44 protein-coding genes, 3 tRNA genes, 1 other RNA gene, 3 pseudogenes and 1 CRISPR repeat array (1 of these 52 running past the window's edge) are annotated in these 57,671 nt (G+C 48.3%); of the genes and pseudogenes, 30 read left to right on the plus strand and 21 right to left on the minus strand.

Annotation, left to right across the window (positions count from 1 at the left end; translation table 11 throughout):
* Window positions 1-13 precede the first annotated feature (13 nt).
* The 3 genes from ACM5Q9_RS05270 to phaP all read left to right on the plus strand — a co-directional run bounded on the left by ACM5Q9_RS05270 (window position 14) and on the right by phaP (window position 2,644).
* Window positions 14-814 (plus strand): competence/damage-inducible protein A, encoded by an 801-nt coding sequence (locus ACM5Q9_RS05270; RefSeq protein ID WP_418143697.1) that lies wholly within the window; start codon window positions 14-16, stop codon window positions 812-814.
* Window positions 815-937: 123 nt separating this feature from the next.
* Complete coding sequence (locus tag ACM5Q9_RS05275; RefSeq protein ID WP_418143698.1) at window positions 938-1,762, plus strand: IclR family transcriptional regulator; 825 nt, start codon at window positions 938-940, stop codon at window positions 1,760-1,762.
* Between the two features lie 273 nt (window positions 1,763-2,035).
* A complete protein-coding gene (gene phaP, locus ACM5Q9_RS05280) occupies window positions 2,036-2,644 on the plus strand; it encodes a TIGR01841 family phasin (protein WP_418143699.1) in 609 nt (202 codons plus the stop codon).
* A gap of 113 nt (window positions 2,645-2,757) precedes the next feature.
* Here the strand turns inward: phaP and ACM5Q9_RS05285 are convergent, their stop codons facing one another.
* From ACM5Q9_RS05285 to rssA, 7 genes are all read right to left on the minus strand, one after another.
* A complete protein-coding gene (locus tag ACM5Q9_RS05285; protein ID WP_418143700.1) occupies window positions 2,758-3,822 on the minus strand; it encodes a quinone-dependent dihydroorotate dehydrogenase in 1,065 nt (354 codons plus the stop codon).
* Window positions 3,823-3,875: 53 nt separating this feature from the next.
* Window positions 3,876-4,610, minus strand: coding sequence for an arginyltransferase (locus ACM5Q9_RS05290; protein WP_418143701.1), 735 nt, complete (start codon window positions 4,608-4,610; stop codon window positions 3,876-3,878).
* A gap of 32 nt (window positions 4,611-4,642) precedes the next feature.
* Window positions 4,643-5,377 (minus strand): leucyl/phenylalanyl-tRNA--protein transferase, encoded by a 735-nt coding sequence (aat, locus tag ACM5Q9_RS05295; RefSeq protein ID WP_418143702.1) that lies wholly within the window; start codon window positions 5,375-5,377, stop codon window positions 4,643-4,645.
* A 10-nt stretch (window positions 5,378-5,387) separates the two neighbouring features.
* Complete coding sequence (locus ACM5Q9_RS05300) at window positions 5,388-5,960, minus strand: NUDIX hydrolase (protein ID WP_418143703.1); 573 nt, start codon at window positions 5,958-5,960, stop codon at window positions 5,388-5,390.
* 73 nt (window positions 5,961-6,033) lie between these two features.
* Window positions 6,034-6,654 (minus strand): DUF2946 family protein, encoded by a 621-nt coding sequence (locus ACM5Q9_RS05305; protein ID WP_418143704.1) that lies wholly within the window; start codon window positions 6,652-6,654, stop codon window positions 6,034-6,036.
* Window positions 6,655-6,753: 99 nt separating this feature from the next.
* Window positions 6,754-6,882 carry an entericidin A/B family lipoprotein gene (locus tag ACM5Q9_RS05310; protein WP_418143705.1) on the minus strand — a complete coding sequence of 43 codons (129 nt, stop codon included), beginning with the start codon at window positions 6,880-6,882 and terminating at the stop codon, window positions 6,754-6,756.
* Window positions 6,883-7,059: 177 nt separating this feature from the next.
* Complete coding sequence (rssA, locus tag ACM5Q9_RS05315) at window positions 7,060-7,992, minus strand: patatin-like phospholipase RssA (RefSeq protein WP_418143706.1); 933 nt, start codon at window positions 7,990-7,992, stop codon at window positions 7,060-7,062.
* Between the two features lie 131 nt (window positions 7,993-8,123).
* Between rssA and ACM5Q9_RS05320 the strand changes: the two genes are divergently transcribed.
* Window positions 8,124-9,359, plus strand: a complete 1,236-nt coding sequence (locus tag ACM5Q9_RS05320; RefSeq protein ID WP_418143707.1) for an MFS transporter — start codon at window positions 8,124-8,126, stop codon at window positions 9,357-9,359.
* A 74-nt stretch (window positions 9,360-9,433) separates the two neighbouring features.
* Here the strand turns inward: ACM5Q9_RS05320 and cls are convergent, their stop codons facing one another.
* The 3 genes from cls to ACM5Q9_RS05335 form a co-directional block, all read right to left on the minus strand.
* Window positions 9,434-10,843 (minus strand): cardiolipin synthase, encoded by a 1,410-nt coding sequence (cls, locus tag ACM5Q9_RS05325; RefSeq protein ID WP_418143708.1) that lies wholly within the window; start codon window positions 10,841-10,843, stop codon window positions 9,434-9,436.
* Between the two features lie 115 nt (window positions 10,844-10,958).
* Window positions 10,959-11,034 (minus strand) — tRNA-Gly (locus ACM5Q9_RS05330).
* 18 nt (window positions 11,035-11,052) lie between these two features.
* Window positions 11,053-11,126 (minus strand) — tRNA-Cys (locus ACM5Q9_RS05335).
* 449 nt (window positions 11,127-11,575) lie between these two features.
* Here ACM5Q9_RS05335 and ACM5Q9_RS05340 point away from each other — a divergent pair.
* Window positions 11,576-12,046, plus strand: a complete 471-nt coding sequence (locus tag ACM5Q9_RS05340) for a hypothetical protein (RefSeq protein WP_418143709.1) — start codon at window positions 11,576-11,578, stop codon at window positions 12,044-12,046.
* A 99-nt stretch (window positions 12,047-12,145) separates the two neighbouring features.
* On the opposite strand, the gene ACM5Q9_RS05345 is transcribed toward ACM5Q9_RS05340, so the two are convergent.
* Window positions 12,146-12,221, minus strand: a tRNA-Gly gene (locus ACM5Q9_RS05345).
* Between the two features lie 188 nt (window positions 12,222-12,409).
* Here ACM5Q9_RS05345 and murB point away from each other — a divergent pair.
* Window positions 12,410-13,429 carry a UDP-N-acetylmuramate dehydrogenase gene (murB, locus tag ACM5Q9_RS05350; protein ID WP_418143710.1) on the plus strand — a complete coding sequence of 340 codons (1,020 nt, stop codon included), beginning with the start codon at window positions 12,410-12,412 and terminating at the stop codon, window positions 13,427-13,429.
* 43 nt (window positions 13,430-13,472) lie between these two features.
* On the opposite strand, the gene dapB is transcribed toward murB, so the two are convergent.
* Both dapB and ACM5Q9_RS05360 read right to left on the minus strand, forming a co-directional pair.
* Entirely contained in the window at window positions 13,473-14,264 is a 792-nt protein-coding gene (gene dapB, locus ACM5Q9_RS05355) for a 4-hydroxy-tetrahydrodipicolinate reductase (RefSeq protein ID WP_418143711.1), read from the minus strand.
* Between the two features lie 93 nt (window positions 14,265-14,357).
* A pseudogene (locus ACM5Q9_RS05360) lies at window positions 14,358-14,726 on the minus strand (outer membrane protein assembly factor BamE); the annotation flags it as partial.
* Between the two features lie 184 nt (window positions 14,727-14,910).
* Here ACM5Q9_RS05360 and fur point away from each other — a divergent pair.
* Complete coding sequence (gene fur, locus ACM5Q9_RS05365) at window positions 14,911-15,351, plus strand: ferric iron uptake transcriptional regulator (protein WP_418143916.1); 441 nt, start codon at window positions 14,911-14,913, stop codon at window positions 15,349-15,351.
* A gap of 30 nt (window positions 15,352-15,381) precedes the next feature.
* Here the strand turns inward: fur and recN are convergent, their stop codons facing one another.
* Both recN and ACM5Q9_RS05375 read right to left on the minus strand, forming a co-directional pair.
* Window positions 15,382-17,028 (minus strand): DNA repair protein RecN, encoded by a 1,647-nt coding sequence (gene recN, locus ACM5Q9_RS05370; RefSeq protein WP_418143712.1) that lies wholly within the window; start codon window positions 17,026-17,028, stop codon window positions 15,382-15,384.
* Between the two features lie 20 nt (window positions 17,029-17,048).
* Window positions 17,049-17,933: an NAD kinase gene (locus ACM5Q9_RS05375; RefSeq protein WP_418143713.1), complete on the minus strand. Its 885-nt coding sequence runs from the start codon at window positions 17,931-17,933 to the stop codon at window positions 17,049-17,051.
* Between the two features lie 139 nt (window positions 17,934-18,072).
* Between ACM5Q9_RS05375 and hrcA the strand changes: the two genes are divergently transcribed.
* The 5 genes from hrcA (at window position 18,073) to dnaJ (ending at window position 24,140) form a co-directional block, all read left to right on the plus strand.
* Window positions 18,073-19,086, plus strand: a complete 1,014-nt coding sequence (gene hrcA, locus ACM5Q9_RS05380; protein ID WP_418143714.1) for a heat-inducible transcriptional repressor HrcA — start codon at window positions 18,073-18,075, stop codon at window positions 19,084-19,086.
* 27 nt (window positions 19,087-19,113) lie between these two features.
* Entirely contained in the window at window positions 19,114-20,148 is a 1,035-nt protein-coding gene (gene hemH / locus ACM5Q9_RS05385; RefSeq protein ID WP_418143715.1) for a ferrochelatase, read from the plus strand.
* 105 nt (window positions 20,149-20,253) lie between these two features.
* Window positions 20,254-20,838 (plus strand): nucleotide exchange factor GrpE, encoded by a 585-nt coding sequence (grpE, locus tag ACM5Q9_RS05390; RefSeq protein WP_418143716.1) that lies wholly within the window; start codon window positions 20,254-20,256, stop codon window positions 20,836-20,838.
* 165 nt (window positions 20,839-21,003) lie between these two features.
* Window positions 21,004-22,917, plus strand: coding sequence for a molecular chaperone DnaK (gene dnaK, locus ACM5Q9_RS05395; RefSeq protein ID WP_418143717.1), 1,914 nt, complete (start codon window positions 21,004-21,006; stop codon window positions 22,915-22,917).
* Between the two features lie 110 nt (window positions 22,918-23,027).
* A complete protein-coding gene (gene dnaJ, locus ACM5Q9_RS05400) occupies window positions 23,028-24,140 on the plus strand; it encodes a molecular chaperone DnaJ (protein ID WP_418143718.1) in 1,113 nt (370 codons plus the stop codon).
* Between the two features lie 135 nt (window positions 24,141-24,275).
* Here dnaJ and ACM5Q9_RS05405 read toward each other — a convergent pair whose 3' ends face one another.
* From ACM5Q9_RS05405 to ACM5Q9_RS05415, 3 genes are all read right to left on the minus strand, one after another.
* On the minus strand, window positions 24,276-26,969 hold the full coding sequence (locus ACM5Q9_RS05405; protein ID WP_418143719.1) for a M16 family metallopeptidase: 2,694 nt from the start codon (window positions 26,967-26,969) through the stop codon (window positions 24,276-24,278).
* Window positions 26,970-27,077: 108 nt separating this feature from the next.
* Window positions 27,078-28,250 (minus strand): vWA domain-containing protein, encoded by a 1,173-nt coding sequence (locus ACM5Q9_RS05410; protein ID WP_418143720.1) that lies wholly within the window; start codon window positions 28,248-28,250, stop codon window positions 27,078-27,080.
* A 12-nt stretch (window positions 28,251-28,262) separates the two neighbouring features.
* On the minus strand, window positions 28,263-29,138 hold the full coding sequence (locus ACM5Q9_RS05415) for an AAA family ATPase (protein WP_418143721.1): 876 nt from the start codon (window positions 29,136-29,138) through the stop codon (window positions 28,263-28,265).
* Window positions 29,139-29,286: 148 nt separating this feature from the next.
* On the opposite strand from ACM5Q9_RS05415, the gene ACM5Q9_RS05420 reads away from it, so the two are divergent.
* Together ACM5Q9_RS05420 and ACM5Q9_RS05425 are read left to right on the plus strand one after the other, a co-directional pair.
* Complete coding sequence (locus tag ACM5Q9_RS05420; RefSeq protein WP_418143722.1) at window positions 29,287-29,637, plus strand: c-type cytochrome; 351 nt, start codon at window positions 29,287-29,289, stop codon at window positions 29,635-29,637.
* A gap of 14 nt (window positions 29,638-29,651) precedes the next feature.
* On the plus strand, window positions 29,652-30,014 hold the full coding sequence (locus ACM5Q9_RS05425) for a c-type cytochrome (RefSeq protein WP_418143723.1): 363 nt from the start codon (window positions 29,652-29,654) through the stop codon (window positions 30,012-30,014).
* A gap of 93 nt (window positions 30,015-30,107) precedes the next feature.
* Here the strand turns inward: ACM5Q9_RS05425 and ACM5Q9_RS05430 are convergent, their stop codons facing one another.
* Complete coding sequence (locus ACM5Q9_RS05430; protein WP_418143724.1) at window positions 30,108-30,536, minus strand: DUF1841 family protein; 429 nt, start codon at window positions 30,534-30,536, stop codon at window positions 30,108-30,110.
* Window positions 30,537-30,747: 211 nt separating this feature from the next.
* Between ACM5Q9_RS05430 and icd the strand changes: the two genes are divergently transcribed.
* The 6 genes from icd (at window position 30,748) to cas2 (ending at window position 37,462) form a co-directional block, all read left to right on the plus strand.
* Window positions 30,748-32,004, plus strand: coding sequence for an NADP-dependent isocitrate dehydrogenase (gene icd, locus ACM5Q9_RS05435; protein ID WP_418143725.1), 1,257 nt, complete (start codon window positions 30,748-30,750; stop codon window positions 32,002-32,004).
* A 111-nt stretch (window positions 32,005-32,115) separates the two neighbouring features.
* Window positions 32,116-32,577 carry a methyltransferase family protein gene (locus tag ACM5Q9_RS05440; RefSeq protein WP_418143726.1) on the plus strand — a complete coding sequence of 154 codons (462 nt, stop codon included), beginning with the start codon at window positions 32,116-32,118 and terminating at the stop codon, window positions 32,575-32,577.
* Window positions 32,578-32,675: 98 nt separating this feature from the next.
* A complete protein-coding gene (locus tag ACM5Q9_RS05445) occupies window positions 32,676-32,972 on the plus strand; it encodes a hypothetical protein (RefSeq protein WP_418143727.1) in 297 nt (98 codons plus the stop codon).
* 180 nt (window positions 32,973-33,152) lie between these two features.
* Window positions 33,153-36,206, plus strand: a complete 3,054-nt coding sequence (cas9, locus tag ACM5Q9_RS05450) for a type II CRISPR RNA-guided endonuclease Cas9 (RefSeq protein WP_418143728.1) — start codon at window positions 33,153-33,155, stop codon at window positions 36,204-36,206.
* 4 nt (window positions 36,207-36,210) lie between these two features.
* Complete coding sequence (gene cas1 / locus ACM5Q9_RS05455) at window positions 36,211-37,122, plus strand: type II CRISPR-associated endonuclease Cas1 (RefSeq protein ID WP_418143729.1); 912 nt, start codon at window positions 36,211-36,213, stop codon at window positions 37,120-37,122.
* Window positions 37,123-37,156: 34 nt separating this feature from the next.
* The gene (cas2, locus tag ACM5Q9_RS05460; protein WP_169295275.1) at window positions 37,157-37,462 is read left to right on the plus strand and encodes a CRISPR-associated endonuclease Cas2; all 306 of its coding nucleotides are present in this window, start codon (window positions 37,157-37,159) and stop codon (window positions 37,460-37,462) included.
* Window positions 37,463-37,530: 68 nt separating this feature from the next.
* Window positions 37,531-40,668: direct repeats of the CRISPR family, unit length 36 nt; unit sequence ATTTTAACTGATTGAGATATGTGCTGTGGCCGGAAC.
* Window positions 40,669-40,943: 275 nt separating this feature from the next.
* Here the strand turns inward: cas2 and ACM5Q9_RS05465 are convergent.
* A complete protein-coding gene (locus ACM5Q9_RS05465; RefSeq protein ID WP_418143730.1) occupies window positions 40,944-41,465 on the minus strand; it encodes a hypothetical protein in 522 nt (173 codons plus the stop codon).
* A 256-nt stretch (window positions 41,466-41,721) separates the two neighbouring features.
* On the opposite strand from ACM5Q9_RS05465, the gene ACM5Q9_RS05470 reads away from it, so the two are divergent.
* The 5 genes and pseudogenes from ACM5Q9_RS05470 (at window position 41,722) to ACM5Q9_RS05490 (ending at window position 46,058) form a co-directional block, all read left to right on the plus strand.
* Window positions 41,722-43,356 (plus strand): acyl-CoA synthetase, encoded by a 1,635-nt coding sequence (locus ACM5Q9_RS05470; protein WP_418143731.1) that lies wholly within the window; start codon window positions 41,722-41,724, stop codon window positions 43,354-43,356.
* 502 nt (window positions 43,357-43,858) lie between these two features.
* Window positions 43,859-44,251 (plus strand): annotated as a pseudogene (locus ACM5Q9_RS05475) (FAS1-like dehydratase domain-containing protein); the annotation flags it as partial.
* Between the two features lie 44 nt (window positions 44,252-44,295).
* Window positions 44,296-44,439, plus strand: a pseudogene (locus ACM5Q9_RS05480) (MaoC/PaaZ C-terminal domain-containing protein); the annotation flags it as partial.
* A 42-nt stretch (window positions 44,440-44,481) separates the two neighbouring features.
* Entirely contained in the window at window positions 44,482-44,646 is a 165-nt protein-coding gene (locus ACM5Q9_RS05485) for a hypothetical protein (RefSeq protein WP_418143732.1), read from the plus strand.
* Between the two features lie 164 nt (window positions 44,647-44,810).
* Window positions 44,811-46,058, plus strand: a complete 1,248-nt coding sequence (locus ACM5Q9_RS05490) for a cytochrome-c peroxidase (protein WP_418143733.1) — start codon at window positions 44,811-44,813, stop codon at window positions 46,056-46,058.
* A gap of 22 nt (window positions 46,059-46,080) precedes the next feature.
* On the opposite strand, the gene ACM5Q9_RS05495 is transcribed toward ACM5Q9_RS05490, so the two are convergent.
* Entirely contained in the window at window positions 46,081-48,657 is a 2,577-nt protein-coding gene (locus ACM5Q9_RS05495) for a TonB-dependent receptor plug domain-containing protein (protein WP_418143734.1), read from the minus strand.
* 190 nt (window positions 48,658-48,847) lie between these two features.
* Here ACM5Q9_RS05495 and ACM5Q9_RS05500 point away from each other — a divergent pair, with 190 nt between their 5' ends.
* The 5 genes from ACM5Q9_RS05500 to dnaX all read left to right on the plus strand — a co-directional run.
* Window positions 48,848-51,535, plus strand: a complete 2,688-nt coding sequence (locus ACM5Q9_RS05500; RefSeq protein ID WP_418143735.1) for a PD-(D/E)XK nuclease family protein — start codon at window positions 48,848-48,850, stop codon at window positions 51,533-51,535.
* Entirely contained in the window at window positions 51,528-55,055 is a 3,528-nt protein-coding gene (locus tag ACM5Q9_RS05505) for a UvrD-helicase domain-containing protein (RefSeq protein ID WP_418143736.1), read from the plus strand. The genes ACM5Q9_RS05500 and ACM5Q9_RS05505 overlap by 8 nt, the downstream gene beginning before the upstream one ends.
* 141 nt (window positions 55,056-55,196) lie before the next feature.
* Entirely contained in the window at window positions 55,197-55,829 is a 633-nt protein-coding gene (locus ACM5Q9_RS05510; protein ID WP_418143737.1) for a YadA-like family protein, read from the plus strand.
* Window positions 55,830-55,899: 70 nt separating this feature from the next.
* An RNA gene (gene ffs, locus ACM5Q9_RS05515) (signal recognition particle sRNA small type) lies at window positions 55,900-55,997 on the plus strand.
* Between the two features lie 74 nt (window positions 55,998-56,071).
* Window positions 56,072-57,671 carry the 5' portion of a DNA polymerase III subunit gamma/tau gene (gene dnaX / locus ACM5Q9_RS05520; RefSeq protein ID WP_418143738.1) on the plus strand. Its footprint extends 428 nt past the window's final position, so 1,600 of the gene's 2,028 nt are visible here — the first part of the coding sequence; it begins with the start codon at window positions 56,072-56,074; the stop codon falls past the right edge of the window.

Raw genomic sequence — 57,671 nt, forward strand, 5'->3', positions numbered from 1 at the left:
AAAGGTGAGAAAAATGAGTAATAGCTCGACAAGAAAAATTGGTCTGTTTATCGTTGGTGATGAAATCCTTTCAGGACGTCGCGAAGACAAGCATTTGTCAAAAGTCATTTCGATGCTCTCCAGCAGGGGAATACAATTGTCATGGGCCCGGTTTTTACCTGACGATCTTGATACGCTTGTGCAGGAATACAAACGCAGTTTTGCATCTGGCGATATTGTATTTTCTTGTGGTGGCATTGGTGCTACCCCCGATGATAAAACCCGCGATGCCGTTGCGCTCGCTTTGGGGGTTGAACTTGAATTGCACCCTATTGCAGCCAAGCTGATTACCGCACGTTTTCAGGAACTGGCCAAAGAAGGCCGTGGCAGCATAGACATGGGAACACCGGAAAACCAGCGTCGGCTGGCAATGGGTGTCTTTCCCAAAGGGGCTGAAATCGTTCCTAACCCTTATAATAAAATTCCGGGTTTTTTCATTCAGGATCATACATTTGTGCCTGGTTTTCCTGAAATGGCATGGCCCATGATTGAATGGACGCTTGACCAGCGGTATGCGCAATATCATAATCTTGAGCGAATCGAAGAGCATTCCATTCTGGCTTATTCATTGCCGGAATCCCGAATTACACCGGCACTGGAATTTATCGAGCTTAATTGGCCGGGTGTCAGGACATTCAGTTTGCCTACGGTGGCCAGGGATAATAATCCGCCCTTTGTCGATTTGGGTGTAAAAGGGCCGTCTCCTGCCGTACAAGAGGCATTTTCCTATCTCAAAGGAGAAATCCTCAGGGCCGGGGGGAGATTCACTTTTTAGTCCCTATGGCTTTGTAGCCGTTAGGCATTCAAGAAGCTATGCTTATTTGCATCAAGATAAGCATAGCTTCTTTTCACATCATGGGATAAAATATATTGCATTGCAACATCCAAAGTTATAGAAATGACTGCTAAGCGTCCAATCGTACCCCCGGTCAAAGCATCAAGTACTTCCGACATTACCATTCAGGTCCTCGAACGGGCCATGAAATTGCTTGATGTGCTGGCAGAGCAGGAAGAGCCTGTTTCCCTGAAAGAAATTGCCGCCTTGTCCAATTTGCATTCGTCAACGGCACACCGGATCCTGAATGATCTTGCCGCAGGTAGATATGTAGACAGGGTCAATAACGGCATGTATCAGCTTGGCATGCGCTTGCTTGAATTGGGTTCCCTGGTCAAGGATCGACTAAACGTCAGGGAAATTGCACATGAACATATGCAGGCATTACATCGCCTTACCGGGCAAACCATTAATTTGTCCATCCAGCAGGGTGACGACATTGTTTATATAGATCGTGCCTGGAGCGAGCGTTCAGGCATGCAGGTGGTTCGGGCGATTGGTGGCCGTGCGCCATTGCATCTTACTTCGGTTGGCAAGCTTTTCCTGGCTGCGGCCGAACCCAGAAGTGTGCGTGCCTATGCATTGCGTACCGGACTTGGCGGTACCACTGGCAATAGTCTTACAGACCTTGATCGTCTTGAAAAAGAATTGGCTTTTGTGCGTCGTCATGGCTATGCCCGGGACAACGAAGAGCTTGAGTTGGGTGTACGTTGTATTTCTGCCGGTATTTTTGACGATAGTGGCAAATTGGTGGCTGGCCTGTCCATTTCTTCCCCTTCAGAGCGGATGCGCGATGAATGGGTAGAGCTGCTGATAGACACCGCCGCCAAAATTTCGACAGACCTGGGCTATGAGTGTCATAAAGACAGCCACAAAATTAGCGGGTAAACATAACGTGATGTAAAAGTGGTCTGTCATCAAGACTTAATAAAAAGTAATTACATTTCAATTGGTTAGGTTTTTTTTGGGTTTTCTTGTAATTATTTGTGCGATGCACAAAAAAACACTTGACCGGCAACTGGAATAACGTATAATTTGAATTGTGCGGTGCAATATAAATAGGTTGGCAGTAATTTCCTGAAAATGATATTGCAACCGGCTGTTCAACTTATCGTGTAGCAGCTTTTTACTTCATAAACTTATTTATACCTAGGACATATCATGAGCGCAATTCCTCAACAAATCTTGGACCGTCAAAAAACAGCCATCAACACTTTTGTTGCCTTACAAGGTTCTATCTTTGGTGGCTTCGAGAAACTGGTTGACCTTAACATGAAAGTCATCAAGGCTTCTTTGGGTGAAGCTGCTGAGCAGACTCAACAGGCTTCAGAATTGAAAGATCCACAGGAAGCGGTTGCGTTCGTTTCTTCACTGGCACAGCCTAACGCCGAGAAAGCGGTTGCTTACACAAAAAATGTTTATGACATTATCTCAAGCGTTAGCAACGAACTGATCAAGTTGACAGAAACCCAAGTTGCCGAAGGCCAACAGCAAATTGCTGAAACCATCGATCAATTGGCTAAAAATGCGCCTACCGGTTCTGAAAGCGCCGTTGCCTTGCTGAAATCTTCTTTGGCAACTGCTAACACTGCTTATGATTCATTGAATAAAGCAGCGAAACAGGCTGTTGAAGTTGCCGAAGGCAACCTGACCGCCGCTGCTAATGCCACCATCAAGGCAACAGAATCAGCCACTGCCGCTACTACCGCTGCCGCCAATAATGTGGCCAATGCAGCAAAAACAGCAGCCCGTGCCGGTGGTCGTAACTAATCGGTTTTAAGCCTGCTAGTAAAAAGAGCCCTTTTAAAGGGCTCTTTTTTATGGATATTACAGGCATTTTTTTTATCAATGCCCGCTTTTAAAGCGGGCATTGATGCATGGTTTTATTTACGCATGAAAACATCGCATTTTCTAAGTTCATTAATGCAATCGGCAATCAGTTTGGGGCCTTGGTAAATAAGGCCGGTGTATAGCTGTACTGCATTGGCACCAGCATTGATTTTTTCAAGTGCCTGTTTGCCTGAGTTGATGCCGCCAACGCCAATGATTGTAAAATCCTGTCCCATTTCTTTCCTGAGGGACTCAATGACTTTAAGCGACAGCTCATGAACCGGCGGGCCTGACAGGCCACCGCTTTCTTCGCTGTGTTTAAGCCCCTGAACCGCATCGCGGGAAAGGGTTGTATTGGTCGCAATCACACCATCGATTTCAAAACGCGGCAAAATATGGGCAATAGCCTGGATTTGCTCTGCTTCCAGATCGGGGGCAATCTTGACGACTACCGGTACCCGGCGGCCATAACGGTCAGCCAGTTCCTTGCGTTTGTCGGCAATTTGCCGCAATAAATCACTTAATTCGTCGCCACCCTGCAGGGCACGCAGGTTTTTGGTATTGGGAGAAGAGATATTAATGGTGACATAATCGGCAAATGGATATACGCCTTCAAGCCCGATCAGGTAGTCACTGGCGGCATTTTCGATGGGGGTATCGGCATTTTTGCCTATGTTCAGGCCCAGGACGCCTCTTTTTGCCCGCCATTCACTATTCTGTACATTTTGCAGGAAAGTATCAAGCCCATGATTGTTGAAGCCCATACGGTTAATCAGGGACTCGGCCTGGGGCAGGCGAAACATGCGGGGCTTGGGGTTACCTGGCTGGGCGCGGGGGGTGACCGTGCCCACTTCAATAAAGCCAAAGCCAAGCTGGCCCAGTGCATCAATGCATTCCCCGTTTTTATCCAGTCCTGCAGCCAGCCCGACGGGGTTACGCAGGGGTAAGCCCATTAAGGTGGTGGGAAGCAGGGTGTGATTGCCTTTTAACAACTCACGGGTAACCTTGCAATGGTGGGCTTTTTGCAATGATTTCAATGTCATTTCATGCGCCGTCTCGGCATCCATTGAAAAGAGCAGTGGGCGAACAAAGGGATAAAGTTTAAATGTATTGAACATGGCTAAGAAAAATAATGTAATCCGTGCATTTTAATGCTTATTTTTACTTAAAACTATTCCTGTCCCAGAATGTAGTCAATCCATTGCTGGTTTATATATTGCTGAATGGGCCGGAACTGTGTTTTATAGGACATTTTTGGGCTTTCCCTGATCCAGTATCCCAGATACAGCCAGGGCAGGCCAAGCCGCCTGCATTGTTCTATTTGCCATAAAATGCAATAGGTACCCAGGCTGCCGGGGTAGTCAGGATCGTAAAAGGTATAGACGGAAGACAGGCCGTCATCACTGATATCAATAATGGACACGATACGCAAAACACCATCGGAGGAACGGAATTCAACCAGTTCGGTGTTGACATGGCTGGCCAGCAGGAATTGCTCGTATTGTTCTCTTCCCTGGTCGTCCATGCCACCATCAGGGTGACGTTGGTGCTGGTAACGACAGTACAGCAGAAAATGTTCACTGCTCCATTGCATCGGAACTTTGCGGGCGGACAGGTCACGGTGCCGTTTGAAAACGCGTTTTTGGGTTGAGCTTGGTTTAAAAACGGCCGTGTTGATGCGGACTGAAATGCAAGCCTGGCAATTATCGCACTGGGGTTTATACGTGAACAGGCCACTGCGACGAAAGCCGCTTCTTAACAAGGTCGCATACGCCTTGGCATTAACCAGATGGCCTGGGGCAACAACCCGCGAACGGGCAACCCTGCCTTCAAGATAACTGCAAGGGTAGGAAGCCGTTAAGTAGTAATGCAATATATGCAGGTTTGGGTCATGAATTTCACTCATGAGTTAAATATACTCAAATACCAGTGATGGATTCAATAGATATGGCCATCCGAAAATAAAATTCCCGCTTTCCAGGGAGGCGGGGTTTGGGGAATGGCGATTTTCAGGTGTTCCATGAACAGCTTGCGTGTAACCGGGCTTGCACCAAGGCTGCCAAGGTGCCGGGTTTCCTGCTGGCAGTCTATCCATTCCACGCCGTGGCTATCGAGGAAACGGACGGTATAGGCGAGTGCGATCTTGGAGCAATCGCTCATATTGGAAAACATGGATTCGCCATAAAACATTTTGCCCATTGAAACACCATAAAGGCCACCGACCAACTTGCCGTCAACCCAGGTTTCGATGCTATGGGCCAGTCCAAGCGTATGCAGGCTGGCATAGGCAGTAATAATGTCCTGGCTAATCCAAGTGCCGCCCTGGTTTTCCCTGGGGGCGGCACAGGACTGCATGACCTGGATAAAGGCAGTATCTACCTTGATTTGAATGGCAGGATTGGGTAAGGCTTCTTGCCTGGCAATTTGCCTGAGTTTTTTCTTCAGGCTGTGGGAGATGATGAAATCCTGGCATTTCAGGACCATGCGTTGGGAGGGAGTCCACCACAGGATGGGTTGTGGCTCGGAATACCACGGGAAAATGCCCTGGCGATAGGCGCTGATCATGCGGTCGGTGGATAAATCACCACCGCATGCCAATAGCCCATCCGGTTCTTTCAGGGCAAACTCTGGCGGTGGAAACGGGGTTTGCAGGTCTAGCCAGGGAAGCGTCATTACTTAGGATTTAGGATAAGGAAAGGTAGTGAGTGGTGAAAACACCGAGCTCCTTGTCTTTGATATAACGTTTTAGCGTTTGGGTAACCGTACGGAAAGACAGCTCCTCCCAGGGTATTTCATCAATACCAAAATAACGGGCTTCCAGGCTTTCCGGGCCAGGATTCAGTGTCGGATTTTTAGCCTCAGCCAAAAAATACATGTGTACCTGGTTAACGTGGGGGACATCAATGACGGTGTAAAGCTGTTTTAATGTGATGTCCGCACCCGCTTCTTCGGTGGTTTCACGAATGGCGCCCAGGCTGCTGGTTTCACTTAGTTCCATGAAACCGGCAGGTAAAGTCCATTTGTCATAGCGGGGTTCGATGGCGCGGCGGCAGAGCAGGATTTTATCTTCCCAAACCGGTACCGTGCCAACGACAACCAATGGATTTTTGTAATGGATGGCGCCACAGTTTTCGCAAAGGTCGCGCACGCGGTTGTCATCGGGGGGGATTTTGCGGGTAAGGGCAGAGCCGCATTGTGAGCAAAAACGTTGCTCAACCGGTGCCGGAAAATAAAAGGAAGATTCGTGATAAGTCATAGATTACGGGTAATTGTGTTTACGTACAATAATACATGGATTATCGCTTAAGTTTGCAATGGCCTGTTAAAAATTATCCCGCCATGGGCCGGGCAATAAAATTCATTTTTTCAGGGATCTGCCTGCTGTCAATTTGTTGTAAGGGTGCGCTGTATTCGGGATGTTGCCAGTAATGAACAAGTAGTTGCTCTCCTTGTTCAAGTGAATGCAGGTGATTTTCTGACAGGCTATCCAGGCATGTGCCATGGTTATCAGGATTGGCAATAGAAAAATGCTCAATGACCTTGGGTGTATCCCGGCCATAAATAATAGCGGCACCAAGATTTGTTTGTGCATACAGGAAGCCCTGTTCATCCAGATACCACGCTTGTATGGTTTGTGCCGTTTGACGGGTATGTGTCTCAAGTGTGTGGCTGTCTTCGGCCAGATGCAGTACATGGGGCGCATGCTCAAGGCAGACGTAAACACGTTGTGGACCATTCTGGAAAAACCATTCACCGTTTTCCGTTGCAGCATAGTTGCGGTTGATGAATTCGTTGATCTGCGGGCTGCTTATGGATTCGCCAGGCTTGCCAGGTTGATATGAACCGGCGGGGTGAAGTTTCCATTTTCCGTTCAGGTCCAGGGATAACCAGCCATAAACGGCAGGAACATCAGGCCATTTTTTGATGGCGTCCAGCACGTTTTTGTCCATAGTCGTTCCTTTCGTGTCTTGTTGTTACGGGCAGTCGGGGCATATAACCTGGCATCATAATCGTTGCCAAGAGCCCGACGTACCTTTACCTTTTGTTGATTATTTGGCTGCTCTTTCGATTGCCTGGCCACCCGCTGAAATGTCTTCTCCAATCCCTTTGACTGTATTGCATCCTGAAAGGGCAAATATAGAGACGAGTGCTGCTAAGACATAGTTTTTGAGTTTCATGTTGCTATCCTTGTTGAACTTTATTTATGGCAATAAGGATAGCCGATCTGTTTGAAAAAAACATTTGTTGACGGGGGATTTGATGCAATATGACGACATCAGTCAGTAGATGGCGAGGTTTTATCGACATGCCTTTGCTATCTTGCAAATAATGCTGGCGGTAAGGGTAAGTTAAATTCAGAGCTTTTTGTGTTTTTTCAGTTTATCAAGTGCGGGCAGGCAAATCTCAACGGCGCGGCGTCCTTCCTCGATCGCTTCAGCGGCACGGTGAAAATCCAGCAGGCTTAAGTGGGCCAGTTGTGGCGCAATAATAATGTGCGGTGGTTCTCCGGCCATCCTGCTGCGGGTAATTTGCGCTTGCATGATATTCACGCTGGAAGCGATGACATCCAGTAATGATGGGGTTTTCAGTGGTAAGGGAGTACCTTCCTGGAGGTTAGCTGGCTTGCCAAAATTTTGCTGGAGCTTGCGAAGCCATTCGGGGACATTGTTGCCAAAGGAAAATGCAGGTGCGGGCGGGTTATAAAAATACCGGCCAATCAAGTCCGAGTTCAGGTCTACCGCAATCAAAAAATCGGCACCCATCGCACGGGCTAGGGAAACCGGTACCGGATTGACCAAGCCGCCATCCACCAGAATTTCCTGATCACGAATAAAAGGGGTAAATAAACCGGGCAGGGCCAATGAAGCCCTGACTGCATCAACGGTAGATCCTTCACGGATCCAGATCTCGTTGCCAGTGGTCAGGGAGGTGGCGACCGAGCCGAATGGCAGGTTGAGATCTTCTATGTTTCTGTCCATGAAATGGTCTTTGAAAAAATTCATGATTTTTTCACCTTTCAGGAACCCACCATTCAGATGGACATCCATAAAAGAGAGCACATTGCCAATTTTGAGGTCCAGGACCCATTTCGTGAAAACATCAATTTCACCTGCCGCATAAGCAGCGCCTACCAGGGCGCCAATTGAGGTACCGCAAATAATGTCCGGCTTGATACCTGCTTCTTCCAATGCTTGTATGACCCCAATATGTGACCATCCACGGGCAGATCCGCTGCCCAGGATAAGGCCGATTTTTGGTTTTTTATGGATGGGGTGTTGTGGTGACATGCGTTGAATAATGATAGTTGTCTGCAAATAAAGAATTTTATCATTGTGTTGTTGTGTTTTTTATTTATATGTTTATGAAATTCAGTAATATGTGACATTAGATTTCAATATAAATTTATTTGGGGTAAATCTTGTCGCATCCTGAAACCGCCGCATTGGAAGAGATCACGCCGGCTTTGTCTCGGCGCCAGCAACGAGGGAATATCGCCCGCCTTACCGTTGCCCAGGCTTTGGCAGGGGCCAATTCGGTGGTTGTTTATGCAACGGGGGCAATTGTTGGTAATGTGTTGGCCCCGGATAAATCATTGGCAACCTTGCCAATCAGTATTTTTGTGGTGGGCATGGCGGCCTGTATCTTGCCTATGGGGCGGCTTGCCCGGCGTTATGGCCGCCGCATGGCTTTCATGGCGGGCACAGGGTGTGGCGTATTGGTGGGTTTGCTGTCAGCGCTGGCTGTGGTGCTGGGTTCATTTTGGTTGTTTTGTCTGGCGACATTTTTTGGTGGTGCTTATGCCGCGGTGGTCCTTTCTTTTCGTTTTGCGGCCGCTGACGGGGTTGAACCAAAAATGCGGGCCAGATCCCTTTCTTTTGTAATGGGGGGCGGTGTGGCTGCTGGTGTCATAGGGCCGCAACTGGTAACTTATACCATGGATTTTTGGCAGCCCTATACGTTTGCCATTACTTATTTAGTGCAGGCGGCTGTTGCCGCTTTGTCTGCAATCGTGTTGTTTGGCGTTTGTTTGCCGCGTCCCTCGGCCAGCAAAGAAGCCGGTGGCCGGCCACTTTCATTAATTTTGCGACAGCCCCGTTTTGTCACCGCCATTATTTGTGCGGCGGTTTCTTACCTGCTCATGAATTTCATCATGACATCGGCTCCCCTGGCCATGCAAATGTGTGGTCACCCTCTTGAGATGGCTAATCTGGGTATGCAGTGGCATGTGATTGCCATGTATTTGCCCAGTTTTTTTACCGGGCGATTAATAACGCGTTTCGGGGCTGGTCGTGTGGTAACGGCAGGTTTGCTGATGATTGCCATCTCGGCCATGATAGGTTTGGCAGGCATTGATGTGGCGCATTTCTGGCTGAGCCTGATTTTATTGGGGGTGGGCTGGAACTTTGGTTTTGTGGGCGCCTCAGCCATGGTACTTGAGTGCCACCGGCCAGAAGAAGCAACACGCGTGCAATCATTTAATGATTTTATTGTATTTGGCACGATGGCTATCGGCTCATTTGCCTCAGGTAATTTGTTGGCTTCTTATGGCTGGGATATGGTGCTTTGGGTTTCATTTGCACCATTGATTCTGGCTGTGATCGTGTTGTCAGTAACCGCGGTTTTACGCCCGGCATCTTCAGTTGAGCGCCTTTGAGGATATCGTGGATGTGGCCCGGTGGCCCGGTTGAGTTTGGAAGAAGGCAGGCTTTGTATGTCCTGCCCAAGCCTTTAGAGAACCGGGCTGAGTATGGCCAGGATATTGTTGCGAAGCCGGTAGAGTGCGCTCCAGGCGTCTACGTCGGTTTGTTCAATCGGTTTTGACTGTCTGATGTATGATGCTTGTCTTTCGCGGATGGCCTGGCTCAATGCTTCATCCTGGAACAGAATGTTGTTCTCGAAATTCAGCTCAAAGCTGCGCCGGTCCATGTTTGCAGAACCAATCAGGGTTGTCTTGTCATCAACGGTCAGTGTTTTGGCGTGTAGCAAGCCACCCGTGTATTCATAAATCCGGACACCGGCATCCAGTAATTCAGAATAATGGCTGCGGCTTGCCGCACCCACGAACCAGCTGTCATTGCGGGCTGGCAGGATAATCGTTGTTGAAACTCCCCTGCGGGCACTGCTGCAAAGTGCTGACTGCATAAAGTCGTCAGGTACGTAGTACGGGGTTGTAATGACCAGTTCCTGCTGCGCGCTGAACATGAGTGTGGCAAACAGCTCTGGCGTGGCGGAATAGTGATTCTCGGGGCCGGTTCCGATAACCTGGGCGATGAAACCCGGCTTTGGTAGCGGCATGGGCTGCTGCGCCAGTTCGCGGCAATCCTCATTGGTGCAGATAAGCCAATCGGTCAGGAATAGCAGCTGGTTTTGTCGGGCAATCGGTCCTTCGAACCGAATGACGGCATCAACCCAGGGGGCGTATTTTGCCTTGATGGCAAATTCGGGGTCGGCACAGTTCTGGCTGCCACAATAAGTGATCCGGTTGTCAATGACAACAATTTTGCGGTGATTACGAACGTCAATGCGTCCTTTCAGGATGCGTACCAGAATGTTGCCAATGGGTTGGGCGCGCGCCAGTTGCACGCCCGCTTTATTCATTGTCTGCCAGTGTTCGCTACGGATAAAGTTGCGTGATCCCAGGTCATCGACGATCACGCGGCAGGTAACGCCACGTTGGGCTGCCCGCACCAGGGCTGCAACCACTTTGCATCCGTTGGTATCTGCCAGCCAGATATAGAAAAGAAGGTGTACATGTTCAAGGGCGGCATCAATATTAGCAACCAAAGCATCAATTGTGGCGTTCGAGTCATCAAGCAAATGCCCGGTGTTGCCGCCAACCGGATTGAAGCCACTGATAGATTTGCCGATTGAAAATCCAGCCGAGCTGATTGGGGCAATGCCGGTGTCTGAGGGGGGGCTGGAAATTGGTGTCAGGGCGTCCTTAAGGGGCTGTGGGTGAGCCTGGCCCTTGTTGGGACGAACTTCACCCAGCATCAGGTAGGTTAATGCGCCCACGTAGGGCAGGGCCATAATAAAAAGGATCCACGCAACCCGTGATGCTGGATCGCGGTTAGGCCTGAGCAATACACGAATCGATAGTCCCGTGATAATTAGAAAGTGGGCAATAATTAGCCACATGAGAATACCCTCATTACTATATAAGTGGATTTACGACTGGGATTTTGATTATATCTGCTGGCGGCAGGGGATGGTAACAAAAAGCCCAGACCGAAGTCTGGGCTTTTTTGGAATTTGGAGCGGGAAACGAGTCTCGAACTCGCGACCTCAACCTTGGCAAGGTTGCGCTCTACCAACTGAGCTATTCCCGCATATTGATAAGTCTTTACTGGAGGCGCAGAGCGGAGTCGAACCGCTCTGGACGGATTTGCAATCCGCTGCATAACCGCTTTGCTACTGCGCCATTTAGTACATGCAACTGATTGGATCGGATCTTTCAATCGCTGTTATTCAGTGCTTAAGACTTAATAAGAAAATAAGTATAGCATCATTAATTTAAAATTTTGTTTTTTTGTTATAAAAAAACAGCAAAAACATCCTTTGAAAGGTTTTTATATGTTTTTTTGTTGTAACTACGCATCATTTTGACAATTAATTGTTTTTTTTGCATGTGGTCAGTTTGATTGCGTGGGAAGTGCTTGATTGCATGGGGGGGGGCTTAAGTTGAGTTGCGGGTGAGGATCGGGTCCTTGTTGATGTAACGCATTGTTTTGTAAAATATTTTTTTCTATACTGGGGGTATAATCAACAGGCAGGATGTGACGGGAAGGGTAAGAAGTTGGTTCGTGTTGGATGAAATTAAAACTTATTTCTTTAGGTGATGTTAATTTTTCAACATTCAAGGGGACAATCATGGTTTCTAGTCATAAAGCATCAGCGGGATCAGGTAATCAGTTGCCACAGGCATTATTAAGTGCAAATCTGGAGTTGTCCCAGCGTATGGGGAAGCTGTTTCAGGAAAATAATCAGCGCTGGGGTGAGTTTGTTGCCAAGGCTTTTGGTGAGAGCAAGGGGAATATGGAAAAGCTGCTTAAATTAAACAATGGGCAGTTTCAGGGGCAAACGCTTAATGATCTTCTGGAGGGCTTGTCGCAATGCGCTAATTGCAACCGTGAATTAGCGCAGCGGGCGCTTGAAAACCAGCAGTTGTTCATGTCCGGTTTAACGGAAATATTGCAGCAGTGGCAGCAGCAGTCGACTGAAATGGCGGGTAATGCAAATGCCATACCCTGGAACAATATGTTTGCCGATATGATGAAACAGATGAATGCGGGTTTTTTGTTATTTAATCCCAATGCAAAAGAGGCAGCAAAAGAAAAATAACAATGAGCGTTTGAAATGTAAGTTTTCAGCAGAAACAAAAAAAGGACCGTAAGGTCCTTTTTTTATATTCACAGATATAAAATCTATGAATTTGAATTCTGGAGCGGGAAACGAGTCTCGAACTCGCGACCTCAACCTTGGCAAGGTTGCGCTCTACCAACTGAGCTATTCCCGCATTTTTCACTATTTTCAGAACAGTGCTGAATCAGTGAATTTTTAAATTATAAGCAATCTTTTTTCAGTTTGCAAGCATTTTTTTATTTGCCTGTTTTTTGAAATAAGCAAGAAGTGCTTAAGAAAGATGAAATAATAGCATTTATTTCTTTATAATGTCAAAAAAACGTTATTTGAATAGTTGGAAATATGGATTTTATACAACAGAAAGACCTGAGCCGTTTGAATACCCTGGGGTTGAAATCATTGGCTAGAAACTACATAAGTCTTTGTAATAAAAAGGATTTAACGGGTATTTCGGGATTGTTGAAGCCGGGGGTTCCTTACTTCATCCTGGGGGGTGGAAGTAATGTTGTATTAAGTGAACAAGTCGATCAAATTGTGGTTCATAACCAACTCAAAGGGATTTGTCTTGTGCGGGAATCTGACACTGACTGGTTGGTAGAAGCCGCTGCTGGTGAGATTTGGCATGATTTTGTGGTTTATTGCACACAGCAAGGTTGGTATGGGTTGGAAAACCTGGCCTTGATACCCGGGACGGTCGGTGCAGCGCCTGTGCAAAATATTGGTGCTTATGGCGTAGAAGTAAAAGACCGGCTCGATTCTGTGGTGGCTTATGATCCGTTGACGCAAACAGAGCGTATATTTAATAATGAACAATGCCGTTTTGCCTATCGTGACAGTATCTTCAAGCACGAAGATGGCAAAGGTTTGATTATCACGGCAGTGCGGTTTCGCCTGCCCAAGCAATGGGTGCCTGTACTTTCTTACCCTGATCTTCAGCAATATGAAGGATTGCAGTCCGGTCTTGCTGCACAGGCCGTTCTTGATGCTGTGTGCGAGATTCGCCGGCGCAAGTTACCGGATCCAAAGGTAACGGGTAATGCAGGCAGTTTTTTTAAAAACCCGATTGTTTCTGCACAGCATTATTGGCAATTAAAAGAGCAGTTTCCTGGGATTGTTGCCTATGAGCAGCCCAATAACAGTTATAAGCTGGCGGCAGGTTGGATGATTGACCAGTGTGGCTGGAAAGGGCGGCAATTGGGTAATGCCGGCGTGCATGCAAGGCAGGCTTTGGTCATTATTAATACCGGCAATGCCTGTGCGGCAGATATTATCGCTATTGCAAAGGCCATTGCCGGTGATGTCAGGCAGAAATTTGGCGTTTCATTAGAGCCGGAACCTGTTTTTGTAGGTACCGGGTTCTAAATTTTCTGATTCCGGGCAAGACACAGCCTGTTTTATTCAGGCATTAACCTTGAATCACGTCTTGCATGTTGAACAGGCCGCTCTCACGGTTTTGCAGGAACAGGGCGGCCTTCAGGCTGCCTTGGGCATAAGTGGCGCGGCTGGATGATTTGTGGGTAATTTCAATTCGCTCGCCGGTGCCGCAAAACATGACGGTATGGTCGCCAATAATGTCACCGCCACGTACCACCGAAAAGCCGATTTGGCCTTCTTTGCGTGGTCCGGTGTGGCCGTGACGGGCCCAGTCGGCAATATCATCCAGTTTTTTATCCCAGGCCTGGGCAATGACTTCACCCATTTTCAGCGCGGTCCCTGAAGGCGCATCCACCTTGTGCTTGTGATGCGCTTCGTAAACTTCAACATCGTAGCCGGTGTTGAGTAATTGTGCCGCCAGTTCAAGCAGGCGTAAAGTGGCATTCACGCCAATGCTCATGTTTGGGGCAAATACAATAGCGGTTTCTTGGGCGGCCGCTTCGATGGCTTGAATACCTGCAGCGTCAAAGCCGGTAGTGCCAATGACTACTTTGGTTTTGTATTCGCAGCAAGCCTGCAGGTGTTTCAGGGTGCCTTCGGGGCGAGTGAAATCAATTAAGCAATCGCTGTTGCTCAGTGCCGACAAGTCATCGGTAATGGTAACCCCGGTTGGTTTGCCCAGGAATGCACCCGCATCGCTGCCAAGGTGTTCGCTACCCGAATGATCAAGGGCAACGGCAAGTTCAAGTTCAGGGTGCTCGAGAACCGCTTCAATGAGCATGCGGCCCATGCGGCCGCTGGCTCCGGAAATAGCTATACGCATGTAAATAACCTTTGGTTTTGATAATTATTGATTGCTGCTGGTGCAGTATCAATTTGTTGTAGGGGTAGTCACAGTGCTGGCAGCAGCATTTTGCTCATAGGGCTGGAAATTGGGCTGTTGGTCGCCTTCCCAGCGATCTAGCACGCCATTGACGAACCAGACTGAAAAGTTTCGCGTGACCGGTTCACCATAGCCGGGTTGGTAGTGATAGGGATAGTCCCAGCGGTCAGGACGGAAAATGTCGATCAGGGTAGGTGAGCCCAAGGCGTAACGAACCTGGTCGGGAGTCATGCCTTTTTGTAATAGTGCCACGTTTTCTTCTGTAATCCAGTTGCCTTGCTGTACAGGGGCGACATAAGGAAAGCCCCATTTTCCTGATGAGCAACCGGTTAGTGCAGTAAGTGCAAGGGCAGATATAAACAGTCCTTTACGGAGACGAAGGAAAAGTGCAGTATTATTCATGACTTGGGTGAATATCCTATGATAATTTGGACATTTAAAAGTGTTATGATAATAGTTCTGGGCAATTATGGGCTTGATTGCACTGAAATATTTGGAAATTTTTTCAATAAACCCTTTCTTTGTGGCTAAATTTGACTATGATGCTGAATCAGCATGATTTAGTGTGGGTGATATGAACGATCAAATAAACGATCAGACCGAATTGAAAAACATGGGCCTTAAGGCAACTTTTCCGCGCCTTAAGATTTTGGATATATTCCGTAAATCAGAATCGCGTCATTTAAGTGCGGAAGATGTTTACCGTTTACTCATTAATGAGGATGTCGATATTGGTCTTGCCACGGTTTATCGTGTGCTTACCCAATTTGAGCAGGCGGGTATTTTAACGCGCAGCCAGTTCGACAATGGCAAGGCCGTGTTCGAACTTGACGACGGCGATCATCATGATCACCTGGTCTGTTCAGTTTGCGGCAAAGTAGATGAGTTTACCGATCCTGAAATTGAAAAACGGCAATATAAAATTGCCAAAGACTATAATTTCAATCTTGAAAGCCACTCAATGGTTTTGTATGGCACTTGCGCAGACTGCGAAGCCAAGCACTTTTCTAAAAACCATTTGAAATAATATCGTTTTCCCCTTTCGTAAAAAAAGGGGTCAAGCCTTGAGATTCAGCATTTCCCTTGCATGATCACGGGTGGTTTCGGTTATCGTGACCCCACCCAGCATGCGGGCAATTTCATTGATTCTTTCCTGTTCATCCAGTAAAACGATTTCTGAATGTGTCGTTTTGTTTTTCTGGTTTTTCTGGACCTGAAAGTGTTGTTGGGCGCAGGCAGCTACCTGTGGCAGGTGTGTAACGCACAATACCTGATGGCGCCCCCCCAGTTCACGTAGCAGTTTTCCAACGACTTCGGCCACTGCGCCGCCAATACCGGTATCTACCTCATCAAAAATAAGCGTAGGTACCCTGCCGGCCTTGTTAGCCATGACCGACAACGCCAGGGAAATACGGGCCAGCTCTCCACCGGATGCGATTTTAGCCAAAGGACGTGGCGTGGTGCCGGCATGGCCGGCAACATTGAATTCGACCTGTTCAAGGCCATGTGGGCCGGGTTCTCCTTGTTGTAACTGGATCTCGAAAACACCCCCTTGCATGGCCAGGGTTTGCATGGCCTGGGTGACTTCCTGGCTGAGTGTGGCAGCGGTTTTTTGACGTTTCCCGGACAGGATTGCCGCTGTTTCCATATAAGCGGCCTTGCTTTGCGCTATGCTTTTTTCCAGTTCTTCAAGATTGCTGATTTTATTGAAATGGGCAAGATTGGCTTCAAGTGTTTGCTGAAGATCGTGGAGCTGTTCGGGTTCCACCCTGAATTTATGGGCTGTATCAAAAATAGTACGCATGCGGTTTTCAAGCTCTGACAGGCGAAGTGGATCAAGGTCTACCTTGTCCAGATAACTGTTCAGGTCAGAGGCGGCTTCGACACAGGCAATCCGGGCTGACTCAAGGGCATCGTAAATGCCTTGCAGGGCCGGATCATTTTTCAGCAGTTGCGCAATGCGTTGGGTGGCGCTGTTCAGTTCGGACACCAGCGACTGGTTTTCACTATCCAGCGTATTGAGGGTTTGTGAAGCGCCCTCCAGCAAAGAGGAGGCGTGTGCCAGCCGGTTGTGTTCGGTGCTGATGTTTTCCCATTCATTTTTGCCAAGCTGCAGCTTGGTAATTTCTTGTAGTTGCCATTCCAGGCGTTCACGCTCAAGGTTTTGCTGGGCTGCATTCTCTTGCGACTGCTTGAAATGCTGAATTTGGCTTTGCCATTGTTTCCATTGTTGCGCAAGGGTTTTCAGCAGGCTGGCATTATCGGCATGTGCATCAAGCAACTCACGTTGGGCGCTGTTTTTAAGTAGGCTTTGGTGGGCATGCTGGCCGTGGATATCAACCAGATACTGGCCTAGGTGGCGCAGTTGGGAAAGGTTGGCAGGAACGCCATTGATAAACGCCCGACTTTTTCCTGCCCGATCCACCACCCTGCGCAGTACTAATTCGCTGTCGTCCATGTCCTGCTCTTGCAGCCAGTCATGCAGGGATTCCGGGCAGTCAAAAACCGCGCTGATATCGGTTTTATCAGCACCCTCACGGATGGAGTAGGTTTCAGCCTTGCCACCAAGCGCCAGTGCAAGGGCGTCAATCAGGATGGATTTTCCGGCACCGGTTTCGCCGGAAAAAACCGTAAAACCTTGATCAAAATGCAGGTCAATTTGATCAACAATGACAAAATCGCGAATATGTAATGAATGCAGCATGAGTGAGATTAACCTTGTCTTTATGACTCGGGCATGATGTTCCAGTGCAGTTTCTTGCGCAGGGTTGAGAAAAAGCTAAGGCCTTTGGGGTGCAGGAACTGGATCTGGTGTTGTGCTTTTTTGACGGTAATCTGGTCGCCCAGTTGAAGGTTGGACCAGGTTTGCATGTCAAAATGCACGCTGGCGCCCATTTCGGCCCGGCCAATTTCGGTCAGCGTGAGCTTTAGGGTGCCGCTGGTGGGAATGACAATAGGGCGGTTAGACAGTGTTTGCGGCGCAACCGGTACCAGCAGGAAAGCATTAACCCCTGGGTGCAAGATGGGGCCATTGGCACTTAAGGCGTATGCCGTCGAGCCGGTTGGGGTGGCAATGATCAGGCCATCGGAGCGCTGCTTGTACATGAACTGGTCATCAAGTTCGACGCTGATTTCAATCATGCCACTGCGGCCCGAACGGTTTAATACCACATCATTAAGGGCGAGCGCCGTGGTCAAGGTTTGTCCGCCACGAATCACCGAGGCTTCCAGTAGGGTGCGCGATTCAAGGGTGAAATGGCCATCCAGGACGGCCTGGATGGCTTGTAAGGCATTTTGCAGCGGGATGTCGGTAATAAAACCCAGGCGACCATGGTTGATGCCAATGAGCGGGATATTGTAGGGGGCCAGCAGGCGTGCAGCCCCAAGCATGGTGCCGTCACCACCCATTACAATAACCAGGTCGGCCTGTTTGCCAATTTCTTCGATTGTCGCGGCAGGCAGTTCGGCAACGCCTGTATTGGTGGCGGTTTCTTCTTCTATTAGTACTGTTCGCCCGGCATTTGTCAGGACAGCGGCAAGTGCCCGCAAAGGGGCATCCATGCCGGAATCCTGATATCGGCCAATAAGTGCGACGGTTGAAAAATGCATGTCAAAAACAATATACAATAAGGTAAATGTGGATATTACGACATCTTAACCGTAATTTCAGCATGTTCCTGAATACGGCGATTGAGTCGCTGGTAAAAAATATCATACATGTAAATGGGAATTTATAAGATATCGCAATATGGATGAACGCGCTAGTGCTTTACTGAAAGCTTTAATTGAACAATATATTGAAGACGGGCAGCCGGTTGGGTCACGTACGCTATCAAAGCGCTTTGAGCTTTCTCCGGCTACTATCCGCAATGTCATGGCAGACCTTGAAGAGCTTGGCCTGATTCACAGCCCACATACGTCGGCCGGTCGGGTACCAACACCCAAGGGCTATCGCATGTTTGTAGACCGTCTGCTGGCCGTGCGTCATTACCAGACCTTGTCGCCTGAAAACATCAATAGTGAGATCAAGGATGCTCTCTTGCATGTTTCGCCTGGCAAAGCCATGAATGCGGCGGCTGAACTGGTGTCCAATCTGACCCAGTTTGCCGGTGTGGTTTTAACGCCGCAGCGGTCCCAGGTGTTTCGTCATATCGAATTTATCCGCCTGTCTGAAAAACGTATTCTGCTGATTATCGTGACCCCGGATGGTGACGTGCAAAACCGCATCCTGTCCGCTGCCCGTGATTATTCCGAGCAAGAGTTGCTGGAAGCGGGCAACTTTTTCAACCAGCACTTTTCAGGCAAGTCTTTTGATGTGGTGCGCACTGAATTGGCACGTGAACTGGCCGAATTGAAAGAGGATATTTCTCAATTGATGCAGGCAGCGGTAGATGCCGGCACCGATGCATCTGAAGAGGAAACCGTGCTTATTTCGGGCGAGCGCCGCTTGCTTGATGTGACTGATATGACCGCCGACATGAATTATTTGCGAAAAATGTTCGATTTGTTCGAGCAAAAAAGCGAATTGATACAGTTGCTGGATATTTCAAGCCGCTCACAAGGCGTGCAAATCTACATTGGCGGTGATTCCCGACTGGTGCCCATGGAAAATGTCTCGGTCATTACCGCTCCTTATGGGGTCGATGGTAAAATCATCGGCACCTTGGGGGTTATTGGCCCCAGCAGGATGTCTTATGACAGAGTAATTCCTATTGTTGATATAACTGCCCGGCTTTTGTCCAATGCCTTAAGCCAGTATTAACTTAATTAACCATTACTTATGCGAAATATGCCTGAACCTGAAAAAAAGCTTGATCACAACAATATTGTCAACAAACCTTATCAGGATATGAAAGCAGGTGTAATGCTGGTCAATCTTGGTACGCCTTCTTCTTATTCTGCGGCTGACATCAGGCAATACCTGGCTGAATTCCTTTCCGACAAGCGGGTGGTAGAGTTGCCTGCGTTGTTATGGCAACCCATCTTAAGGGGGGTGATCCTGCCGTTTCGCTCCAGAAAACTGGTACATAAATACCAGCAGGTCTGGATGGAAGGCGGTTCTCCGCTCCTGGTGCATAGCCTGAACCAGGCCAAAAAGCTTAATGAAAGCTTCAAGCGGCAGAATTTGCCGGTTCCGGTAGAGGTGGCCATGCGTTATGGCAAGCCTTCATTGGCAACAGCGCTTGAAAACCTGCGCCAGCAACAGTGTGAGCGTATTTTGGTGGTGCCGATGTATCCGCAATATTCCGCCAGTACGACGGCCACCATTTTTGATAAAATTGCCTGCCTTTTCAGCCGGTTACGTGATCAGCCCGAATACCGCTTCGTTAAGCGGTTTTATGCTGAACCGGGTTATATCAATGCACTGGCCAATAAAGTAAAGGCATTTTGGCAAATCAATGGCAAGCCGCAACGCCTGTTGTTAAGTTTTCATGGTTTGCCACAGCGCTGTGTGAATAAGGGCGATCCTTATTTCAAAGATTGTGAGGCCACCTTGCATCTGCTCAAGCAGGCGCTTGCCGACGAAGGCGTCGAGATTGACTTGAGTTTTCAAAGCCGTTTTGGCAAAGAAAAGTGGCTCGAGCCCGCTACCCAGCAAACCCTGGAAGCTTATCCAGCCAAGGGTATCAAGCGGGTGGACGTGATGTGTCCGGGTTTTGTGGCAGACTGCCTTGAAACCCTGGAAGAAATCCAGCTTGAGTGTGCCAATGAATTCATGGCCGCCGGTGGCGAGCAGTTCCGCTACATTCCTTGCCTGAATAGTGATGAGGAATGGGTGCAAGGACTAGAGGATATCGTAAAACGCCATTTGCAAGGATGGTGACCGGAGCTGTCAAGCTCAACTTGCTGAATATATCCCCCCTTGAAATCCCGAAATTTGCCTCAATCTAAGGCTCATTCAATATAAACCTCATGTTTGGAGAACCGAATGTCACAAGAGAATAATCCTCAAGATTCAAAAAATCCGGAACAGCCGCAAAATCCAGAAGTTGAGCAGCAAACCGATGCAAACCAAGAGGATACCTTGGAAGAAACCGTACTGATGGAAGAAAATCTGGCCGAAAAATATTCGGAACTTGAAGCCAAGGTTAGCCAGTACCACGATGAGCTGTTGCGTGCCCGTGCCGAAATGGAAAATATTCGCCGTCGCGCCCAGGATGATGTGGTCAAGGCGCGTAAATTCAGCACCGAAAGCTTTGCTGAAAGCCTGGTTCCGGTCAAAGACAGTCTGGAAGCAGCCCTGGCCATCGAGAACCAGACATTGGAAGCCCTGAAAGAAGGGGTGGAAAGTACCTTGCGCCAGTTAAATCAGGCTTTTGAACGCAACCATCTTAAAGAAGTGGCGCCTGCCGTTGGTGACAAATTTGATCCTAATCTGCATCAGGCCATTTCTTCGGTGCCATCCGAAGAGGTTGAAGCCAACTGTGTTTTACAGTCACTGCAAAAAGGTTACACGATTGCCGATCGCGTGTTGCGTCCGGCCCTGGTCATGGTTTCGGCCGGAAAGCAATAAACTGTTTGTGGCACAAATAAAAATGGCGGACATTAAAAAAATAATTTCGACATCTTGAAAATGGTTTTTTTATCCCCACATTGTAAGTATCCAACGATCCTGTTTTAAATAATTAAAACAGGATTTTTACAAAATTTCAGATTATCTATTATTAAGGTAAGCATAATGGGCAAAATTATTGGTATCGACTTGGGTACAACCAACAGTTGTGTAGCCGTTCTTGACGGCGATAAAGTCAGGGTTATTGAAAACGCCGAAGGCGCACGTACAACACCTTCCATCATCGCCTACATGGAAGATGGCGAGACATTGGTCGGTGCACCGGCAAAACGTCAGGCAGTTACCAACCCTAAAAACACCCTGTTTGCGGTCAAACGTTTAATCGGTCGCAAATTTGACGAAAGCGCAGTGCAAAAAGACATCGACCTGATGCCTTACAGCATTATCAAAGCCGATAACGGTGATGCATGGGTGGAAGCGCAAGGTAAAAAAATGGCGCCTCCCCAAATCTCCGCAGAAGTATTGCGTAAAATGAAAAAAACGGCCGAAGACTACCTGGGTGAAGAAGTCACCGAGGCGGTTATTACCGTGCCTGCCTATTTCAATGACAGCCAGCGTCAGGCCACCAAAGATGCCGGACGCATCGCTGGCCTTGAAGTCAAGCGCATTATCAACGAACCTACCGCTGCCGCACTGGCTTTCGGTATGGACAAGGCTGAAAAAGGCGATCGTAAAATCGCGGTTTATGACCTGGGCGGTGGTACTTTCGACGTTTCCATCATTGAAATCGCTGACATGGATGGCGAAAAGCAGTTTGAAGTACTGTCCACCAACGGTGATACATTCCTAGGTGGTGAAGACTTTGACCAGCGCATCATCGATTACATTATTGAAGAGTTTAAAAAAGAGCAGGGCGTTGATCTGTCCAAAGACGTGCTTGCGTTGCAGCGCCTGAAAGAAGCTGCCGAGAAAGCCAAGATCGAACTGTCTTCAACCGCACAAACCGAAATCAACCTGCCTTACATTACGGCAGATGCTTCCGGTCCGAAACACCTGAACCTGAAAATCACCCGTGCCAAACTTGAAGCACTGGTTGAAGAGCTGATCAACCGCACGATTGAACCATGCCGTGTGGCCATCAAGGATGCCGGTGTCAAGGTTAGCGACATTGATGACGTGATTCTGGTTGGTGGTATGAGCCGTATGCCAAAAGTACAGGAAAAGGTCAAAGAGTTTTTTGGTAAAGAACCACGTAAAGACGTCAACCCCGATGAAGCGGTTGCTGCCGGTGCAGCTATCCAGGGTTCCGTACTGTCAGGCGATCGTACCGACGTGTTGCTGCTGGACGTGACGCCATTGTCTCTGGGTATCGAGACCATGGGCGGTGTCATGACCAAAATGATTCAGAAAAACACCACGATTCCTACCCGTTTTTCTCAGGTTTTCTCTACTGCCGACGATAACCAGCCTGCAGTAACCATTAAGGTGTTCCAGGGAGAGCGTGAAATCGCAGCCGGTAACAAGGCGTTGGGTGAATTTAATCTGGAAGGTATTCCACCAGCACCACGTGGTGTTCCACAAATTGAAGTCACATTTGATATTGACGCCAACGGTATTCTGCACGTTTCTGCCAAAGATAAAGGCACTGGTAAAGAAAACAAAATTACCATTAAAGCCAACTCTGGTTTGTCTGAGGAAGAAATCGAACGCATGGTTAAAGATGCGGAAGCCAACGCTGAAGAGGATCATCGCATTGCCGAGCTTGCACAATCACGCAACCAGGCTGATGCCCTGATTCACTCTACACGCAAGTCATTGACTGAATACGGTGACAAGCTGGAAGCGGCTGAAAAAGAAGCTATCGAAGCAGCGATCAAAGATCTTGAAGCAACACTGCAAGATGGTGACAAGGCAGCGATCGATGCCAAGACAGAGGCCCTGATGACTGCTTCCCAGAAACTGGGTGAGAAAATGTACGCAGACATGCAGGCCCAGGCCGGCCAGGCTCCTGAAGGTGCCCAGCCAGCTGATGAAAATGTCGTTGATGCCGACTTTAAAGAAGTCAAGCGTGACGCATAAGTGATCGCATTATCGTGAGCACTCATACCCGGTTTCTGTCTTCAATGGCTTAACCGGGTATTGTTTTTAAATATATGGAATTTGTTAAAGAGTTATAAGGCGTATAAATAATGGCAAAGCGTGATTATTATGAATCTCTTGGTGTCGCCAAAAACGCCACGGATGAGGAAATCAAGAAAGCTTACCGCAAGCTGGCAATGAAGTACCATCCTGACCGCAATCCGGATAGCAAAGAGGCCGAAGATAAGTTCAAAGAGATCAAGGAAGCGTATGAAATGCTTTCAGATCCCGAGAAACGCGAGGCTTATGATCGTTATGGCCACGCCGGTGTCGATCCCAATGCGGGAATGGGGGCAGGTGCCGGTAATTTTGGTGATGTTTTCGGTGATATTTTCGGTGATATCTTTGGTGGTGGCCGCCGGGGCGGTGGTCCGCAAGTATACCGTGGCGCCGATTTGCGTTACAGCCTTGAAATTACCCTTGAGCAGGCCGCCAATGGCTTTGATACGGAAATCCGTGTTCCCAGCTGGGAGCATTGTGATGTTTGCCATGGCAGCGGTGCCAAGGCAGGAACCAAGCCTACCACCTGTCATACTTGTGGCGGTAGTGGTTCAGTTCGCATGCAGCAGGGTTTTTTCAGTGTTCAGCAAACTTGTCCAACCTGCCATGGTTCGGGTCAGGAAATCAAGGATCCCTGCCCGGCCTGTGATGGCGTAGGTCGTAAACGCAAGAACAAAACCCTTCAGGTCAAGATTCCTGCCGGTATTGATGAAGGCATGCGTATTCGTTCGGCCGGCAATGGCGAACCCGGTGTGAATGGGGGACCTTCCGGTGATTTGTATGTGGAAATCCACCTCAAGGAACACAGCATTTTCGAGCGTGATGGCGATGACCTGCATTGCCAGGTGCCGTTGCCTTTCGTGACGGCTACTTTGGGTGGAAACCTTGAAGTGCCTACCTTGGGCGGAAAAGGTGAGATCACCATCCCAGAGGGTACGCAAACCGGCAAGACTTTCCGCTTGCGCGGCAAAGGAATCAAGGGGGTTCGTTCCAGCTATCCCGGCGATTTGTATTGTCACGTGATTGTTGAAACACCGGTACGCCTGAACGAAGAACAGAAAGACCTGTTGCGCAAGTTCGAGGCAGCGCTTGATGATGGTGGCGACCGTCATTCGCCCCAAAACAAGTCCTGGACTGACCGGGTCAAGAAGTTTTTCAGTTAAGAAATTTTCAGTTAAGAAAAATGGCTTATTTCCCTGCCTGATGTAGGCAGGGATTTTTTTGCGCCTATGTGTTGAAAGACATGATTATCTTGCTCCCAAGCTCCTGCGTGGGAGTATCAGACTGGCCGGAATGGATCAGTTTTTCTTGCCTTCAAAATCACCCGCAAACGCTTCAGACATGTTTTCAGGTTTCAGGTATTTCTTCATGGCTTGATGGACTTCAGCCACAGTGAGGTTTTGAATGGCGTTTTCAAACTTTCTGTTCCATTCGAAACTGCGGTCCAGGGCCAGGTATTTCAGCCAGGTGGACGACAGGACGCTATCTTGTGAGCGGGCCAATGAACGCAGGTTCAGGACCGAGCGTATGCCATCATTCAGTTCCTCTTCGGTAAAACCTTCCTTCAGGGTGGTCTGAATGGTTTCATCAATCAGTGATTTGATATGTTCCTTTTCAGTGGGTGAGTAAATGGCCTGTAAGGACCATGTGCCCGAGGGCTCGAAGGAGGAAATGTTCAGTGCGCTGCGGATACTGTAAGAAAGGCCCGCCTGGGTACGGATACGTGTCCACAGACGTGAGGTTTCAGTGGCGCCCAACAGGTAGTTGGCCATGAACAGGGCCGGATAATCCGGGTCGTCATTCTGCATTTCGACCGGCAGTCTGGCCATATACACGGCATTGGCCTTGTCGGGGGTCTCAATCGTGAATGTAGCCGGTTTTACGCTATGGTAAGGCGTTTCTATGCGTTCGTAAGCAGGAGCCTGCTTCCAGCTGTTAAGGCTATCTTCCAGAATATGTTTGATTTGCTTGGGATCAAAATCACCCACGACGGCAATATCTATATCGCCTGCACCGAAGAAATGGGTTTTGAATTCACGCAGGGCTTTGGGGTTGACTGCCTGAATGCTTTTGATTAATTCTTCATAAGTAGGTACATAACGGATATCGCCCTTGGGCCAGATATTGCTGTGGCGGCTAAGGGTATTATTAGCCAGTGCACCGGGTTCGGTCATGGCGTTTCTTACAGACGTGACAACCCGCTCTTTGTATTCATCCACCTCTTTCAGGGGATAGTTGGCCTGCTGGATCAGTTCCAGGCTGAATTGCAGCAAATCAGGGAAATACTTTTTCTGTGTTGAAACCGACACCATCAGACGGTTGCCACTGATGCCGTAATGAATGCTGCCCTGAAGCGCGTCGATGCGGTCCTGGATCTGCTGACGCGACATGGTGGCAGTGCCACTAGTAATCAATGAGGCAGCTGCCGCTGACAGGCTGGCCATATCGTTTAAGGCTTCAGCGTTGGCAAACTGGATTTTATAATCGGCCTGGACGCGATTGCCACGGGTTGGCTTGACCAGCATCGCCGTGCTAATCGTGCCGTTAGGCAGCTTGATGACTTCACGTTGGGTCAGCTTGTCGATGTTTTCTGGAGAAGAGTCGAAGGATTCCGTTTGCGTAAAGGTGGGATCTCCTTTGTAGTCTTTCAGCAATTGGGCAATATCGGGCACGGTTTCAAACGGGGCACGTTGCGGATTGTCGGTAGGCTTGTAAAGTCCGCTAGTGCGGTTACTGGACACCAAATAAGTTTGTATGGCTCGCTGTACATCTGCCAGGGTTATGTTCTTGACCCGGTCGCGTTCAAGGAAGAAAAGTCGCCAGTCACCCGAAGCAATCGCTTCGGAAAGGCCAATCGCCATTTGTTCGGTGCTGGCAAACAGTTCATCCCATTGCGTCAGCCAATTGTTTTTTGCCCGGTCCAGCTGCTCTTGGGTAATGGGGTTTGCAGCGCTTTGCTCCAGCACCTCATGCAGGGTTTGCTGCGCTTTGGCAATATCCATGGTGTCATTAAGCTGGGCACCGAAAAAGATCAGTCCTGGGTGGTAGTGGGCCATGGCAAAGCCGAATACACCGGTTGCCAGGTTGTTTTCAACCAGTTTTTTGTAGAGTTGGCCCGAGGGGCTGTCAGCCAGGATATTGGCCGCCATGTCCAGCAGGATATAGTCTTCACTGGAAGCTGCCGGTATATGGTAAGTAGCGGCGATGAAGGGCATGCCACCGCTGCGTTCAAGAGTGACCTGACGCTTGCCGTCCTGCTGGGGTTCCACTGTAGGGGCTTCGTTCAGGGCGCGTTCGGGCCGGGGAATGGAACCGAACAGTTCATTGATCAGCTTAAGCGTTTGGGCGGGCGCAAACTGGCCGGCCACCACCAGGACGGCATTGTCAGGCTGGTAGTAGCGGTCATAAAAGTCGCGCAGCTCATCGGCTTGCATGCCATCAAGGTCACTGCGTGCGCCAATTGTGCTGTTGCGGTAATTGTGCCACTGGTAGGCGGTTGAACGCATTTTTTCGGTCAGGGTCCTGAAGGGGTTGTTTTCGCCTCGTTCAAGTTCGTTCAGGACAATGCTGCGTTCGGCATTCAGGTCCGCTTCCTGGATAGATGCATTGCGCATGGCATCAGCTTGCCAAGTCAAATACCATTTCAGGGTTTCGGGGTTACTGGCGAAACTGGCGTAGTAGTTGGTACGGTCAGCTGAAGTTGAACCATTTGCCTGCAAGCCTCTTTTTGAAAATTCAGCCAGTGCATTGGGTGTGTTTGGTGTGCCCCTGAACATCAAATGTTCAAGCAGGTGGGCCATGCCCGTACGTCCGTATTGTTCGTGCCGTGATCCTACCAGGTAGGTCATGTTGACGGTGGTGGTGGGTTTGGATTGATCGGGAGCCAGCAGGACTCGCAAACCGTTGCCCAGTACGTATTCGGTAATGCCTTCGATACTATGGGTTTGTACCGGTTGGGTGGGGGTGCCTGTGGCGGCAATGGGTGATGACATAAAAAGAAAAAAAGACAGTAATAAAAAAGTGATGCGAAGCGAAAGTGGCTGACGATGTATCATGGCAATTTAGGTGATGAGGCATGACGCCGTGTTAATAAGGGATGGTTATTTGGACAAGAGCCGCATACCTTCTTCAATGCCTGCTACCGTGACACCGTACATGTGGTTTTGCACTATGTTCCGAATAAGCTCAATGGATTGCCGGTAAGGCCAATAACTGGTGGGTTCGGGATTGAGCCAGATCGTCTTGGGCCAGTGTTCTATAAGACGCTGCAGCCAGGCCGCACCGGTTTCCTTATTGTAATGCTCAACCGAGCCGCCCGGGTGCATGATTTCGTAGGGGCTCATGGTGGCATCGCCAACCAGGATCAGGCGCCAGTCTGCATTGTATTTTCTGAGCAACTCCCAGGTATCAATGTAATTGCGGCGTCCGTTGCTGTTATAGCGCCAGACACGCTCGTAGACGCAGTTATGGAAGTAATAAACCTCCAGGTGATGGAATTCGCTGCTGGCAGCGGAAAACAGTTCCTCAACCCGGCTGATATGGTCATCCATGCTGCCACCTACATCTAGCAACATCAGGACCTTGACGTTATTGTGACGCTCGGGAACCATCTTGACATCCAGATAGCCGGCATTGCGTGCCGTGCTGCGAATGGTGTCCTCAAGATCAAGCTCTTCGGCCGCCCCTTCACGGGCAAAGCGGCGCAGGCGCCTGAGGGCAACCTTGAAGTTGCGGGTACCCAGTTCCTGCTGGTCATCATATTCCTTGAACAGGCGCTCATCCCAGACTTTGACGGCCGTTCGGTGGCCGGCGGATTTTCCGCCTACGCGAATGCCTTCCGGATGATAGCCACTATTGCCAAAGGCCGACGTGCCGCCGGTGCCTATCCATTTGTTTCCACCGGCATGGCGCTCTTGCTGCTCTTCAAGGCGTTGCTTGAACAGTTCCATGAGTTTTTCCCAGCCATGTTTTTCAATGGCCGCTTTTTCCTCTGGGGTGAGTGAATTTTGCAATTCGTTCATCAGCCATTCAAGCGGGATCTCCTTGCTGTCGGCCAGCTGGGCCTCGACGCCTTTGGCAAAGAGGGAAAAAGCCTGGTCAAAGCGGTCAAACAGTGTTTCATCCTTGACCAGTGTCATGCGTGACAGCAGGTAAAAATCATGCAAAGTGGGTGCCATGACCTGTTCACGCAAGACTTCAAGCAGGGTCAGGTATTCTTTAACGGATACCGGTAGCTTGTGATTGCGAAGGTGGTAGAAGAAATTGATAAACATGGGCAGCCTGACTTATGAGCGACGCATATTTTGCGCCATGGCGGAAAGTCGTTCCAGCAGGTTCAGGTCCTGTTCGTTTTTCAGCAGGGCACCTGCCATCACGGGTATTGCAGTGGCCGCATGGGCATCAATTTTGCCTGCGCTGATGTCTTCGGAAATCAGGAGCGACAGCCAGTCAAGGAATTCGGATGTGGACGGTTTCTTTTTCAGGCCGGGCGCTTCACGCAGGGTGAAAAAGTGATCAAGGGCAGCCCGCAGGACTTCGGCCTTGATATCGGGGAAATGCACATGGACAATATCCCGCAGGGTAGCACGGTCGGGAAACTGGATGTAGTGGAAAAAGCAGCGGCGCAGGAAGGCGTCAGGCAGTTCTTTTTCGTTGTTGGAGGTAATAATGACCAGGGGGCGGTGTTTGGCCACGATGGTTTGTTGGGTTTCATAGACATGAAATTCCATCTGGTCCAGTTCGCGCAACAAGTCGTTGGGGAATTCGATATCGGCCTTGTCGATTTCATCAATCAGAACAACGCAGGGTTTCTCTGATTCAAAAGCCTGCCACAATACACCTTTGTTAATGTAATTGCGGATATCCTTGACCCGTTCATCACCCAGCTGGGAGTCACGCAGGCGCGACACCGCATCATACTCGTACAGCCCTTGATGGGCTTTGGTGGTGGACTTGATATGCCACTGTAGCAAATCGCGTCCCAATGCCCTGGCGACTTCTTCGGCCAGCATGGTTTTGCCGGTGCCGGGTTCTCCTTTGATTAACAGCGGACGCTGTAAAGTCAAGGCCGCATTAACCGCCAGTTTGAGGTCTTCGGTTGCTATGTAACGGTCTGTTCCTGAAAATTTTGTTGAGCCATTAGGGTTTATAGGTATATTCATTTCCATCCTGCAACATAAAAATAGTGGTTCAATATATCAAGTCTTAATACTAAACCGAATTGATAGTACGAATCATAAAATCAATCAATTACAGCTCTATCCGTTGTTTTTAATTAAAATTTTTAACAATCACCAAGAAGAGCAATATATGACGAAGCAATCGTTAAAGCGTACCATAAATAAGTTCGCCATCATGGCAAGCTGTGCAGTGGTATTGCCTGTATTTGCACAGCAGCCCGCCCCTGCCGGAGACATAGAGGCGGGCAAAGGCAAAGTATTCATGTGTATGGGTTGTCATGGTATAGAAGGGTACAGGGCCAGTTTCCCCGAAGTGTACCGGGTGCCCAAAATTGCCGGCCAGAATGCGGAATACATTGTTGCTGCCCTGAAAGAATACCAGTCGGGGTCCCGCACCTTTCCCTCAATGATTGCCATTGCCCACAGCCTGTCAGAGCAGGATATGCTTGATCTGGCAGCTTATTACGCCCAACTCAAATAGTCGGAGACATTGTCATGAAACAGGTAAATGTAATGTTGTCAGGCATTGTGCTGGCCATGTCAGGGGTCGTGAATGCGGCCGATCTGCAGGCCGGGAAACTGGCTTTCGAGACAAAAGGCTGTGTGGCCTGTCATGGTGCCGATGCTGTCACTACGCTGGCATCCATGTATCCTATTCTGGCCGGGCAGCATGATGATTATTTGAAACATGCCTTGATGGCCTATGTCAGGGGGGCGCGTAATGCACCGCCGTCCGCAAATGTCAGGAAAAATCCCATCATGACGGTTCAGGTCCAGAACTTGACCCCAGAGGACATAGACAATATTTCAGCTTGGCTGGCAACCTTGCCAAGCGTATTAAGTCAACGGCGTCAGTAGGAAAAACGGTTTTAGAAGCGGTTTTTCCTTTTTTTTTGGCCGCTGCGTTTAATGAATAGGCCGGTCTGCCAGCAACGGAGGGCTGGAATTGGCTTAATGGCGTTTTACGCGTTGGCGCAGCAATTCAAGATAGTAATCGTTGTCAAGGGGTTTGCCCAAGCGTTGGGCCTCCCACAGAATAGTGCCAAGGCACTCCATGATTTCGTGGGCCGCATCGTGCGGGTTGCTGCCAGCGGCCAGTGTCTGGAATACATCCTTGATACCCGGAGGGCTGTTAATGGAAATCTGTTCTTCAATGGCCAAATGCATCGACAGGTGCAAAAACGGGTTCACCTGACCTTCATTTACTGAAAAGTCCCTGGTTTTTGCGTCGGGGTTTTCAAGTACGTGGTGATATTCGGGATGTTGCTGAATCCAGTTCAGGGCAATCGACTCCAGTGGAGTAAGAATCTGTTTGTTCTGGTGTTTACGCCAGGTATCAATAAAAAAATCTCTGACCTGGTCACGGGAAGGGTTGAACATAGCTATATTGAAGGTAAAAAAGTAGAAATCAATAGGCTATTTTGCCTCAGAATTGTGGTCATCAGGAAATATTTCTGAAAAATCGGCAATGTTTTAAGGCGGTTTAAATTTTTTCAGTTAAACTATGTGAGTCTTATATAAGACTTGCAGCTTACTCCTATCAGGCTGCATGTTTTAGGTTAATTGTCTTAATGTGGGTTACGGAGCCAACATGTCTTATCAACATATCAAAGTCCCGGCAGCGGGCGAAAAAATCACGGTAAACGCCGACTTCTCTCTGAATGTACCAGATCAGCCAATCATTCCTTACATCGAAGGTGACGGTACTGGTGCAGACATCACTCCAGTCATGTTGAAAGTGGTTGATGCTGCCGTTGCCAAAGCGTACGACGGCAAACGTAAAATTCACTGGATGGAAGTTTATGCTGGTGAAAAATCAACCAAAGTATATGGTCCCGACGTATGGTTGCCAGAAGAAACCATGGAAGCCGTCAAGGATTACGTTGTTTCCATCAAAGGTCCCCTGACAACTCCCGTTGGTGGTGGTATTCGTTCACTGAACGTGGCACTGCGCCAGCAACTGGACTTGTATGTCTGCTTGCGCCCCGTACGTTACTTCAAAGGTGTTCCTTCACCTGTGCGTGAACCTGAAAAAACAGACATGGTCATTTTCCGTGAAAACTCGGAAGATATCTATGCCGGTATCGAGTTCCCCGCTGAATCCGACCAGGCTCAAAAACTGATCGCTTTCCTGCAAAATGAACTGGGCGTAACCAAAATCCGCTTCCCTAACACTTCCGGTATCGGCATCAAGCCCGTATCACGTGAAGGTACACAGCGTCTGGTTCGCAAAGCCATTCAATACGCAATCGATAACGACAAGCCAAGCGTCACCATTGTTCATAAAGGCAACATCATGAAATACACCGAAGGTGGTTTCCGTGACTGGGCCTATGAGCTGGCACAAAAAGAATTCGGTGCCGAGTTGATCGACGGTGGTCCATGGTGCAAATTCAAGAATCCAAAAACAGGTAAAGACATCATTGTTAAGGATTCTATCGCTGACGCATTCCTGCAACAAATCCTGTTGCGTCCTGCCGAGTACTCTGTCATTGCTACACTGAACCTGAACGGTGACTACGTTTCTGACGCATTGGCCGCACAAGTTGGTGGTATTGGTATCGCTCCTGGTGCCAACCTGTCTGACTCTGTTGCCATGTTCGAAGCAACTCACGGTACAGCACCTAAATATGCAGGTAAAGATTATGTGAACCCAGGTTCAGAAATCCTTTCTGCAGAAATGATGCTGCGTCACATGGGCTGGACAGAAGCGGCAGACCTGATCATTTCCTCTATGGAAAAATCAATCCTGTCCAAGAAAGTAACCTATGACTTTGCCCGTCTGTTAGAAGGCGCAACACAGGTTAGCTGCTCTGGCTTTGGTCAGGTAATGATCGAAAACATGTAAGCCGTTTTATTGCTTCAGGCAATAATCCGTTTGCAAAACCCGCACTGCTTCTGGTAGTGCGGGTTTTTTGTTACCATTTTACTGGGCAGGCATGTTTTTATGGATATTGTTATGAATAAGCTTGAAACCAGAATTCCTCCACCACTCATTGCGATTGTCATCGGGCTTCTAATGTGGCAATTGAGTCCGGCGGCTATCAGGACAGAAGAGGGGGCACTGATACGCCAGAGTATTGCTGCCATCGTGGCATTTATTGGCCTGGCATGCGATTTTCTGGGGGCCGTTTCATTCCGGAAAGCAAAAACCACGGTGAACCCCATGAGCCCTGAAAAATCATCGGCCCTGGTTTGTACGGGTATTTATAAATATTCACGCAACCCGATGTACCTGGGTATGGCTTTGTTGTTGCTGGCGTTGGCCATTTACCTGGCGTCTGCCTGGGCTTTGTTGGGTGTGATGGCATACGTACTGTATATCACCCGTTTCCAGATTATTCCCGAGGAAAGGGTCATGGAAAAACTGTTTGGGCAGGAATATCTGGCGTATAAGGAGAAAGTGCGGCGTTGGTTGTGAGGGTGGGGTGATTTCACGTTCTTGTTTTCATTTTTGAGTGTTATGATTGGTGTAATAGTGTGTATAAAGTGTAATGACAATTTTTAAGGGGAAACATAATGCCACCCAAGCATAATTTTGAATGGCGTTCGCAGCGAGAATATCACCACTTGTTTGTAAACCGTGCTGATAATGATCTTGCCGGACCTGCATGGCGGATAGAAGTTGTGGGGTTGCCTGGAGGTGGCGTACCTGGTAAGCAAGTGGATCAATCAGATCTGTCTAAACTGATAGACCCTTCCACCGGCGGGTTTTGGGAAATGATGTGTTTTGATGACTGGTTGTTTGATTTGGAGAAGATTGAGATTTTGTATCCAAGTCGGATGGTTAGGATTTATATTGCTGAAAAACCCTGATTTTTTTAGGTGAAAAATTTTTCTTTATATTAAAAGTAAAAGCCGCACATGTGCGGCTTTTCATTTTGTGCATATATTTGCTTGTTAGCGTCCACAGCACATATCTCAATCAATTAAGTGTATTTATAGTAACATAGGACTACAATAATAACAAAATATTTTTTTAAGATTGGGGGGATTATGGCATTACTACGACGTTATAGGCTTGCTTTGGATGTTGGAAGTACATCGATTGGTTGGGCTGTTTTAAGATTGGCCTCTGATACAAATACACCTACTGCAATTATGAAAGCAGGTGTGCGTATCTTTCCAGATGGCCGTAATCCAAAGGATGGAACTTCTTTAGCGGTTACAAGACGGCAAGCACGCTCAGCCAGAAGAAGACGAGATCGTCTGTTGAAAAGAAAAAACAGAATGCTCAGGCAATTAATTGAACTGGGTTTTTTTCCTGCAACGGTAGAAGCCAGAAAAGAACTGGAAAAACTGAACCCCTATGAGTTACGGGCAAGGGGGCTGGATGAAGCTTTAACGCCAGCAGAATTTGCCAGAGCGCTTTTTCATATTAATCAGCGTCGTGGTTTTAAAAGCAACCGGAAAACAGACAAGAATGAGAATGAAAGTGGTGCACTGAAAACAGCTATTAAAAAAGTAAAAGAAAAAATTGAAAATAGTGAAGCACGTACTATAGGTGAATACTTGTATAAGCGTATGCTGAATGGTGAAACCGTACGTGCCCGTTTACGTCAGACCAGAATGGCTCAGGATAATGGTCGTGACAAAATAGAAAAAAATTATGATTTGTATATTGACCGCTCAATGATTGAGGATGAATTTGAGCAACTGTGGCAGGCGCAGGCACACTGGAATCCAGTGCTGTTTAATGAGTCAAACAAAGCCTTACTGAAAAACACACTCCTTTTTCAACGAAATCTAAAGCCGGTTAAGCCTGGGCGTTGTACATTTTTGCCGGAATTGGAAAGGGCCCCGTTGGCATTGCCAAGTGCCCAATTATTCCGGATTTATCAAGAGGTAAATAATTTACGTTATCTGGATGAAAAATTTAATTTAATCCCATTAAACAGGCAGCAACGTGATTCAATCGTTGAAGAGTTAAATAAAAACCAAAAACGTTCTTTTGATCAAATACGTAAAAAATTAGGTTTTTCAGGGGCTGTCAGATTCAACATCGAAGATGATAAAAGGCAGGATTTAAATGGTAATAAAACAGCTTCTATTCTGGCTAAGAAAAGTTTTTTTGGTAATCACTGGTTTACCTTTCCTGTAAACAAACAAGATGAAATTGTTCAGAAGTTATTGGCCGAAGAGGATGAGGCCAATCTCATTGAATGGTTAATCAATAATACAGGTGTTGATGAGGCAAAGGCAGAAAGTCTATCCTCAGTGGCTTTGCCTGATGGTTATGGATCTTTGTCTTATGAGGCGATCGGCAGAATCCTGCCTCACTTGCAAGAGGAAGTTATAACGTATGATAAGGCGGTATTGGCTGCTGGTTTTGAGCATCATAGTATGTTGGATGCCTCGCGTGATGGAGAAGTGCATGAAGAGCTGCCATATTACGGTATTCCACTGGAAAGGCATGTTGGCTTTGGCAGTGGTAAGCCTGAGGATTCATTAGAAAAAAGATATGGAAAAATTGCCAATCCAACTGTGCATATAGGCTTAAACCAAATCAGGATTGTAGTGAACGCCTTAATAAAAAAATATGGTCATCCTACCGAAGTGGTAGTTGAAGTAGCCAGGGATTTAAAGCAAAGCAAGGAGCAGAAAGATAAAGAAAGAAAACAGCAAGCTGAAAATCAGAGAAACAATGCAAGACGTCGTGAACAAATCGCCGGCATATTGGGTATTAGCGAAGAAAGGGTGAGTCGCAGCGATATCCAAAAAATGATTCTTTGGGAAGAGCTTGCGTATGATCCTATGGACAGAAAGTGTCCATACTCTGGAGTGCAAATTAGTGCCTCAATGCTTTTTAGTCCTGAGGTTGAAATTGAGCATATTCTGCCTTATTCAAGAACGCTTGATGATGGTATGAATAACAAAACTCTGTGTATGAGATTGGCAAATCGATATAAGGCCAATAAAACGCCTTATGAAGCGTTCGGTACACAAGAAATTGCCGGTTTTAACTACGATGAAATGGTGCAGCGTTCAAAAGGCATGAAAAAAGAAAAATCTTATCGTTTTCTGCCTGATGGCTATGAAATTTGGTTGAAAAACGATAAGGATTTTCTGGCAAGAGCTTTGAATGACACCCGTTATTTAAGTAAATTAACTCGTGAATATATCAAATTGATATGTCCGAATACTTGGGTGATTCCAGGCCAAATGACAGCCAGGTTACGAAACCAGTTCGGTCTTAATGATGTCTTGGGTTTGCACGGTGAAAAAAATCGTAATGATCATAGGCATCATGCTGTTGATGCATGTGTAATTGGTATTACTGACAGGTCTTTACTGCAACAATTTTCCAGGGCGAATCAACAGGCTCGAGAAAAGGGTCTGGAGCGTTTGGTTGAGAATGTGACTCCTCCATGGGAAACCTATCGTGAGCATGTGGAACGTGCTGTGAATAATATTTGGGTCAGTCATAAACCGGATCATAGCCATGAAGGTGGAATGCACAACGATACAGCGTATTCTTTATTGGATGAGGGATATGTTGGCTATCATAAAAATAATAATGGTCAAAAAGAATTCATAAGGGAAAAGCTGGCTGTCCTCAAAATGACTAGCGATAAAGCCAGGGAAAGACATGGCGTTTTACCTGACGGTTCATTACGCCCTTATAAAGGATATAAGGGGGACAGCAACTATTGTCTTGAAATAGTCAAGAATGCAAAAGGGAAGTGGGACGGTGAGATAGTTTCAACGTTTGAGGCATACCAAGTTGTCAGAAAACATGGGGACGCAGTATTAAGGAATAGAGAGCAAAGTATTTCAGGTAAGCCATTGGTGATGCGCTTAATAAAAGGGGATATGGTTAGGTGTGAACATGATGAGAAAATGATGACTTTAAGAATAATAAGCATTAAATCTACAGGAGTCATAGCGTTGACTCCTCATCATGAGGCTAATGTTGATGCAAGAAATCGAAATCCGGAGGATCCATTTAAATATATATATAAAACTCCAAGTTCATTACAGAAAAGTCAGGGAAGAAAAATCACGATTTCACTCATTGGTCAGGTAAACGATCCAGGATTCAAGGGCTAGGCTTATGCTCGGTAGAATTGTTGAAATAGCAGAAGATAATCGTCATCTTTCTCTTTATCGAGGCTTTTTAAAAGTCAATTCCACCGAGGGGGATCGTGAAGAACTGGGGAGAGTTCCTCTGGATGATATCTCTGCGGTAATAGCTAATGCTTACGGTATTAGCTATACCAATAATATTTTGGTGGCGCTGGCAAATATGGGAGCTCCATTTGTTTTATGTGCTGCCAACCATAATGCTGTTGGTATGTTGCTGCCTATTGAAGGGAATTATGAGCAGTCAAAAAGAATGGATGCGCAAATTGCAGCTTCTGTTCCATTAAGGAAAAAGCTATGGGCCAGTATTGTTAAATCCAAGCTTGAGCAGCAGGCATGTGTGCTAGAAGTAATTGGCGCGCCTTTTATACCCATACAGGCCTTGATTAAAAAAATAAAAAGTGGTGATTCAACAAATATTGAGGCGCAGGCAGCAAGAAGATACTGGTCATTGTTATTTGGGAAGGACTTTAGACGAGATCGTAGCGAAAGCCAAATTAATGGTTTGTTAAATTATGGTTATACCGTTTTACGTGCTACTACAGCCAGAGCAGTAGTGGCAGCGGGGTTGCATCCGAGTATTGGTTTGTATCATAGCAATGCGAGTAATGCCATGAGGCTAGTAGATGACTTGATGGAGCCTTTCAGAGCAATGGTTGATTTAAAGGTTTACCAATTGGTGCAAGCTGGAAATTATGAGGTTAACCAAGAAACAAAAAGAATATTGGTGAGAACAATGTATGAGGATATGCAAACTCTCGCTGGTATTACTCCTTTAACTGTTTGTACTCAAAAACTTGCTACTTCATTGGCGTTGGTAATGTTAAAAGAACGAGACAGGCTTGAGTTGCCATTACCAGGTTTGCCGATTTCACTTACCTGAATTGAGGTTTTCTATGTTATCAGGATACAGGCTTATGTGGATAATCGTAATGTTTGATCTTCCTGTTATGGAAAAAGCAGAAAGAAAAGCAGCGACTGACTTCAGGAATGCCCTGTTGGATTTGGGGTTTGAAATGTCGCAGTTTAGTGTGTATATGCGTTTTTTTTCGAGTTCCAAGCAAATAGAAACCTGCTGTAAGAAAATTGAGTCAGGGTTGCCTAAGGGTGGTAAAGTAAACATACTGCAATTAACTGATAAACAGTATGAAAAGATTATTTCTTTCCAGAGTAAAGTGAAAGAACCCGCTAAAAAATCACCAGATCAATTTGATTTATTTTGAAATGAACATGGAATTAGTTAAAAACAAAGCCAATAACTTATTTGAAATCAAATGGTTATTGGCTTTGTATTTTAACTGATTGAGATATGTGCTGTGGCCGGAACTGCGTCGCGCGAAGCTGTTCGAGGGTCATGATTTTAACTGATTGAGATATGTGCTGTGGCCGGAACTGCTGCAAGGTTTATATTTGAAATGGCTGTATTTTAACTGATTGAGATATGTGCTGTGGCCGGAACCGTCAGGGGGTTATTCTTGCTGGAGATTTTATTTTAACTGATTGAGATATGTGCTGTGGCCGGAACTGCCTGTTTCAGCCACTCCAGCTCTTGATTATTTTAACTGATTGAGATATGTGCTGTGGCCGGAACTTTATGAGAAACGTATAAGTGCGCCCTTCAATTTTAACTGATTGAGATATGTGCTGTGGCCGGAACCTACCTAAAAGCATTTAAAAGCTTTAAAAAATTTTAACTGATTGAGATATGTGCTGTGGCCGGAACTGTTTCCCGATCTATATCCTGCCCGAATTTATTTTAACTGATTGAGATATGTGCTGTGGCCGGAACTAGTTGGCAAGGATCATGGTGTCGTGGACAATTTTAACTGATTGAGATATGTGCTGTGGCCGGAACTCAAAGTGATTGCCGACACCATCGGGCTTGATTTTAACTGATTGAGATATGTGCTGTGGCCGGAACCATTACCTCCGCGTGTTTCTCACGATATGCATTTTAACTGATTGAGATATGTGCTGTGGCCGGAACAAACGCCCCAATGAAGAAAATTACGACATCATTTTAACTGATTGAGATATGTGCTGTGGCCGGAACCGTACAGCAATGGAAGCACGCTATAAAGCCATTTTAACTGATTGAGATATGTGCTGTGGCCGGAACTGATTTGGACTTGCTCAAAGATGGCATGCTATTTTAACTGATTGAGATATGTGCTGTGGCCGGAACGCCCCATACCATTGCCCGTTTTCTAAAATGATTTTAACTGATTGAGATATGTGCTGTGGCCGGAACACGGCTGGCAGCACAGGAAGCGCGTGTATGATTTTAACTGATTGAGATATGTGCTGTGGCCGGAACTAACGTCTCGCATGATTGAATCCATGTTTTATTTTAACTGATTGAGATATGTGCTGTGGCCGGAACTTCAAAAAGGAGTACGCACAAGCGAGAATAATTTTAACTGATTGAGATATGTGCTGTGGCCGGAACCCCGTCAATCATGGGGGCATAAAATGGGCTATTTTAACTGATTGAGATATGTGCTGTGGCCGGAACTCAAACTTCGCTACCAGCTCAGCGTTTTTCATTTTAACTGATTGAGATATGTGCTGTGGCCGGAACCCGCCACGTTGCTCCGCCCTGCACTCGCCGCATTTTAACTGATTGAGATATGTGCTGTGGCCGGAACGTGCTATTCATTGTCAGCATGCCCACCAAAATTTTAACTGATTGAGATATGTGCTGTGGCCGGAACAACTGTGACAATTTCCATATCATCCTTGTCATTTTAACTGATTGAGATATGTGCTGTGGCCGGAACTGCCCCAGAAGATTGTGTTTGCGGAGCCTGATTTTAACTGATTGAGATATGTGCTGTGGCCGGAACGGCGTGTCACGTACCCGAACAAATGGTTTTATTTTAACTGATTGAGATATGTGCTGTGGCCGGAACTTCAGAGGCCATTTCCCTTAAAGACCCGATAATTTTAACTGATTGAGATATGTGCTGTGACCGGAACGGCACATTAAAGCTTGTGACTACTGAAGCAATTTTAATTGATTGAGATATGTGCTGTGGCCGGAACCGCGAGTAGGAGCAGTACAAAGCGCCAAGGATTTTAACTGATTGAGATATGTGCTGTGGCCGGAACTATGCGTTACAACAGGCAATGAAGCTGATAATTTTAACTGATTGAGATATGTGCTGTGGCCGGAACTCTCTTGATGATATAAAAAAAGCTTTGCAGATTTTAACTGATTGAGATATGTGCTGTGGCCGGAACCCAGCACCAACCACCAACTCGTCACCGCCTATTTTAACTGATTGAGATATGTGCTGTGGCCGGAACGTTGCCAAGGTATCACCAAAGATCACTCGTATTTTAACTGATTGAGATATGTGCTGTGGCCGGAACCGATACCAGGCCGGTAATCATTGAGTCCGGATTTTAACTGATTGAGATATGTGCTGTGGCCGGAACTCCCCGCGCATCATCATATTGGAGCATGCAATTTTAACTGATTGAGATATGTGCTGTGGCCGGAACGATTTTGGACGATTCAGAGATCAATCTTGAATTTTAACTGATTGAGATATGTGCTGTGGCCGGAACCCCTTGTGTTCGTGTACCGCTCAGATCAAATTTTAACTGATTGAGATATGTGCTGTGGCCGGAACTTGTTATACATCCTCATTTCATTCGTTATAATTTTAACTGATTGAGATATGTGCTGTGGCCGGAACTACATCAATCAAAATGCCATCTTCAATAGCATTTTAACTGATTGAGATATGTGCTGTGGCCGGAACTATGCCGCCACTGCATTTCCATTGTGCCCAATTTTAACTGATTGAGATATGTGCTGTGGCCGGAACTAATTGGGCATTTTGAAGTATTGCATCAGATTTTAACTGATTGAGATATGTGCTGTGGCCGGAACTGCCAGCGACCGAGAACGCTTGGCAAGGAGATTTTAACTGATTGAGATATGTGCTGTGGCCGGAACAGTGCCGATCGTATCCAGCAGTGCGGCCTCATTTTAACTGATTGAGATATGTGCTGTGGCCGGAACCCAGCCAGATCACCGCCAAGTCGGGTGCGTATTTTAACTGATTGAGATATGTGCTGTGGCCGGAACTGCTGGGCCGTGGTCGTTCAACTCGTACAAATTTTAACTGATTGAGATATGTGCTGTGGCCGGAACGCATGTTGAGTTAATCAATCACCGCATTGCATTTTAACTGATTGAGATATGTGCTGTGGCCGGAACCTCCTAACGCGACTTGACGCGCCCACCGGGATTTTAACTGATTGAGATATGTGCTGTGGCCGGAACAGCAAGACCATTTATAAATCTTTGACTCTGATTTTAACTGATTGAGATATGTGCTGTGGCCGGAACTTACGTGGGAAACATTTACACTGGTGGGCGATTTTAACTGATTGAGATATGTGCTGTGGCCGGAATCTCCGCTTGGTGCCTTTCGTACGGTCTACGATATGCATTTCCAAGCGGGAGCGTGGAAACGAGCAATGCTCAACGCACGAGGCCAGCACTTAAACACCTCAAGAGCGTTCTATTTGTATTGCTAGTGAGTTTGCTTCATATGAAAAAGACTTGGTGAATAATCTTATAGAACTTTTTGATTGTTTACATTTGAACTGACCCCCAAAAATTGGACACCCATTCAACATTTGGGGTGACCCTTCAGAGCGTTGGCGCGAGCAATCACTAAGAAGCACTCAATCCAAAAACGTCAGCTGCTGTGCCCGGTTCGGAGCTTCCCGCGTGTACTTAAAAATCAAAGTGCCTTCATAACCCTTTCTTCTTCCGGCCTCAACCGTCAGGTACCAGGTGGGGATGTGCGCCATGTTTTCCAAGCGGCTAATCAGTTCTGTGATGCTGCCGTCTTGCCGGGCTTTATGAATGGCAATTTCCTGTGCGGTCCAGGCAACACCCGGGGCCGCTTCAGTCTTGCTGGGGTCGTAGGTTTGCCCGGCATAACGAATGGCATAGCCGTCTTTGGTCTTATCACAGGAAGGATTCGGGCATTCCATCTGGAAAACCTCTTCCAGTGCATTTTTAGAGGGCATGATGCTGGGGGTTTTGTTGTACCCGGCCCGCAAGGTAAGCACTTCATCGCATAAATCGGCAATGATCTTGGGATTGGCAATGTCCAGGAATTTGGCCGTGGCAATCCAGTGCTTGCCAGTATCAGCCTGCCTGGCTGCGTCTCGCAGAAGTTGGATTTGTGCCGTGTTCATGAAGTAGTAGTGCCTGAGTTAAAGAAACGAAGCTGGCATTTTAGACAACTTTAAGACAATTGTGGAAGGTTTATAAGCGCGTACGATATTTTGTAGGTCAGGCAATGAAGAAAGTCAGGGCAATAGCAGCTCTCAAGGCTTTTGAATATTCAAATAGATAAAAATAATCGTCAATATATTGATCTATTCGAGGTTTATTTGTTAACCTTTCTGGTAACATCTTGTATAAATTAACGAATAGCCAACAGGAGACACAATGGCTGATTTTGATACGGGCCTTCAGCGTAATGCGGCCAATTATGCACCTCTTACCCCTATTGATTACCTGCAACGCGCTGCCAGTGTGTATGGTGATCGGCTGGCAATTGTCCATGGGCCAATCCGGCAAAACTGGGCAGAAACCAACCGTCGCTGCACGCAGCTTGCGGTTGCGCTTCGTCAGTTGGGGGTAGAGCGCAATTCCACCGTTGCGGTTTTGCTGCATAACACGCCTGCCATGGTAGAGGCTCATTTTGGCGTGCCCATGTCGGGTGGCGTACTGTGTTCGCTTAATGTCCGCCTAGACACAGATAGCCTGATTTTCTGCCTTGAGCATGGTGAGGCAATGGTATTGCTGGTAGATAGCGAGTTTGAGGCCCATATTCCTCAAATCCGTCGTAAATTGCCCCATCTTGTGATTGTTCAGGTTAATGATGCCTTGGGCCCACAAAATATCCAACCCTTTGCCGAACTGGATTATGAGTCTTTGCTTGCTTCGGCCAAAGACCTTGATAATTGGCAAATGCCCGCTGATGAATGGGATGCCATCGCTTTAAACTATACGTCCGGTACCACCGGCAATCCCAAAGGGGTGGTGTACCATCACCGTGGGGCGGCCATTAATGCCCTGTCAAACATTTTAGAATGGGATATGGCCAAGCATCCGGTGTATATGTGGACATTGCCCTTGTTTCACTGTAATGGCTGGTGCTTTGCCTGGACAGTCGCTGCCCGTGCCGGGGTGAATGTATGCCTGCGCAAGTTTGATGCAAAGGTATGCCTGGATTTAATCCGCAATGAGAAAGTCACGCATTATTGTGCAGCACCCGTGGTGCATTCGGCTTTGGCCAATGCCCCAGATGAGCTTAAAAAAGGTATTGAGCATACCGTCAAGGGTCTGATAGCAGGTGCTGCACCTCCGGAAGCCGTGCTGGCCAGCATGGAAAAAATGGGTTTTGATATTACTCATGTTTATGGGCTTACCGAGGTTTACGGTCCGGCATCGGTTTGTGCCGAACACGATAGCTGGCAAGATTTAAGCATCGAAGAACGCGCCAAGCTAAAATCTCGTCAGGGTGTGCGTTATCACCTGCAGGCCGGCTTAAGCGTACGCGACCCGTCCACCATGGAAAGTGTCAAGGCCAATGGTACTGAAATGGGCGAGCTCATGTTCCGGGGCAATATTGTCATGAAGGGTTACCTTAAAAACCCGCATGCAACCCAGGAAGCCTTTGAGGGCGGCTGGTTCCATACGGGTGATCTGGGTGTGATGCATGAAGATGGTTATGTCCAAATCAAGGATCGCAGCAAAGATATTATTATTTCAGGTGGAGAAAATATTTCCAGTATTGAAGTTGAAGACGTGCTGTATAAATATCCTGGCGTGGCCAATTGCGCAGTTGTGGCACTAAGCGATGAAAAATGGGGAGAAATCCCGGTTGCCTTTGTCGAGCTGAAAGAGGGTGCACAAATTCAGGAAGACGAATTGCTTGAGTATTGTCGTGAGAACCTGGCCCGTTTCAAAGTGCCTAAAAAAATCATATTTGGTGAACTGCAAAAAACAGCCACCGGAAAAATCCAGAAATATGAATTAAGAAAGCAGGCGCAGGCGCTGTTATCCTCATCGTCATAAAGGTAAGTTAACGAAAGGGCATATAAATATTGTTCTATGTCCTTTAATCCTTCAGCCTGTATATTTTCACGCCCGCGGCTTATAGCGGGCGTTTTTGTTTTTAGCGTAGAAGTCCGCGAACTACACGGCAGGCAATTTTTAATTCTGTAGTTCAAGCTTGTGGCTCATCTTGTGATTATTGTTTTGTAATACATATTTTTTTGTGTTATCCCTCAAGGAAGGGAAAGTCTTAATAAATAATTACTTTATTAATTTTGAAAAGGCGTCATAATTCATTTATATAAGTAAATATATTTACATAAAATATGAGGCGTTAATGAAAAAGGAAAGACGGCAAGTTTGCCCATGATATGCTTTTGTTGGAAGTGAAAAAAAGGCCGATTCAACAAGACCATGGGATTACTACCATATCAAAGGCGTTATTTCTGCTGAAGATGCCAACCTTCCATTGTCGGAATCCAAATGCGAACTGGTTACACAGGGTTGAATGCAAGGAGTCAATATGTCTGAGTCGGGGTTGATCGGTAAAGATTTGGGTACTCACCAGGTACCGGTTTCCCTGTTTCAGGTGCTTTTTTACGCGAAAGTAACCGGCCAGACTGACCGCTTATTCTTTGATGAGGCTTATGCCAAGGTGCAGGGTTATCCATCGGTGGTAATAGCTGTTGGATTGTTGTTTGGCCTGGAAATGCAAAAGGAAAATCCATATGCCTGGTTTGACGAGGTAGGTTTGTATGCCGGCAAAACCTTGCATGCTTCGCAAGTGTTTACTTGTCATGCGCAGTGTTTTGCCGGTGATGTGCTTACTTTTGCTTCCCGGGTGGTAGACATCTATACTAAAAAAAATGGCACCCTGTATTTTCTTGACCGTCATACGCGGGTAAAAAAACAAGACAGGAAGACAGTTTACCTGTATGGCATGGGGAGCCTTTCAGTCGTGCTGCATTGGCCCTTTTTGCCGGTGCTTCCGGCGATCATAATCCCTTGCATATTGATAGTGATTATGTGCAAGCAGCCGGGTTTGATGATGTTTTTGTGCGTGGCATGTTTATGTTTGCTTTCATGCAACGATGTCTTGTCAGTATTGTGCAACAGTCGTATCTGGAAAATATCAAGGTGCGTTTTGTGAGTATTGTGCAATTGGCAGAGCAGCCGGTATGTAGCGGAAAAATAAGGCAGGTAGCGGACACGGAAAATGGCCGGCAGTTTATTATTGATCTAAGTGTTTGTAATCAGCAGGGACAGTCCAAGCTGACAGGTGAGGCCTGGGTGACATTACCACTGGTTTGATGAATCAGCATTTGGAGAATATGCTTCATGCACTAAAAAGTGCTGACTAAAGTTTTGGGGACTGATTGTTGATTAAATTTTCTAACATTATTAGAAATGATAATTATTTGCATTTATAATAATGTGTTCTAGAAAATTTCAATCATCGCAACTTTGTTTCAAGTATGAATAAATCCGATTTGCCCAGTGTCACCCTGACAGTGGTTTTTTTTGCGTTAACAGCAGTTTGGGGTGGATCTGCCAAGGCTGGGTCTTTAGTGGCTGCCGATACTGCCATCAATTGTTTTCAATCATCACCGGCGGTTACTGAAAAACCTTTGAATGACTTGGTCGGTAGTACTGTCCAGGGCAGTATTAACAGTAACACCACTACGGGTGAGGGGGCACAGGTAGCCGCATCGGGGGCTGGCGTGTGGGATGCAGCATGTTTGCGGCAGTTTTACCAAGGTACGCCTGGCCAATGGCCCAAGCCGCATATTGATGACGGCATTGTCTGGCATGAAATGCAGGTAGTGCCTGAGCCGGTTCCACCGCAAACCCCCGAACAGCAAAGCCTGATTGAATTGGGTTCAGTGCTGTTTCATGACAAACGGCTCTCCAGCAAAGGGGAAACCGCTTGTGTTAGCTGTCATTCGTCAAAGCATGCTTTTTCTGACGGACGCGCCTTGGCGGTAGGTGAGGATAAAATGATGGGCAAGCGGCGTTCTCAAACACTGTATGCCGCACCTTTTGCGTCTTTGCTGTTTTGGGATGGCAGGGCAAGTTCTTTGGAAGCGCTTATCAGGGACCCGGTTGAAAATCCGGTTGAAATGAATCACAAAATGGAAAAGGCAGCGCAATTCGTGGCTGGTGACCCTGCCTATCAGGTATTGACCTTGGCTGCCTTCAATCATGCCAATATAACGGAAACAGAGGTGGCTGAGGCACTGGCAAGTTTCATTCGTACGATTAGACCGCCAAAAACTTTGGCAGATAAGGCGTTTGCCGGTGATACATCACAGCTGTCAGACCGGCAATTGCTTGGCTTGCATTTATTCAGGACCAAGGCGCGATGCATGAATTGCCATAACGGTGCTTTATTAACCGACTATCAGTTTCATAATATTGGCCTTTCATTTTATGGCCGACGCAACCAGGATCTGGGACGTTTTGAATTTACCAGAAACAAGGAAGACCTTGGCAAGTTTCGTACGCCCAGCCTGCGCAATATCGCTAATGCAGGCCCATGGATGCATAATGGGCTTTTTCCAAAACTGGATGGCCTAATCAGGCTTTATAATCAGGGAATGGGAAATACCGATCGTGGTGATCCGAATGATGAATATGCTCCTTTGAAATCAGAGCATATCAAAGTGCTTAACCTCAGTGCCGACGAGATGTCGGCACTGGTTGAATGGCTGGAAGTTTTATAACTATTCTTTGCTGGTTATTCACTTACCATTGGTAAGCGGCGCTTAGCCAGAACTGACGGCCTGTTTTGTAACCTGAAGCGGTGGTGTTAGTGCCGTTTTGTGAGTAGGCAGCCAGGCTGCCCACTTTGGTATTGAACACATTGAGTACATCCAGGCTAAGGTTAATATGCTGGTTGCTACGAACGGGTACTTTCCAGTTGATGCGCCAGTCAAGGGTAAGGGCCTTTTTGTATTCACGCTCCACAAAATCATAAACACGTCCGTTGTAGTCGCCGCAAGCGGCGCTTTGTGTTGAGCTTTGGCACCGGTTGAAATAAGTTTGCTTGTAACTGGTGTAGCCTGCGGTATAGTTCAGGCGGTGTGTCCAGTTCAGGTTCCAGTCGGGGACATCGGTATTGATTTCCAGAAACATATTCCATGGCTGGCTGAAATTCATGGGGGGGATATCGGCCCTGTTGTTGTACATTTTTCCGTCGTACAGATAGCGCTCATTGAAGCCGTCTGCATCTAGCGCTTCATCCTCGTAGGTGTTAGAGTTGGAGCTGTATTTGCTGAATCGGGCGCCAAATGTATAACCCAATTGCAGGGCACCCCACTGGTAAGGCGCCAGATTGCTGACAGATAGCGAGAAGGTATTGGATTTGCCACACCCGTCATTGGTCATGTAATAGACATCATAGCCATTTTCGTCCTCATAGGATTGCATGGTGAACTGGTCACGTGATTTGCGATGCACCCATTTTAATAGCCAGCGCGAGTTGTTCCAGTTATGTGACAAGCCAAGGTTGATTTCATCACTGTAAGGCGTTTTGAGTTCAAGCGTATTCCAGTTGGCACTGTTGGAGGCGATTCTGGGGATTATGTCGCTCCATTCCTGGGTTTCCTTGCGGCCCGTATAAATCAGGTTTTTGGGCATATTGGAACGCAGGGCGTAAGACAGCATGCTGCCCGCATAATAGCGGTTGACGCCACCAAAGACATTGGTTTGATTGTCACCGTAAAGGTCAAAGTTGAAAGCTAAGCGAGGGGCAAATGTGGTGTCTTTCAGGAAGTCGTCGTGTTTGATCCGTATGCCTGGCGTCAGCTCAAGGCGTCCCATTTTGATCCGGTCCTGTACATAAATACTGTAACTATTATTGCGGGCCTTGGAGTTGTGAGCCGGGTAGTAGGCCAGGTTGGTGGCATAGAGAATCCCTGGAAGGCAGTACAGGCAATCAGGGGTATTGCTGATTTTATTGGCGGTGTACAGGTTGGTGTCTTTGGGGCGTTTAGCTTTGGCTTCACCAATATCAACGTGCCATCCGAATTCAAGGTGATGAACGGTATTCCCAAGGCGCAGGGGGTTCAGTTCATAATCTTGTTTTAGCGTCCAGATCTTGGATTCGTTTTCAAGGTGGCCAATACCACCCTCATAAGCCCAGGAGCAGTCTTTCATGCTGTCGACTTTGCCAATAGGACGGGAGCACCAATTGAAATGTTCGGCAACCTGGTCGTTGCTGACATTCCATGACCATAAATCATTGCCGCCTTTGTAGTCGATGGTATTGGTGTTTTTTGAATAGGAAAGGGTACTTTTGATATTGCCCCAAGAGCGCAGGCTATCCCAGTTCAGGCTGGCGCGCCAGCCACCGCCTTTGATTTCATATTCGCCATCTTTTACGTTGTTATACCAGTAAGATCCGCTATGTGGAGAATACATGACGCTTGCGGTGATTTTGTTATTCAGGTCAATCTGGTTCAACCATTTCACCATTAACGTTTCGGTGCGGCGTTGTTCCTTGTAATGCATGTCTTGCAGGCCCGGATGCACTTCTGGAATTTCCGATTCGGTGCGGTTATAGCTAAACATCAGGGCCGAACGATCGCTAAGCGGCTGGTTTAGCGTCACATCGTAGATTTTCTTGGTGAACTTTGGCTGGTTGGGGTTATCAGCAGACTCGTCATCACCGTAAATATCCTCCTCGTCGGGAATGAAGTGGGTCCAGTCTGAACGAGTGGTGCGAAAACCGATGCTGCCGGAGGATTTTTGGGTATCGGGGTCTTTCAGTTTTGCCTCTACAACACCACCGGTGAAATCACCGTATTTGGCAGGAACGTTGCTGTCATAAACATTCAGCTCTTCAAGCAGGTTGGCATTGACATGAAAACTTTCAGGGTGTCCTGGTACGATTCGCAAGGTTTGCGGATTAGCCTCGTTGACACTGTTGGTGATGTCATAAGCATTGCCGCCCGGGTTCATGATGTCATTGTTTGACATGCCATCCAGCATGAAATTATTGTTGTAGAACTTTTCTCCATGGAATGAAACGCGGTCTGGCGCAATCTCTCCTGCTCCTGAGGCACTGTCTGCCGTATCAGAAAACACGACATTCGTATTGCTTCTCAGGAGGTCTGTAATGGTGCCGTTGCGGGTAGGTTTTTTCTGGATGTCTTCTTTGCTTAATGTTTGTACATCGGGGCGACTTTCCGGTATGGCGCGGATTTGCTCAAGCTCAACGATGTGGTTTTTTTGAGCCATCGCAATATTTACCACGGCACATCCGGTAACAGACAGCAGCGTGAAATTTTTCCAGTATTTTTTTTTTGAAATTTTTTGCATCTTTTATTACATCTTTTTTAAAAGATATGAATGATAATGATAATGATTATTATTATCAAGTTAATTTTGCATATAAGAAGGCAAGTGATGTGTTTAAAGCGCGCTAATGCTGCCTGGCAGGTTAAGATAAGTTACGTTTAATCAAGTATCATTGGTACTGCCTGATGATGTTTACCTTGAATGGGTATTTATGACTGCCACTTCACCTGAATTTATGATTTCCTCTTTACCAGACTTGTCCATTGAAGAGCTTGTTGCAGGGGATGCCCGCTACAAGCTGGTGTTGACGGTCAATAACCGGCAGGCGTTGCGCCTTAAGCAATTGCTGGTTCAACACATGGGTTCTTCGGCAAGCATTCTTGAGTTGCCCTTGATCATGCCGTTGGGCCGATGGGTTCGTGCCATGCATGATGCCCGTTTGTTCAGTGCCCAGGGGCACGTGCCGGCCATTGCACTAGACCGCTTTGCCGAGCAGCTGGTGTGGGAGTCGGTGATAGAAAAGGAAGAGGGGGCGGGGCGTTTACTTGATTTGCAGCAAACCGCAAAAATGGCTTCCGATGCCCATCATCTGTGTGCAGACTGGCATATTCAGGTCAAGGATGATGAAATTACGCAAGAGTATGAGCGATTCCGGCAATGGCAACACGCTTATCTGCATCGCTTGTCGCAAATGGATGCCGAAGATGACGGCCTGATGCAGGAAAACCTGCTTCAGGCACTGGAAAACCGGGAGCCGTTGAATTTGCCGCAGCAGATTGTATTGCTTGGGTTTACAGAATGCTCCCCGCGCTTGGGACGCTTGTTGCTTGCCTGCCAGAGTAATGGTTCAGATCTGGCCGTATTGGCAGAACAGGTGGCAAGCGCCACCGAAGTTCGCAAGACAGCGTTGGGGGATAGCGCTGCCGAATGGGAAACGGCCATCGCGTGGGCCCGGCAATCCCTGATGGAAAATCCGCGGGGCACTTATGCCATTGTGGCCCCGGATCTGGAAGAAAAAGCGCCGCTGGCCAGGCGTTTGCTGGCACAGAACCTGGGGCGTCATGGGTTGGCCTGGAACGTGGCGGTTGGTCGTCCTTTAACAGAATGGGCACCGGTACGGGCGGCGTTTGCATGGCTCAGGCTGTTGGCCCAGCTTGGCAGCCGCAAGCAATGTGAGGTAAAAGTACTGGGAGCGGCACTGCTGGCCGGACATTGTTCAGCCACACCACCAGCATTGGCCACCATGGCACAGTACGATGCCAAATTGCGCCAGAAAGAAGAGATCACTCTTGCAGAGACGGATGTTTTGTCTTTGTTTGACCAGCTTGGCAGTGATCTTTCTTTCAATTTTAAAGAGATTTATCAGCGCTGGTGTCTGCCGTTTCAGGAAAAATACAGTCGGACCACGACCGATCAATGGGCGCAGCGTATTCGTGAGTGTCTGTTTGGGTTGGGGTTTCCCGGTCCGGGAACATTAAGCAGTGCCAATTTCCAGGTGTGCCAGGCTTTTGAAAACCTGCTGGTCCGTTTTTCTGCCTTATACGAGGTAGGCGGGCTGCTTGATGGCTTGGGTGCCAGCGCCTTGTTGCAGCGGCTGGCCCGGCAATCGGCTTTTCAGCCACAAAGGGACAAACAGGCCCGGCTTGATGTCCTGGGCTTTCTTGAAGCCGAAGGTGGTCGTTGGGATGCCGTCTGGATCTTGGGCTTGACCGACGAGGTGTTGCCCGCCAGCCCAAGTCCCAACCCCTTTTTGCCGGTTACTGCGCTGCGCCGGGTTAACGCACCCCGTGCTACCCCTGAGCGTGAAAAATCCTGGGCCGATGAAATGTTTCAGGCATTGCTGCAATGTGCCCCGCAGGTCAGTCTAAGTTGGCCCCTGATGGACGGTGAAAAAGAGCTCAGGGCTTCTTCATTATTGGAAGATATTTCATTTTTTGAAACTGAAAGTTTATTTGCCAATATCACAAATATGCAGGTAATCAAGCGAGAGGTTGAGGAGTTGACCGATAACCAGGCGCCTGCGCTCTCGGGCCACCGCCCGGTGAGCGGTGGCATGGATGTGCTGGAAACACAGGCACGTAATCCCTTGTGGGCCTTTGCCCGTTACCGTTTGGGGGCGCGTGAGCTGGAAGATTATCCGCAGGCGGTCAGCCAGCGGGTGCGGGGCATTTTCCTGCACAAAGTCATGGAGCTGGTGTGGGGCATGCTAAAGGACTGGGAGCGGTTGGCTGAAAAACATGAAGACGGTTCCCTTGAGGCTTTTGTCAGTGAATGCGTGGAGCTGGCAGCCGAACAGGAGCTCAAGCATGATTATGCTGCCGTGGTGCAAATGGAAAAAGAGCGCGCCCGCCGGATGGTCATGGATTTTCTGTTGCTCGAGCTCAAGCGTGAGCCATTTGCCGTGCAGCAATTGGAGCAGGATGTGAAGTGGCAGCGTGCGCAAGTAAACCTTTCATTACGCATGGACCGGGTTGATACCTTGGCGGATGGCGAGCAGGTAATTATCGATTATAAATCAGGCAGCACCCCTTCATTCAGGCAAGACTGGTCACGTCAGACCCCCGTGAATTTGCAATTGCCTTTTTATGCCTCGGTCATGGGTTCTGGCAAGGGCAATCCGGTGGCAGGCTTGTTGTTTGCCCGCTTGAATGCCCGCCAGATCGAGATCAAGGGGATTGCCAATGAAGATTTGGGCATTGATGGGCTGGATGACCGCAGCAGCTGGGAGCCGGCCATGTCTTGGGAAGCATTGTTGCAACGCTGGCAAACCGTAATGGAACAACTGGCTGATGACTTCTCTGCCGGCAAGGCGTTTAACCGGGCCTGGCGGGAAAGTGATTTGCAATATTGTGATGTAAAACCTTTTTTAAGACTGGCGCAGGAAAGTGAAGATGAGTGAAACAATGACAGCAGGCCAATCATTACATGCTCAGGTGCACCCGCTTAGTGTTTCGGGAGAACGGTTACCCAGTGATTATCTGGCCCGTGCCAAAGCGATTGAGCCCGGCCAATCGTTCCTGATCCAGGCTCCGGCCGGTTCGGGCAAGACAGAGTTGCTGACAGACCGGATTCTGGCCCTGCTGGCCACGGTTAACCGTCCCGAGGAAATTCTGGCCATTACTTTTACCCGCAAGGCCGCCTCTGAAATGCATGCCCGGGTCTTGAAAAAACTGGCCCTGGGTTTGCAGGAAGAGGCGCCCGAAACGGCGCACCAGAAAAAAAGCTGGGAACTGGCCCGGGCCGCCTTGCGGCGTGACCAGGAAAAGGGCTGGAACCTGCTGGCGCACCCTGCACGCCTCAGCATAAAAACCATCGATTCTTTTTGTGCTTCACTGGTGCGCTCCATGCCTTGGTTGTCGGGCATGGGGGGCATGCCGGCAGTGGCTGAAGACGCCCGTGCCTTGTATGGCAAGGCTGCCCGCCAGACTCTTGCCCTGATTGACAGCACGGAATGCGTGCAGGCATTGGTGGCACATCTGGATGTTGATTTGCAGCCTGCCGAAGAGTTGCTGGTAGATATGTTGGGGTTCAGGGATCAGTGGCTGCAAGTGGTGAATGATCCTGCCGGTGCCATGCAGGCAGTGATGGAGTCCCTGGCGCTGGCCATGGATGATGATATTGCCAGGGTCAGCGCGCTTATGCCGCTAGGTTGGGCGGCCAGCCTGGCCCCGATTGCCAGGGCAGCGGCTGCTAGTTTGGCAGATCCGGCTTCCGCTCACGAGGATGACTATCCATTGCTGGATTGGGATGGTGAGCCCTTGTCGCCATACTTTACCGATATTGCCCGTTGGAAGGCCCTGGCCCGCCTGTTGTTGACCGCCAAGGGAGACTTGCGCAGTCGACTGACCAAAAATGAAGGTTTTCCTCCCAAGAGTGCCCACAAGGATGACATGCAAACCTGGCTGGAGTCACAACGCCTCAGTTCGGAGGCATGGGCACAGGCCTTGCATGATGTAACAAAGTTGCCTGATGTGTTGATGACGCCGCGGCAAATGCAGATTATTGGCAATCTGCTTGAATGCCTTCGATTGGCAGCACATCAGCTTGAACAGGTTTTTGCCAGTGAAGGGGAAGTGGACTTTATTGAAATTGCCTGGCGGGCAGGGCAGGCCTTGGGGTCGGCCGAAGACCCGGCCGAGCTGCTGCTTTCGCTGGATGCCGTGATCAAGCATATTTTGATTGATGAATTCCAGGATACCAGCCAGGTACAGATTGACCTGATTAGCAAGCTGACCTCAGGCTGGCTGGCCAATGAAGATCGCACCTTGTTTCTGGTGGGCGATCCGATGCAGTCGATTTACCGTTTCAGGAAGGCTGAAGTGGGGCTGTTTTTGAAAGTGGCCGAGGAAAGTATTAATGACTTGCCGTTGCAAGTACTAAAGTTAAGTGAAAATTTCCGTTCACGCGAGGGGGTGGTTGATTGGGTGAACCAAACCTTTGCCAAGGTATTTCCGCCCAAAGACAACCCGGCGCTGGGGGCCATCAAATATACGCCATCGGTGGCCTTTAATGAGGCTGGCATGACGCCGGCGGTGTTGATGCATCCATTTTATTATGGCAGCGATATACCCGCGCAATGGCTAAGCCAGGATGCCCTGCCACAGGGCGCTGCCCCGGATGAGGAACCGTCTGCTATTGCCATTACCCAGGCAATGGCAGAGTCGGCGGCACAAGACCGTGTGATTGGCTTGGTCAGGTCGGCACTTGAAACCCATGCCGGCAAAAAAGATCCGGTGGCCATCCTGGTGCGGGCGCGAACACATCTTAATGAGTTGATGCACCGACTGACCATGGAAGGCATTCCTGTGCGGGCCGTGGATTTTCAGCCGCTGAAAGACCGCCAGGTAGTCATAGACCTGGTGCAGCTGATTCGCGCCCTGTCGCACCCGGCTGACCGTGTGGCTTGGCTTTCCTTGTTGCGCTCGCCCTTGTGTGGCCTGACCCTGGCCAGCCTGGATACCTTGTTTGGGGAGCAGCAGAAAACACCGGTGCCTCAGTTATTGGCGCAGCTTCTGGACAGCCTCGCTTCCACTTCTGGGCAGCCCATTGCAGGGGCGCGAAATTTGTCTCCTGCTGAACTGGCCCGTGTTTTGCCGGTTGCCCGAGCCCTGCTGGAGCGCCCCTTTGAGCAAGAGGCGATTACCTTTTCTGCTCATGTGGAGTCTGTCTGGCGTGCCTTGGGCGGGTTTGTTTTTTATGCCCATGAAAGTGAATACGCTGATGTGCAGACGGTATTGCGCCTGCTGGATAAGATCGCGCCTTACGGTGGTTTGAATCCCTCTGATCTTGATCGTGAGCTTGAGCGCCTTTATGCCGCTTCTTCTCATGAACCGAATGCCGTGACCATTATGACGATGCATAAATCCAAGGGCCTGGAGTTTCAGGAAGTCATCTTGTACGGGTTGCACCGGATACCTCGCAATAACGCCGATCCCTTGTTAAGGTTTGAGCAGTCCGAGGGGCACTTGTTGCTTGGACCTATCAAGCCCCGGGCGTCACAGGAAAAAGATCCTATTTCTGTCTATTTGGCCGAGCGGGAGAAAAAGCGCACCAATTATGAGCTGGACCGTCTGTTATACGTTGCCGCAACACGGGCATGCCAACGGCTGCATTTGGTTGCGACGTTGCCAGTCAAGGAGGGGGCGGTGGTCAATGTGCCATCCAGCACCCTGTTTTCCCGGTTGCAGCCTTTAATGGACACTTTCTTTACGGTCAAGCCCCCGTATCCGCCCACTTTGGGGGCAGGTAATGCCGGAATGGGGCAGGATCATGAGGACAGTCTGTATGAAGTGGTGGGTCCGCCTTTGATCCGATTTACGGATGCCCTGATGCAGGCCCTGCATTCGCAAACAGATGAACGCCATCAATCTGTAGGAGCGGCGTTCCAAGAGTCAGGCCCCTGGCATTTTGAAGAGCGTTATGAGGTGCATATCGGTACCGTGGTGCATGCCTGGCTGGCCCGGATGGGGCAGGATCAACTGCATGGCTGGACTCCGGCGCGGATACAGGCATCGGAAAATATTATTGTGCGCCAGTTGTTACAGGAAGGATTGCGTCCCGGACAGGCACGCGAGGCGGCTGCACGGGTGCAGTCTTTACTGCTGAATTTCCTGGCCAATGACAAAGGGCAATGGCTGCTGCGTCATCCTGGTGCCCGTCAGGAATGGGAGCTGGTGGACGCATGGGGCAAAGTGTTGATCGTGGATGTAGCGGTTTCAGAGCCGGATGGCTGGCTGGTGGTTGATTATAAAACGGCACAAAAGCATGCACATGAATCTGAAGAAGAGTTTGATAATCGCTTGCGTCAAACTTACCGCGAGCAGTTGCAGGCTTATTGTGAGCGTCTGACGGCGCTGGATGGACGTTCGGCCAGGGCCGTGATCTATGCATTGGATGCCAATCGTTGGTTGGCGTTATAAATGGTTTCCGGCATAGGTGGTTTAATAACAATCATGTAATAAGTTGTTAGTTTGTGGATTTATATAAAACATTTTTTTAAAAAAAGGGAATAATGCTTACCTATTAATTTTGTGTATTACGTTTAAAGTTTTGGAGAACCAATGAATCCGCTTATTCATGCAGCATGTAAAACAACAGTGTCAGAAAAAAACAAAAGCACGGTGTTGCGCAATTGGATAGTGTGTGGCGTGACAGCTGTGGCAGTTTTTAACAGTTTTCCCGTAATGGCCCAAGCGGTCAGTCCCATCATGGCTGCCATGCAAGCGGTTTATGAGGCTGTACCTGACTCTACACCTGTAGCGGTAACCCAAAGCAATGAAACCGGAATAGTATCTGTAGGAAGCCAGGCCACTGGCAAGGAAATCTCCATGGCAGGTCAGGAAGGTCCCCGCGTGGTTTCTGGTGTGGCTGCCGGAAGCCGGCCCACAGACGCTGTTAACCTGGGTCAAGCCACGGAAATGTACAATGAGGTGAATCGCAAAATACGTAAAACCGAACGCAAGGCCGATGAAGGCACGGCTGCCGCTATTGCTGCAGCCAATTTGCCACAGGCGGTTTTGCCAGGTGAAAAAGTGGTTGGTGTGGGTGGTGGTACCTGGTCGGGTGAGTCCGGTTATGCTGTAGGCGTATCTGCCGCAACCGATAATGGCAAGTGGTTACTCAATGGTTCCGTGATTGGCTCGTCGGGTGGTGATGTGGGTGCGGGCGTTGGTGTGGGTTATCGCTGGCGTTAAACTTTCATCAAGCTTGGGGTAATTTGCATTTTTATATTGTAATAATCCGGAAAGCTGTTACAATGCTTGCGGTGGGCCCCTTCGCATGGGTCGGCGGCGAAACTGGTCAGGTCGGGAACGAAGCAGCCATAACCGTTTAGATTCAGTGCCGAAGTAAGGCTCACCCCTCATATCTATAAAAATTCAGTAAAACAGCCGTCACCTTCAGGGTGACGTTTGCATTTCTGGGCTACAATCATTCCATGAGCTACCTTGTTCTTGCCCGTAAGTGGCGTCCCCGATCTTTTGAAACCCTTGTCGGCCAAGAGCACGTGGTAAGGGCATTAAGCAATGCCCTGAATACCCAGCGACTGCATCATGCCTGGCTGTTTACAGGCACCCGTGGGGTTGGTAAAACCACCCTGTCGCGTATTTTGGCAAAGTCCCTTAATTGTGAAACCGGCATTACCGCAACGCCTTGCGGCCAGTGTCGTGCCTGCGTTGAAATAGACGAAGGCCGCTTTGTTGATTATCTCGAGTTTGATGCTGCCTCCAACCGCCGTGTTGAAGAAATGACGCAGCTGCTTGAGCAGGCTGTTTACGCGCCTAGTGCGGGACGTTTCAAGATTTACATGATCGACGAAGTCCACATGCTAACAGGGCATGCGTTTAACGCCATGCTGAAAACGCTTGAAGAGCCGCCGCCACATGTCAAGTTCATTCTTGCAACCACTGATCCGCAAAAAATTCCCGTCACGGTATTGTCCCGTTGCCTGCAATTTAACCTGAAGCAAATGCCCCCAGAGGCAATTGTGGGCCACTTGCAGAATGTGCTTGTACAGGAAGATGTCCGTTTCGATCTGGGCGGCTTGCGCCTTATTGCCCAGGCAGCGTCAGGCTCCATGCGTGATGCCCTGTCACTGACTGACCAGGCAATTGCTTACAGTTCCTCCAACATTACCGATGCCGCAGTCCGTGAAATGCTGGGCACCATCGACCAGAAATATTTGGTTCGTTTTCTGCAGGCCTTGCTGCAGGGTTCGGCACAGGGTGTTATGGATACTGCCAACGAGTTGTCGATGCGCGGTTTTTCTTATTCAGGTGCGCTGGCAGATTTGTCGGTCTTGCTCTCGCGTATAGCGATAGAGCAGCGTTTGCCGGGCACCCTCATGGCTGATGATCCTTTGCATGAAGATATGCAGTCATTGGCCAGGGCGTTTCACCCGGATACTCTGCAGTTGTTTTACAGTATTGCCGTGCATGGCCGTAACGAGCTGTCCCTGGCGCCCGATGAGTATGCCGGCTTCGTCATGACCGGTTTAAGAATGCTTTCTTTGGTCAGTACGGTAGACATGGCGGCTTTGCCAGATACGCCGGTTACAAAACCGCTAACTTCAGCGCCCGTTGCCCCGCAAGGCAACAATAATGTGCCTGCTTCACCAGCCGTCGCTATTTCTGCCCCGGCTTCAGGTGCGCAAACCCAAACGTCAGCAGGGATTGAGTCAGCAACATGCACCGATTCCAGTCCTGCCGCCAGTCTGCCAGAGGTTAAGGTTGATGAAGTAATTGCCTCTTCTGATGGTGAGCCGGCAACTTCGGGCACAACCAATAAAGAAGCATCACCGGTTTCTGCCGGACCTGTTGCCGACACTACGGTTGTTGGCAATGATGATGTGAGGGGGGCTGAAAAAAAAACGACTGACGATTTTATTCCCGCCTGGGAAGATATTCCTGCTGATTGGGAAATGCTGGCTGCTTCCGAACCCGATGATGAAGCGCGTTTTGAACAGGCAGTACCTTCTGGTCTGGACATGGATCTGTCAGACCCTGAAATAGCGTCTTTCCCTGTGGTGGAAGAGGATG

This window comes from Advenella sp. RU8 (assembly GCF_048381675.1).
Lineage (GTDB): Bacteria > Pseudomonadota > Gammaproteobacteria > Burkholderiales > Burkholderiaceae_B > Advenella.

What these genes read in the sequence shown, in the direction of transcription:
- ACM5Q9_RS05510 (WP_418143737.1), top strand. Translation starts at nt 55,197, where the DNA reads ATGAATCCGCTTATTCATGCAGCATGTAAAACAACAGTGTCAGAAAAA.
- ACM5Q9_RS05300 (WP_418143703.1), bottom strand. Translation starts at nt 5,960, where the DNA reads ATGACTTATCACGAATCTTCCTTTTATTTTCCGGCACCGGTTGAGCAA.
- aat (WP_418143702.1), bottom strand. Translation starts at nt 5,377, where the DNA reads ATGACGCTTCCCTGGCTAGACCTGCAAACCCCGTTTCCACCGCCAGAG.
- ACM5Q9_RS05375 (WP_418143713.1), bottom strand. Translation starts at nt 17,933, where the DNA reads ATGCATTTTTCAACCGTCGCACTTATTGGCCGATATCAGGATTCCGGC.
- recN (WP_418143712.1), bottom strand. Translation starts at nt 17,028, where the DNA reads ATGCTGCATTCATTACATATTCGCGATTTTGTCATTGTTGATCAAATT.
- cls (WP_418143708.1), bottom strand. Translation starts at nt 10,843, where the DNA reads ATGTGGCTAATTATTGCCCACTTTCTAATTATCACGGGACTATCGATT.
- hrcA (WP_418143714.1), top strand. Translation starts at nt 18,073, where the DNA reads ATGGATGAACGCGCTAGTGCTTTACTGAAAGCTTTAATTGAACAATAT.
- rssA (WP_418143706.1), bottom strand. Translation starts at nt 7,992, where the DNA reads ATGTCACCACAACACCCCATCCATAAAAAACCAAAAATCGGCCTTATC.
- ACM5Q9_RS05420 (WP_418143722.1), top strand. Translation starts at nt 29,287, where the DNA reads ATGACGAAGCAATCGTTAAAGCGTACCATAAATAAGTTCGCCATCATG.
- ACM5Q9_RS05410 (WP_418143720.1), bottom strand. Translation starts at nt 28,250, where the DNA reads ATGTTTATCAATTTCTTCTACCACCTTCGCAATCACAAGCTACCGGTA.
- phaP (WP_418143699.1), top strand. Translation starts at nt 2,036, where the DNA reads ATGAGCGCAATTCCTCAACAAATCTTGGACCGTCAAAAAACAGCCATC.
- dnaK (WP_418143717.1), top strand. Translation starts at nt 21,004, where the DNA reads ATGGGCAAAATTATTGGTATCGACTTGGGTACAACCAACAGTTGTGTA.
- ACM5Q9_RS05290 (WP_418143701.1), bottom strand. Translation starts at nt 4,610, where the DNA reads ATGAGTGAAATTCATGACCCAAACCTGCATATATTGCATTACTACTTA.
- ACM5Q9_RS05415 (WP_418143721.1), bottom strand. Translation starts at nt 29,138, where the DNA reads ATGAATATACCTATAAACCCTAATGGCTCAACAAAATTTTCAGGAACA.
- ACM5Q9_RS05505 (WP_418143736.1), top strand. Translation starts at nt 51,528, where the DNA reads ATGAGTGAAACAATGACAGCAGGCCAATCATTACATGCTCAGGTGCAC.
- grpE (WP_418143716.1), top strand. Translation starts at nt 20,254, where the DNA reads ATGTCACAAGAGAATAATCCTCAAGATTCAAAAAATCCGGAACAGCCG.
- ACM5Q9_RS05430 (WP_418143724.1), bottom strand. Translation starts at nt 30,536, where the DNA reads ATGTTCAACCCTTCCCGTGACCAGGTCAGAGATTTTTTTATTGATACC.
- dnaJ (WP_418143718.1), top strand. Translation starts at nt 23,028, where the DNA reads ATGGCAAAGCGTGATTATTATGAATCTCTTGGTGTCGCCAAAAACGCC.
- murB (WP_418143710.1), top strand. Translation starts at nt 12,410, where the DNA reads ATGGATTTTATACAACAGAAAGACCTGAGCCGTTTGAATACCCTGGGG.
- ACM5Q9_RS05285 (WP_418143700.1), bottom strand. Translation starts at nt 3,822, where the DNA reads ATGTTCAATACATTTAAACTTTATCCCTTTGTTCGCCCACTGCTCTTT.
- ACM5Q9_RS05425 (WP_418143723.1), top strand. Translation starts at nt 29,652, where the DNA reads ATGAAACAGGTAAATGTAATGTTGTCAGGCATTGTGCTGGCCATGTCA.
- dapB (WP_418143711.1), bottom strand. Translation starts at nt 14,264, where the DNA reads ATGCGTATAGCTATTTCCGGAGCCAGCGGCCGCATGGGCCGCATGCTC.
- ACM5Q9_RS05270 (WP_418143697.1), top strand. Translation starts at nt 14, where the DNA reads ATGAGTAATAGCTCGACAAGAAAAATTGGTCTGTTTATCGTTGGTGAT.
- ACM5Q9_RS05310 (WP_418143705.1), bottom strand. Translation starts at nt 6,882, where the DNA reads ATGAAACTCAAAAACTATGTCTTAGCAGCACTCGTCTCTATATTTGCC.
- icd (WP_418143725.1), top strand. Translation starts at nt 30,748, where the DNA reads ATGTCTTATCAACATATCAAAGTCCCGGCAGCGGGCGAAAAAATCACG.
- ACM5Q9_RS05340 (WP_418143709.1), top strand. Translation starts at nt 11,576, where the DNA reads ATGGTTTCTAGTCATAAAGCATCAGCGGGATCAGGTAATCAGTTGCCA.
- ACM5Q9_RS05275 (WP_418143698.1), top strand. Translation starts at nt 938, where the DNA reads ATGACTGCTAAGCGTCCAATCGTACCCCCGGTCAAAGCATCAAGTACT.
- cas9 (WP_418143728.1), top strand. Translation starts at nt 33,153, where the DNA reads ATGGCATTACTACGACGTTATAGGCTTGCTTTGGATGTTGGAAGTACA.
- ACM5Q9_RS05495 (WP_418143734.1), bottom strand. Translation starts at nt 48,657, where the DNA reads ATGCAAAAAATTTCAAAAAAAAAATACTGGAAAAATTTCACGCTGCTG.
- cas2 (WP_169295275.1), top strand. Translation starts at nt 37,157, where the DNA reads ATGTGGATAATCGTAATGTTTGATCTTCCTGTTATGGAAAAAGCAGAA.
- ACM5Q9_RS05445 (WP_418143727.1), top strand. Translation starts at nt 32,676, where the DNA reads ATGCCACCCAAGCATAATTTTGAATGGCGTTCGCAGCGAGAATATCAC.
- hemH (WP_418143715.1), top strand. Translation starts at nt 19,114, where the DNA reads ATGCCTGAACCTGAAAAAAAGCTTGATCACAACAATATTGTCAACAAA.
- ACM5Q9_RS05500 (WP_418143735.1), top strand. Translation starts at nt 48,848, where the DNA reads ATGACTGCCACTTCACCTGAATTTATGATTTCCTCTTTACCAGACTTG.
- ACM5Q9_RS05465 (WP_418143730.1), bottom strand. Translation starts at nt 41,465, where the DNA reads ATGAACACGGCACAAATCCAACTTCTGCGAGACGCAGCCAGGCAGGCT.
- ACM5Q9_RS05440 (WP_418143726.1), top strand. Translation starts at nt 32,116, where the DNA reads ATGAATAAGCTTGAAACCAGAATTCCTCCACCACTCATTGCGATTGTC.
- ACM5Q9_RS05405 (WP_418143719.1), bottom strand. Translation starts at nt 26,969, where the DNA reads ATGTCATCACCCATTGCCGCCACAGGCACCCCCACCCAACCGGTACAA.
- ACM5Q9_RS05305 (WP_418143704.1), bottom strand. Translation starts at nt 6,654, where the DNA reads ATGGACAAAAACGTGCTGGACGCCATCAAAAAATGGCCTGATGTTCCT.
- cas1 (WP_418143729.1), top strand. Translation starts at nt 36,211, where the DNA reads ATGCTCGGTAGAATTGTTGAAATAGCAGAAGATAATCGTCATCTTTCT.
- ACM5Q9_RS05470 (WP_418143731.1), top strand. Translation starts at nt 41,722, where the DNA reads ATGGCTGATTTTGATACGGGCCTTCAGCGTAATGCGGCCAATTATGCA.
- ACM5Q9_RS05490 (WP_418143733.1), top strand. Translation starts at nt 44,811, where the DNA reads ATGAATAAATCCGATTTGCCCAGTGTCACCCTGACAGTGGTTTTTTTT.